We start from the raw sequence: 56,588 nt of genomic DNA on the forward strand, positions 1-56,588 counted from the left end.
ACCAGCCCGCTCGACAACGGCGGCAGCCCCGGCACGGGTGCGGTCTGCAGCAGGGCCAGGGTGTCGCGCACCGCCTGCAGCGGATCACCGCCGCTGGGTGCGTCCTGCGGCGTGCTGCCGAGCCAGGCCGCTTCACCGTCCCGCACGGTCAGCGCCGACGGAGCACCCGCGCCGATGAATGACCATCGCGACCAGGACCGCCCGTTCTCCGCAGATTCCAGCAGGAACGTGCCTGGACGGTTGGCGGCCAGCTTGCGGTAGGCCGACAACGGGGTCTCGCTGTCGGCGAGAACCTTGCGGGTCACCGGTACCACTCGGTGCTCGGCGGCCAGGGCCCGGAATTCCTCACGTGAGGTCGTCTTCACGCGGCAATCCTCCCAGAAGTAGCGTGGCACCTATGAAACGTGGTGACCGGGTTGCCGAGTTCAATCTCCCCGACCAGACCGGGACCGTCCGCAGCCTTTCCGAACTACTGGCCTCTGGGCCGATCGTGCTGTTCTTCTATCCGGCGGCGATGACGCCGGGCTGCACCATGGAGGCCTGCCACTTCCGCGACCTGGCCGCCGAGTTCGCGGCCGTCGGTGCGTCCCGGGTCGGGATCAGCATGGACGCGGTGGAAAAGCAGGACAAATTCGCCGAGAAGCACAGCTTCGACTACCCGCTGCTGTCGGACAGCGCCGGTGTGGTGGCCGAGGCATTCGGTGTGAAACGTGGTCTGCTCGGCAAGCTGATGCCGGTCAAGCGGACCACGTTCGTCATCGACACCGACCGCAGGGTGCTCGAGGTGATCGCGTCTGAGATCAGCATGGATTCCCATGCCGACAAGGCGCTCGAGGTGCTCAGGGCGCGTTAGCCGCCCGGATCACCGCCGCCAGTGACGCGGTGAGCACCGAATCGCTGCGGCCGCAGGCCCAGCCGCCGCGGTGTTCCAGGTAGGTGACCGCGGTGGCGCCGACCGACTGCTGGGTGAGGCTCAGAATCTCGACCGGCCGGTCCACGTCGGCCAGCGCCTGGGTCAGCGCTTCGACCGGCCCGACACCGCGATGCGTGCTGGTGTGCGCCGCCCCGTTCACGCTCAGCGTGATCTCGGTGGTCTCGTCGCTGCTCGTGTGCCAGTCCTTGAGTTCGACCGGACCGCCGGAACCCAGATAGGTGGACTCGAACAGGTCGTACAGCTCGGTCGCGGTCACCTCGACGCCACTGCCATCGGTGTGGGCCTGCACATGCCGGGCGAAGTCGATCTGCAGCCGTCGCGGCAGGTCCAGTCCGTATCCGGTGTGCAGCAGGTAGGCGATGCCGCCCTTGCCGGACTGTGAATTGACCCGGATGACGGCGTCGTAGCTGCGCCCGATGTCGGCCGGGTCGATGGGCAGATACGGCACCCGCCAATCGATTTCGCGCTCCTCACGGCTCTGGGCGGTGGCCCGGGCGCGATGTTCGGCCAGGCCCTTCTTGATCGCGTCCTGATGGGTACCCGAGAACGCCGTGTGCACCAGGTCGCCCACGTACGGATGCCGCTCGTGGATCGGCATCCGGGTGCAGTGCGACACGGTGCGAGCGATCGCGTCGATGTCAGAGAAGTCGATCATCGGGTCGACGCCCTGGGCATACAGATTCAGTGCCAGGGTGGCGATATCGACATTGCCGGTGCGCTCACCGTTGCCGAAGACGCAGCCTTCCACGCGCTGCGCGCCGGCCAGGACGGCCAATTCGGCACAGGCCACCCCGGTCCCCCGGTCGTTGTGGGGGTGCACAGACAGGATCACCGCGTCGCGGCGGGCCAGGTTCCGGTGCATGTACTCGATCTGATCGGCGTACACATTCGGCGTCGCCACCTCCACGGTGGCAGGCAGATTCAGGATCACCGGCCGCTCTACGGTGGCGTCCCACAGCTGTGTCACGGCGTCGCAGATTTCCAGCACATAGTCGGGTTCGGTGAGGTTGAACACCTCCGGGGAGAACTGGAATCGGATGTTCGGCAGATCGTCGGTCAACGTCAGCACGTCGAGTGCGCCGTGCAGGATCAGACTGCGCAACTCGTCACGGTCTTTGCCCAGCACGGTATTTCGCCATGCGGGCGCGGTCGCGGTGTACATGTGGATGACGACCTCGTTGCGCATACCCCGCACCGACTCGACGGTGCGCTCGATCAGGTCGCGGCGGGCCGGGGTGAACACCACGATGGTGACATCCGCCGGCGCGATATCGGTTTCGGCCAGCAGCCGGACGAAGTCGAAGTCGGTCTGTGAGGCAGACGGGTAGCCGACCTCGATCTCCTTGTAGCCGATGGCGACGAGCTGCTCGAAGAATTGGCGCTTGCGGTCCGGGTCCATCGGCTCGGCCAGGGCTTGGTTGCCGTCACGCAGGTCGACGGGCACCCAGAGCGGTGCGGTGGTGATGCGGTTGCTCGGCCAATCTCGTTGGGCGGCAGGAATGTCCACACGGTTGAAGACATCGGTGTAACGGTGCCACGGCATGCGTGACGGTTGTTGACGGTTCCAGGAAGTGCTCATCAGTGGTCTGCTTTCGGTCAAGTATCGAAGTGACCGGTCGCGACAGAGCCCCACGGCAGGGGACCGGTCGTGTCAGACCCCGCCGCGGCAGCCAAGCAGAAGCACGCGCGTCATGATGGCTAGACTATACACAACTCCTCAGACAAGTAGAGAGGTCGCATGGTCGCGCAAGTATCGCGTCAACCTCTGGCAGCACAAGCCGCACAGCTGCTACTGACGCGCATCAAAGATGGTGAATGGCCACTGGGACAACGCCTTCCGGGCGAGACGACGTTGGCCGCACAGCTCGGCGTGGGCCGCTCCACCCTGCGCGAAGCCATCCGGGAATTGGCCGGCAAAGGCGTCCTCGACAGCCGTCAGGGCGCCGGCGTCTTCGTCACCGCCCTCGACGTCACTGACGACTGGGACACCGTGCTGCGCAGCGCGAACGTCGCGTCGGTGATCGAAGCGCGCATCGCCATCGAGGCCGAGGGCGCGGCCCTGGCCGCGACTCGCCGGACCCCGGCTGACCTGCGCACCATCCGCCGCACCCTGGCAGCCCGCGGCGTCACCGGCCAGTCGGTGCCCGAACACGTGGACGCCGACATGGCATTTCACCGCGCCGTGATCACCGCGGCCCACAACGACGTACTGACCCAGCTGTTCGACGCGTTCCTCCCCCGGCTGCGGCTCGCCATGATCGACATGCTCAAGATCCGCCCGATCAAATCAGAGCCTTGCGACCACGCCCTGCATCAGCAGCTCGCCGACGCCATCGCCGCGCGCGATCCCGATGCCGCGGCCGCCGCCAGCCGCACCCACCTGAGCACCCTGAAGGAATCATTCTCATGACACCCGTGCTGGAACTCGACAACGTGACGTTCCGCCGTGAAGGCAAACAGATCATCGACGGCATCTCGCTGACGGTGCGGGAAGGCGAACACTGGGCGCTGCTCGGCCCCAACGGCGCCGGCAAGAGCACGCTGCTCGGCTTCTGCGGCGCGGTGACGTTCCCGACGTCGGGCACGGTGCGGGTGCTGGGCGCGCAGATGGGCCGCACCGACCTGGCACCGCTGCGGCGGTCCATCGGCCACGTCAATCCCCGACATCGGCTGCAGTACCCGCTGACGGTGAGAGAGGTGGTGCTGACCGGCGTCACCGGCACCATCGACATCGCGGCCCGCTGGACGCCGACTGCCGAAGACATCGCACGCGCCGACGAGTTGATCGGCACCGTGGGGCTGACCCACCGCGCCGACGCGGTGTGGCCGACCCTGTCGCAGGGCGAGCGAGGCAGAACGCTCATCGCCCGCGCACTGATCGCCGAGCCACGACTGCTGCTGCTCGACGAACCGACCACCGGCCTGGACGTGGCCGCGCGTGAACAACTGCTGGAAACCCTTGACACGCTGGAGCATTCACACCCGGAGATGGCCTCGATCCTGGTGACACATCACCTCGAGGAACTGCCGACGTCCACGTCCCACGCCCTGCTGATCTCCGGCGGCCGCACCGTCGCCGCGGGTCCGTCGGTCGCGACCGTGACGACCGATCATGTGACGGAGGCCTTTTCACATCCGGTCGAGGTCGGCTACGACCACGGCCGTTGGTCCGCCCGGGCAAAGGCCGGCCGGATCACCGCCTAACACAATAGCCGGACCCTGTCCGGTTATTAGCAGTATTACTGCCCAGTACCTCGCCTCCAGTCGTTAATTTACGTGCACGACAGAGTCTTTCGGTTCACTTGCGACAGTCGTTCGACTAGTGGTCTACTGCGAACTAGAACATGTTCTATTAGCTACCCACAACGACGTGGACGCGGGAACGTAGTCGGGGACATCTACGGACACGTGCGGGGTTGCCGCATGTCTTTCGCCGGCGCCGTCGCCGCATCAGCTGTTTCGGATTCGACTCCACCGCGCGGACAGCGAAAGGGCATCGATGACCTCAACGACGGAAGTGACCAGCCTCGGCCGGGCCGGCGACGCGTTCCCGCCGTACCCGTACAGCTGGTATGCAGTGGCGTTTGCCCACGAACTCAGGCCCGGAAAGGTACTCACGCGGCGCTTTCTCGACGGCGAGATCATCGTCTTCCAGACCGCGTCCGGCGAGTTATCCGCCGCAGAACCCTACTGCCCGCATCTGGGCGCACACATCGGAAAACGCGGCTGGGTCGACGGCGAGGCCGTGGTCTGCCCGTTCCACGAGTTCAGGTTCGCCCCGTCGGGCACGTGTATCTCGACGCCGACCGGGGAGCCGCCGCGTGGCGCGGTGCTCAAGACGCTGCCCGTCCGCAATCACCTGGGCATGATCATGGTCTACCACGGCCCACCGGGACAGCAGCCCGCATTCGAGCTCGACCTGCCCGCGGCCGATGCGGACTGGCACCCGATCGCGACCAAGAAGTTGCATTTCAAGACCCATCCGCAGGAAGTCAACGAAAATGGTTTGGACCACGCGCATTTCGCGACCATCCACAAGTTCCGCGACTTCGTCGTCCCCAAGCCGATGGAGATCGACGGCCCCCGGATCTACACCGAATACGGTGGCACCAAACCCATTCCGGTGATCGGTGGCATCAGCTTCCACTTCAAATCGGTTCTGGTCGGCCTCGGCTTCTCCCTGGTGGAGATCGCCATCCAGGGCGGGCTCACCGTCCGCCAGATGGTGCTGCCCACGCCGGTCGCCGAACGCAACGTCGACATCTACATCGGCATCGCCGCCAAAAGGCATGTGCGGAACCGGTTCTTGCGTGCCCTGCTGGCGCCGGTCGAACGCCTGGCGGGCTGGATCGTGCTGCAGGTCGTCGGGTACGAGGTACAGCGGGACCAGCTCATCTGGGACGACAAGGTGTATCTCGAGCATCCCAAGCTGACCCCGGGCGACGGGCCGATCGGCAAGTACCGCCACTGGGTTCGGCAGTTCTACACCCCGGCGGCATGAGCTCCGCGATGCCCCGCGCCGAGCGAGTCAGCGGAATGGACGCCTGGCAGCTCTACCAGGAGACCGGGCTGCAGGTCGGCAATGGCATGTCGCTCATCCTCGTCGACCGCAGTTCGGTGATCGGCAACCTCCGGGACTACGTGGTATCGGCCCTGCAGAATCGCATGCACCTGATGCCGGCCTACCGCAAGGTGCTCTACGACCCGTGGTTCAACCTGGACCGGCCCATGCTGGTGGCCCGGCCGCAGATCGACGTCTCGGCCCACGTCACAGCGCTGCCGATGCCCGAACCGGGTGGCGCGGTCGGGGCCGCCAAAGCACTGGCCGCAGTCCGTGCCAGGCATCTGGATCGCCGAGAACCCCTGTGGCACATGTACGTCCTGGAGGACGACGACACCGAGCACGCGTACCTGATCTCGGTGGTGCACCATCTGCTGGTCGATGGCGACTCGGCGATCGAGGTCACCGGCTGCCTGATGACCCCGGGGGATCTGAGCGGCCGGCCCGCCAAGGCCGTCCCCGAGTCGTCGACGTTTCCAGCACGGCCGACGACGATCGTGCGCGATGCCGTTGCGCGCAAAGCTGAACGCCTGCGCCGACTCCCCCGACTGGTGGCGACTTCGGCGCGGATCATGCGCGACAAGTGGGCCGCCCGCCACCTCGACGTGAAAGCGCCCAAGACAGCGCTGAATTGCTCGCTGTCGGGCACGTCGAGCGCCGCCGTGGCCGTCCTGCCGCTCGAGGACCTACAGACAGTGGCCCAGCGGTATTCGGTCACCATCAACCACATTCTGCTCAGCTGCGTCGGATCGGCCTTGGACAACGTGCTGCACTGGAAGGGGCAGCGCCCGCAACAGCCGTTGGTCGCGGCCGTGCCCTACGCGATGCGCACGGCCGACACCTCCGACTACGTCACCGATGGCGTCGGCACCACGACAGTGCTGCGGGTCAACCTGAACACGACGGTGACGGATCCGGTGCGGCGCCTACTCGCCGTCGCCGAACACGCCAGGGCGGTCAAGGCGGTCCAGGAACAGCGGGGCGTCAACCTGTTTCGGCAATGGAACGAATACGCGCCCGGCCGCGCCGTCAACCTGCTGTTCCGGACCATCGAGCGGTTCGGTCTGGCCGAACGGATTTCGTGGCCATGCAACGTCATCGTGTCCAACGCCAGCGGCATCGCGGTCGACGATCCGGTATTCCTCAACCTGCCGGCGCTGCGCTTCCATCCGGCGGGACCGCTGTACCACGGCATGGGGCCCAGCGTCATCGCCATGTCCTGGAACAACAATCTGTGTCTGTCGGTGACGGCAGACTCCCGGCACGTCGCCGACGCCGCCGCCATCACCGCCGGGATCGAGTCCGAGCTCGCGACCCTGTTGGCCTCGGCGAGTTAGGGTTCCGTGTTCACCCTGCGGTTCGACATGCGGGCCCCGGCCGGTGGCGCGCCGGCGTCGTCGCTGTATCCCGCCGCGCTCGACATGGCCGCGTGGGCCGAATCCCGCGGCCTGCTCCTGCTGGTCGTGTCCGAGCATCATGCCGCCGAAGACGGCTACCTGCCGAGCCCGTTGCCGATGGCCGCCGCGCTCGCCGCCCGCACCACCTCGGTACCCATCGCGGTGAGCGCCCTGATCCTGCCGCTGTACAACCCGGTGCGATTGGCCGAGGACATCGCCGTGCTGGACCACCTCAGCGGCGGACGGATTTCGTACACACTGGGAGTGGGCTACCGGCCCGAGGAGTTCGAATCGCTCGGAGTGGACTATCACCGCCGCGGAGAACTGGCCGAGCACCACCTGACCGTGTTACTGAAAGCCCTTGACGGAGAACGCTTCCTCGACAGCGAACGGGGTGTCCTGGTCCGTCCGGCACCCGAGCGCAAGGTGCGCCTGTCCTACGGCGGCGGCACCCCGCGGGCCGCGCGGCGCGCAGCCCGGTACGGGTTGGGTTTCAACGCCCAGAACAATCTGCCGGAGCTGGCGGAGGCGTACCACGACGAGTGCACCAGGCGGGGCCGCGTACCCGGCCGGATGCAGCAGCCGCGGCCCGGGTTCCCGACGACGGTCTTCGTGGCCGACGACGTGGACCGGGCCTGGGACGAGATCGGGCCGTACCTGCTCCACGACGCGATGACATACGCCGACGGCCATCACGATCCCCACATCGTCAGCCTGTCCACCGCGCAGACCATCGACGCACTGCGCGCCGAAAACGGCAGTCACCGAATCTATTCGGTGGAGCAGGCGATCGAGGCCATCGCCCGGGACGGCGTCCTGTCCCTGCACCCGCTCTGTGGTGGCCTACCGCCGGATCTCGCCTGGCCGTACCTGCACCGCGTCGTGGACGAGGTCATGCCCGCCGTGCCGCGCTAAAACCGCACGCCGGTCAGGGATTCCGCGGATTCCCACAGCCGGCCCGCAACGAGCGGGTCGCGCGCGACAGCAGCCAGGTCGACCTTGACCGGCGCGCCTGTAGTTTGCAGACGGCCACTGGGCCCGTAGCAGTCACCGGCAGCGGCGGCCGCGTCAGTTGCCGCCCGCAAAATCGGCAGTGCCCCGGCGTCGGCGTCCTGGACGAACCACGACGTCGAGAACCGCAGCCGCGGGTGATACGCCAGCTTCTGCCAGCCCTGGTCGCGCAGAATCCCGGTACGCGCACTGCCGGGGTGCGCCGCCAGACACATGGCCTGGTGTCGCCGGTTGAACTCGGACATGAACAGCAACTGTGCCAATTTCGAATTGGCGTAGGCCTTCGCGCTGCGGAACTTCCTGCGGCTCTGCAGATCATCGAAATTGATGACACCACGGCGGTGGGTCAGGCTGGTCACCATCACGATGCGGTCGGCTCGGTCGTGCAACAGTCCCGTCAGGGCGAAGTGACCGAGGAAGTTCACCCCGAAATCGCCCTCGAAACCGTCCTTGGTCTCGGTGCGCACGGGATGCATGACGCCGGCGTTGTTGATCAGCAGGTCGATTCGGCGGTGCCGCTGACGGAGGCTCTCGGCGCAGCGCCGCACCGACGCCAGGTCTGCCAGGTCCAGTGCGACGAATTCGGTTGTCGCGCCGGGCAGTGCGGCCTGTATCTCACGAGCCGCGTCAGCGTTGCGGCACGCCAGGACCACCGTCGCGCCGAGCCCTGCCAGGCCTTTGGCGATCTCCACGCCGATGCCGCTGTTCGCCCCGGTGACCACCGCGACGCGCCCGTCCTGACGGCTCGCGTCCGCCAGGGTCCAAGGTGCGCTCGTCATATTCGTTGCAGCGTAGCTGCCGCTACGTCACTGCGTCGCGAACTCCCGGGACTGCAGATAGGCCCGCCAGCCGCCGAACTCCGAGATGTCCGGCGCCGCGATGGCCCCCTCGTCTGCACACACGAACCCGGTCTCCCAGGACCCGTCGTCGAGCTCGATCGCCGCCAGTCCCATCGGTGTCGGCAGGGCGACCAGGAACTTCCCGAGCGCCGCGGGAGAGAGCGACCAGCGCTCCACCTCAAAGGCCCGCCCACCGCGGGACAGCCGCAGCAGAGCGGGCTTGCCCGACGGCAGCGCCGTCATCCGATAGCTTTCGGCAGTGCGCGCAGGCCCGTCCCACCGCGCCCCGAGATCGTGGAGCTGACCAGCCAGCGGCTGATCCCGCAGATGCGCGCCGGCCACGACCAGCGTCACCGCGCCGGCTCCCGCCCGCTCGGGCCAGGACGCCACTGCACCACGTTCGCCGCCGCTCAGCCGGGCCGCGATGTCGGCCACCACGGCGTCATCGAACGACCGGCCCAGCACCGTCACCCCGAATTGCGCTGTGGTGCCATCGGATTCGACGACCTCGCCGGCCGGGACCGCGACCCCGCACATGTCGAACAGATTGCAGAAATTCGTGTACGTGCCGATCCTCGCGTTGACCGCGACCGGGTCGGCCGCCACCTCGGCGAGCGTCGGCTGCAGCGGCGCGGTGGGCACCAGGAGCGCGTCACACTCCCCCAATACCCGGAATGCCCGGTCCCGCAGGCGATCCAACTCGCGACGGTCGCGCAGCAGCCCCGTCGCGGTGTGGACACTGCCCGCGCTGATGATCGCCGCGACCGTCGGATCCAGCCCGGCGTCGTCGCCGGCAGTGGCGATGAAGTCCCCCACCGCTTCGGTGCGTTCGGCGACCAGCGCGCCGTCGTACAGCAACCGGGCGGCGGCCAGGAAGTCCGTCAGATCGATGGGCACGATCCGCATGCCGGCGGCCCGCGCAGCATCGACCGCCCGCTGGAACGCGACATCCCAGCCGGGAGCCATCGCCGGTAGTTCGGCGGGCACCGCCAGCACCGGGTCCGCAGGGGCGGCGAAGCGGGTCGAGGTGGGCCATGGCCGCTGCGTGGTGGACGCCATCACCGCCATGGCGTCCTCCGCGGTCGCCAGGTCGCGCGCCAGGATCGTCACGCAGTCGTAGCTCGGGCAGGCCGGAACGACGCCGGCGGTCGACACCACACCAATCGTGCCCTTGATCCCGACGAGACCTTGATACCCCGCAGGCACCCGGCCGGATCCCGCAGTGTCCGTGCCGATTCCGAGGTCGGCGGCACCGATGGCCACCGCGACAGCCGAACCCGACGACGAGCCACCTGAAATCCTGTCTGGCCGCCGTGCGTCGCGCACCGCACCGTAGGGGCTTCGGGTGCCGACGAGCCCGGTGGCGAACTGGTCCAGGTTGGTCTTGCCGATCACTACCGCACCGGCTGCGCGCAGTGCCGCCACCACGGGCGCGTCGGTGTCCGGGGTGTACGCGTAGCCCGGGCACGCCGCGGTGGTCGGCAGGCCCGCGACGTCGACGTTGTCCTTGACCGCCAGCAACTGACCGGCCAGCGGGCCTCGCGCCTGCGAAACTTCTTGGCGCACAACGTCCTCGTCGCGCACGGTGACGAAGGCTTCCGGCCGCTGCTCGATGGCCGCGAATGCGGCGCTGATCCGATCCATCAGGCGACTTCCTGTCCTGTTGTGGCGCAAGGTTTCTTGCGTGCGCCGATTTCGCCGCTGGCCTCCCAGCGGGCCCGCTCCTCGTTGCGGGCCATGGTCATCCGCTGTCGCACAGCGGCGATGTCGTCGGCCTCCCGCGATAGGAAGGTCAGATAGTCGGCGATCCGGAACTCGCCGTCGGTGATGTCGACGGTGCCGCGGCCGGCGGCGACGTCGGCGCGCAGGTCGGTGAGTTCCTCGGAGGACACCGGGTACCACGACACCTGGTCGAAGAACCGCAGCAGCCACGGCTGTTCTGGTTCGAAACCCGGTGCCGACAGCGGGAATCGGTGGTTCCACACCTGCGTGGTGCGGCCCATCAGCTGGTAGCCGCCGGGGCCTTCCATGCCGTAGATGCACAGATAGGCACCGCCGATCCCGACCGCGTTCTCGGGGGTCCAGGTGCGGGCCGGGTTGTACTTGGTGGTGACCACCCGGTGCCGGGGATCGACCGGGGTGGCGACCGGGGCACCCAGGTAGACATCCCCCAGGCCGAGCACGAGATAGCTCGCCGCGTGGACGATGTCGAACACCTCCTGCTGGGATTCCAGGCCGTTCATCCGGCGGATGAACTCGATGTTGCTCGGGCACCACGGGGCGTCGTCGCGCACCCCGTTGCGGTACCGGTCGATGGCCAGCCGGACGGTGGGGTCGTCCCAGCTCAACGGCAGCCGTACCGATCGGCTCGGCAGCACCAACCGGTCGACGGGTCCGAGTGCGGACTCGATGTCGAGGACGAACGCCGTCATCGCCTGGTGATCGGTGAGCGCGGCATCGAATTTGACCTGCAGCGAACGGATTCCGGGTGTGAGGTCGGTGATCCCGCGGGGCCGGTGCGCCTCGATCGCGGTGTGCAGGGCGTGCACCCGCGCCCGCAGCACCAGATCCAGCGTCATCGTGCCGTATTCGACCAGGAGGTTGTCATCACCGCTGCGGCGCAACGTCATCGAGGTTGTGCCGTCGCCCGTGACGCCCCGGTGCAACACACCGTCATCGCCGTCACCGCGCGGGCTGCGCACCACCGGTGACGCCGCTCGCCGCGAGGTGCCCAGTGCTGCCAGGGGTGCGGCGGCACTGGCCCGCACGGGAACGAAGCGCACCCGGTCACCGGGGGTGAGCTGCCCGAGCTTCCACCGGTCCGCGGACGCCACCGTCACCGGGCAGACGAAACCGCCCAGGCTGGGTCCGTCCGGGCCGAGCAGGATCGGGGTATCGCCGGTGAAGTCCAGGGCGCCAACCGAATACGGGGTGTCGTGGATATTGGACGGGTGCAGCCCGGCCTCACCGCCGTCGGGCCGGGCCCACTGCGGCTTCGGCCCGACCAGGCGGACGCCCGTGCGGTCCAGGTTGTGGTCCACCAGATACGTGGCCTCGTAGAGGGTTTCGATGTCGGCGCGGGTGAAGAACTCGGGAGCACCATGCGGCCCCTCGGTGACCGCCAGGCGCCATTCGTGCCCGATCGACGGGATCTCCTCGTCGGTGAGTCGGCGCGGACGGCCCACCGCGGCGCCCAGATCGAGCCGGTCACCGGCTGCCAAGGCCCGGCCGCCTGCGCCGAATCGGCCGAGCGTGAACGTCGAGCGCGAACCGAGATATGCCTCGGCCTCGATGCCGCCTGCCACCGCGATGTAGATGCGCATCCCGACGCCCTGCACCGCGCCGATCTCGAGAACGCCGCCCTCTGGGACAGCGATGGGCGCCCACTGCCGCGCCGGCACCCCGTCGAGCGTGACCGATACCGGAGCACCGGTGACGCAGACGACGGTCGCCTCGTCGAATCCCAGTGTGGGACCGGCCATCGTCGCCTCCAGGCCGGGCGCGCCCTCGGCATTACCGACCGCGAGATTGGCCAGCCGCAGTGACAGGTCATCCATCGGCCCTGACGGCGGGACGCCCACCTGCCAGTAGCCGATGCGGCCCGGCCAGTCCTGGACGGTGGTGCTCGGCCCGGGCCGCAGCACGGTGAGCGTCGGGGTATTCGTCGGCAGCGCCATGCGCGTATTCCTTTACGTCCGAACGTCGATCAGAGCGGGCGGGTGACGATCATCCGCACCGGCGTGGGATCGAATCCGTTGCACGGGTTGTTGATCTGCGGGCAGTTGGACACCAGAACCAGGACGTCGGTGTCGGCACGCAGCGCCACCCGGAGCCCCGGTGCCGACAACCCGTCGACGATGCCGAGGGTGCCATCGGCCTCCACCGGCACGTTCATGAAGAAGTTGAGATTCGGTGCCAGATCACGCTTTCCGAGGCCGTACCGGGCGCCTTCGATGAGGAAGTTCTCGACGCAGGCGTGCTGATGCCGGGTGTGGTGGCCGTAGCGCAGCGTGTTGGATTCCTGCGAGCAGGCGCCGCCGACGGTGTCGTGATTGCCCACCTCGTCGGCCACGACCGTCATCAGTGCCGCACCATCGCTGTCCCGCAACACCGTTCCGGTGCTGACGAACAGCGACCGCTGCGCCGTGATGGTGGTCTGTGCGCTGTAGCGCCGGGACGTGTCATGGGCGCCGTAGATCAGCGTGTCGACGGCCTGATTGCCGTGCAGGTCGACGATGGTCAGCACGTCGCCTTCCGCGATGATCGCCGACCAGGGGCCGCGGGCCTCGACGATCTCGTCGAGGATGGTCGTGCCGGCCACCAGTGCGGGGACCGAGTCGATGACAGTGCTCATTAGCTGGCTCCTCCGGTGAGATGCAGTGCGGTCCAGACGTCTTCGGTGTTGCGGTGGGCGCGTTCGTATTCGGGCCCGATGGTGTCGGCGCGAGCGGCCAACGCGGCGAGGTCGTCGGGCGCCGACCAGGCCAGCACCTCCAGATCGGAGGTGCTGAAACTCGGCTCCGGGTCGAGCGGGTGCGCGGTGTTGGCGATCGCCACGATCACCGGCAGGTGCACGATCAGTTCGACTGCCGTGCCGGGACCGGCCGAGCCCGTCGACACCAGTTGGCCCGCATCGTCGGCACGGGCGCCGTGGAAGAACGACACCCCGGGGCCGACGTCACGCGGACCCAGGCCGTGCTTGAGCGCGGCGAGCACCAGCAGCTCCCGGCCGGCCGGGCTGTCCGAGTGCGCGGTGCCGGCCCCGTAGCGGGCTTCGTTCTGCGACCGGGTTGTGGTGCCGCACAGCGCATCGTGGTGACCGGAGGTGTCAGCGACGATGGTCGCCAATACCCGTCCCTGATCATCGAGCAGTGGATGTCCGGTGGCGAGGTACGCCTGCCACGGCACCTTGACGGTGTCGGCGGTGTTGAGCCGCTCCCAGGGGGCGTCGGCGCGCCAGAGCAGCAGGTGTGCACACGCACGGCCCTCGATATCGGTGAGCCGCAACCGGGTTCCGCGGTCCAGCACCTTGCTGGTGTAGCGGCCGCCGGGCACCGTCTCGGCCCAGGTCAGGCGGTCGGCTTCGACGCCGGCGGGCGGTGTCGGCCACAGCGATGCGGGTACGACAGGCATGGCCGCCGTGTGTGCACCGGCCTGCGCACGGGCGTGCGCGCGAGCGGCTGCGGTGGTGGATGTGGTGGTCGATGTGGTGGAAAGACTCACGAGAATCCTTTCGGCAGTGGCTGATTGGCGGACATCAGAGCGTTCCGACGGGGTTCGGATGGGTCCGGCGGTACGGGAAGCACAGGGCACCGAGCGCAACGATCGCGACGATGGTGAACGGCCCGGCCCAAACGAGCAGCGGCATCGTGCCCATCGGGTCGTAGATTTCCGGCCGTGGCCAGGCCAGGTTGATCACCATCGCCACGCCATAGGCGACCGCGAAGAGGTTGACCGGTAGACCCCAGCGTCCCATCGAGAACAGCGGCCGACCGCCGGCGTCGGTGGCCGATGCGTCCCAACGCATTCCCCGCAGCCGGTGGGCCAGCAGCGGTGCGGTCACCAGCAGGTAGGCGATGTAGATCGCGATGATGCAGACGCTGGCGAGCGTGGCGAAGATCGCGGAGTTGCCGACGTTCACCAGGAGCACACCGACACACGCGACACCGACCACGATCGCCGGCGGAATGGGTGTCCCGGTTGCCGGGTTGACGCGGGACAGGAGCGACGAGAACGGCAGCCGCTGATCGCGCGCCATCGAGAACATCAGGCGGGTGGCCGCGGTCTGAATTGCCAAGGTGCAGATGAAGATCGCGATGGCCACGTCGACGAGGAGCAGCGTCCCCCACGGCGACGACAGCACCGCGCCCAGCACGTAGGGCAGGCCCTCGGTCGCGAGGCGACCGTCGGTCAGGCTCGGCGCCGCCATCAGTGCGCCGATGATCATCAGGCCGCCGCCGAGCGCCGAAACCGTCAGTGTCGACCGGATGGTGCGCGGCGCCACACGGCGCGCATCCCGCGTCTCCTCCGCCAGCTCGCCGGCCGAACCGAAGCCGACCATCACGTAGGCGGCCATCAGCCCGGAGGCGATCCAGGCCCAGCCATAGCCCGGACCCGTTGCGCCGGTGTCGAACACGACCTGCGGACCGCGCTGGGCATGGGTGAAGAACACTCCGACGACCGCGATGACACCGACGATCTCGCAGCAGACCCCGATCGTCGCGACCCGCGACATCCAGCGCACCCCGATGCAGTTGATCGTGGTGGTGACCAGCAGCAGCGCCGTACCCAGCAGCACCGCATTGGCCGCGCCGTCCGGCGAGGTGAGGGCGGTGTCGGTGCCGATGATCTGGAATCCCGACCACACCGCCGGCAGCACCACCTGCAGCGCGATGGCCGCGGCGGATGCCGTGATGATCTGGGCCAGAATCATGAACCAGCCACCGAACCAACCGACGACTTCGCCGCCGAGGCGGCGGGCCCACTGATAGATGGCCCCCGAGATCGGGTAGCGGGCGGCCAGTTCGGCGAAGCACAGGGCCACGGCGAACTGCCCGATGAACACCGCCGGCCAGGTCCAGAAGAACGCCGGACCGCCGAAACTGAAGCCGAGACCGAATAATTGGAAGATCGTGGTCAGGATCGACACGAACGAGAAACCGGCCGCGAACGAGGCGAACTTGCCCAGCGAGCGATGCAGCTGTTGGTCGTAGCCGAACTCGGCGAGATCGTCATGATCTGCCGGCGACGTGTTGGTCAATGTCATCCGATCTCGATTCCACAGAGGTCAATACCTGTCAACTGACAGAATTAGGTGTGCCCATGACACGGATGGGTCACCGAAGTTTCCGATGTGGGTCGCGGTGTAACAGTTGGGTTTCACGGGAGCCGACGATGCGCGGGTGGCACAGTAGTGGCATGAGCCGCCCGGGCCGCCCCCGCCACCGCGACGCCTTACGCCCCGGCAGCACCGCCGTCGAGCAGATCCTCGATGCCGCCGGAGAACTGTTCGTGACCAAGGGCTTTACCGTGACCTCGACGCGTTCGATCGCCGAGGCCGTCGGCATCCGTCAGGCCTCGCTGTACCACCACTTCCCCAACAAGGAAGCAATTCTCGAGGCGCTGCTCGATGCGACGGTGGTGCCGTCGCTGGAGTTCGCACGGCGGGTGACCCGGTCCGTGGACGACCCGCGGGTCGCGCTGTGGGCGGTGACGGCCGGCGACGCGGCCAGCCTGTTGTCCGTGCCGTGGAACTTGGGCCGGCTCTATCTACTGCCGGAGGTCGACGGTATCGAGGGCTTCCATGACCGGCGCCGCGAGCTGCACGCCGTGTACCGCGAGCTGGCAGTCGACGTCGTCGGTGGCCGCGACGAGTTCCGCTGCGGCCTCCCGGTGCGCCTGACCGAGACGGTCATCGCGCAGCGCGTCGACGACCCGGGCATCGCCGGTGAGGAAGTGGCCGAGGCCATCGCCGATGCGGCGCTGCGGGTGCTCGGGGTCGATGTCGACGACGCGTTGCGGGCGGCGGGGCGGGCACTGGTCGAGCAGCACCTGCCCGTCCCTGGTTAGGACTCGGGGGCGAGCAGCTGGTCGGCGTCGAAGCAGCTGTGGTCGCCGGTGTGGCAGGCGCCGCCCACCTGGTCGACTTCCAGGAGCACGGCGTCGCCGTCGCAGTCCAGGCGTACCGAGTGCACGTACTGGGTGTGTCCCGACGTCAGGCCCTTGACCCACTGTTCGCCGCGTGAACGGGAAAAGTACGTCGCCTCACGGGTTTCCAAGGTGCGGGCCAGCGCGGCGTCGTCCATCCAGGCGACCATCAGGACGTCGCCGGTGCCGCGCTGCTGCACCACGGCGGTGAACAGACCGGCGTCGTTGCGCTTGATGCGTGCGGCGATTCCAGGATCGAGGCTCATCGCACCGTGATCCCCTCGGCCGCCATCGCCGCCTTCACCTGCCCGATGGTCAGCTCACGGAAGTGGAACACACTGGCCGCCAGCACCGCATCGGCGCCGGCCTGCACCGCAGGCGCGAAGTGGTCGACGGCGCCGGCTCCCCCACTGGCGATCACCGGCACAGTCACGGCGGCCCGCACTGCCCGCAGCATCGCCAGGTCGAACCCGGCCTTGGTGCCGTCGGCGTCCATCGAGTTCAGCAGAATCTCGCCGACCCCGAGTTCGGCTCCGCGCGTTGCCCATTCGACGGCGTCGATGCCGGTACCGCGACGACCGCCGTGGGTCGTCACCTCCCAGCCCGACGGTGTCGGGTCGGAGTCTGCCGGCACGGTCCGCGCGTCGACCGACAGCACGATGCATTGCGAGCCGAACTGCCGCGACAACTCCGACAGCAGTTCCGGCCGGGCGATGGCCGCGGTGTTGACCGAGACCTTGTCGGCGCCGGCCCGCAGCAGGGTATCGACATCCTCGACCGAGCGGACGCCCCCGCCGACAGTCAGCGGGATGAACACCTGCTCGGCGGTGCGGCGCACCACCTCGAGCATGGTCGAGCGGCCCGACGACGACGCGGTGACGTCCAGGAACGTCAGCTCGTCGGCGCCCTCTGCGTCGTACGCGGCGGCCAATTCGACGGGATCACCGGCGTCCCTGAGGTTCTCGAAGTTGACGCCCTTGACCACGCGGCCGCCGTCGACGTCCAGGCATGGGATGACACGGGTTGCGAGACTCACAGGTAATCCTCCGGCACACCAACGGATTTCACGATCTCCAGCATCCTCTCGTGCACGCCGGGAGCTGCGGCCAGTGCCGACTTCGACTCCACCGTCCAGGGCTCACCGGCGAGGTCGGTGACGATGCCACCCGCGGCCCGCACCAACGCCACGCCCGCGGCGTGGTCCCAGATGTGGTGACCGAAACTGATTGCGCCGCCGAGGATGCCGGCGCCGACGTAGGCCAGGTCAAGGCCGGTGGCGCCATGCATCCGCACCCGTGAGCATTCCCGCGTCAGGCTCGACAGGACCGCGTTGCGCCACCGCCCCGGGAACCGGCCCTTCGAATCGATGTTGAAGGTCTGGATACCGATGATCGAGTCGGCCAGCGTGCTCGGCGCCAACGGCGGCAACACCAACTCCCCGTCGCGGACCGGGCCATCGGCGGTCGCGACGTACCGCTGGCCCATGAAGGGCAGCCAGGTCAGGCCGGCGACGGGAGTGCCCCGCCACAGCAGGCCGAGCAGGATCGCCGCCATGGGCGAACCGGCCGCGTAGTTGAACGTGCCGTCGATCGGGTCGAGCACCCACACCAGTTCGGAATCGATGGGCTCGCCACCGAATTCCTCACCGTGCACACCGATCCCGGTCGCCGACGTCAGTGCCGCGACAACCTGGCGCTCGATGGCAAGGTCGATCTCGGTGGCGAAGTCGTTGCCCTTCTTGCGCACCGCCGCGTCCGCCTGATGGCCCGCGATGAACGCAGCGACAGCATCATCGAGCACGCCGGTCGCGGTCGCGACCAGCTCTGCCAACTTCGCCGGTTCGATCACTTCACCGCGGCCAGCGCCTCGGGCAGCGTGAACCGCTCGGCGTACAAGGCTTTTCCGACGATGGCACCCTCGACGCCCTGCCCGGTCAGCGTGGCGATGGCCCGCAGGTCGTCCAGGCTCGACACCCCGCCCGACGCGATGATCGGTGCCTCGGTGCGGCCGGCCACAGTGCTCAGCAGGTCCAGGTTCGGGCCGGTCAGCGTGCCGTCCTTGGTGACGTCGGTGACGACGTAGCGCGAACAGCCTTCGCTATCAAGGCGTTCCAGCACCTCCCACAGGTCGCCGCCGTCGGTCTCCCAGCCACGGCCGCGCAGGCGCCAGCTGCCGTTCTCGAACTGCACGTCCAGACCGACCGCCACGCGGTCGCCGTACTCGCCGATGGCGCGCTTGCACCACTCCGGGCTCTCCAGCGCGGCGGTGCCGATGTTCACGCGGGCGCAGCCGGTGTCCATGGCCGCCTTGAGCGAGGCATCGTCGCGGATGCCGCCGGAAAGCTCCACGGCCACATCGAGTTTGCCGACCACCTCAGCCAGCAGCTCCCGGTTGCTGCCCCGGCCGAACGCGGCATCCAGGTCCACCAGGTGCACCCACTCGGCGCCGTCGCGCTGCCAGGTCTGCGCCGCCTCGAGCGCCGAACCGTAGTCGGTCTCGCTGCCGGCCTTGCCCTGCACCAGCCGCACCGCCTTGCCGTCGACCACGTCAACGGCCGGCAACAAAATCAAACTCATAGCCCCTCAACCCAATTCGCCAACAGCGTCGCACCTGCGTCGCCGCTCTTCTCCGGATGAAACTGTGTCGCCGCCAACGCGCCGTCTTCGACGGCGGCGATGAACGGCACGTGATGCGTGGCCCAGGTGACCTTCGCGTCGGCGTGGCCGCCCCACTGCTGGGCGGCGTACGAATGCACGAAATAGAACCGGGTGTCGGCGTCGAGCCCCTTGAACAGGGTGCTGTCGGCGGCGGCGTCGACGGTGTTCCAGCCCATGTGCGGGATCACCGGCGCGTCGAGCCGGGTGACCTCGCCGGGCCACTGCCCGCAGCCCTCGGTCTGCACGCCGAACTCCACGCCCTTCGAGAACAGGATCTGCATGCCCACGCAGACGCCCAGCACGGGGTGCCCCGCGGCCAGACGGTCGGCGATGATCTGCTCCCCGCCGATCGACCGCAGGCCCGTCATGCAGGCCTCGTAGGCGCCGACCCCGGGCACCACCAGACCGTCCGCGGCGGCGGCAGCCGCAGCGTCAGCGGTCACCTCGACGTCAGCACCCACTCGCTCGAGCGCGCGCTGCGCGGACCGAAGATTGCCCGAACCGTAGTCCAGAACAACAAGTTTCTTTGTCACAGAGTGCCTTTGGTCGACGGCACGCCGGCCACCCGCGGATCGGGCTCGACGGCCTGGCGCAGCGCGCGGGCGACAGCCTTGTACTGCGCCTCGGTGATGTGGTGCGGGTCGCGGCCGTACAGCGTCCGCACGTGCAGCGCGATCTTCGCGTTGAAGGCCAGTGACTCGAAGACGTGCCGGTTGATGACGGTGTGGTACGGCACCGAGGAGCCGGCGATGGTGAAGGACACCATGGACTCCGGCTCACCGGTGTGCACGAAGTACGGACGGCCCGAAACATCGACGGCCGCATGGGCGAGGGTCTCGTCCATCGGGATGAAGGCGTCACCGAACCGGCGGATGCCCTTCTTGTCGCCCAGGGCCTGACCGAGCGCCTGCCCCAGGACGATCGCGGTGTCCTCGACGGTGTGGTGGCCCTCGATCTCGACGTCACCCTTGGCGTGCACGGTCAGATCGAAGCTGGCGTGCGTCCCCAAGGAGGTCAGCATGTGGTCGAAGAACGGCACTCCGGTGCTGATGTCGACCTGGCCGGTGCCGTCGAGGTCGACCTCGACGACGATGCTGGATTCCTTGGTGGTGCGTTCCACGCGGGCGCGGCGGGTCATGAAACTCCTTGTGGGGCTAGTTCCGATGCGGCGAGCTTGGCGCTGACTTCGAGCAGGGCGTCGTTCTCCGAGGCCAACCCGACGGTGGTGCGCAGGAAGCCGGGGATCCCGACGTCACGGATCAGCACGCCGGCGTCGAGGTAGCGCTGCCAGGTCGCCGCGGCGTCGGCGAATTCTCCGAACAGGATGAAGTTGGCGTCACTGGGGATGACCCGGAAACCCAAGTCGGACAACGCCGCAGCTACCCGGTCCCGCTCCGCCGCCAACGTGGCGACGCTGCTGAGGGTCTCATCGGCATGACGCAGCGCCGCGCGCGCGGCCGCCTGCGTCAGCACCGACAGGTGGTAGGGCAACCGCACCAGCAGCATCGCGTCGATCACGGCGGGATCGGCCACCAGGTAGCCCAACCGCCCGCCGGCGAACGCGAAGGCCTTGCTCATGGTGCGGCTGATGATCAGCTTGGCCGGGTACTCGGCCAGCAGCGCGACACCGCTGGGCTGCGACGAGAATTCGCCGTATGCCTCGTCCAGGATCAGCACGCCCGGTGTGACGTCGAGCAACCGCTGCAGATCGTCGAGCGGCACGCTCTGCCCGGTCGGGTTGTTGGGGCTGGTCACGAACACCACGTCCGGCCGCTGTGCGCTGATGGCGGCCACGGCGACGTCGACGTCGAGCCCGAAATCGGTGGCTCGCGTCGCCGACAGCCACTCGGTCTGGGTGCCGTCGGAGATGATCGGGTGCATCGAGTACGACGGCACGAAACCGATGGCGCTGCGGCCCGGCCCGCCGAACGCCTGCAGCAACTGCTGCAGGATTTCGTTGGAACCATTTGCCGCCCAAAGGTTTTCCGCCGTCAGTGCGACACCGGTCTGCGCCTGCATGTACGCGGCCAGATCGGTGCGCAGCGCCATGGCGTCGCGATCCGGGTACCGGTGCAACTCGGCCGCCGCCTCGGCGACCGATGCGGCGACGTCGTCGATCAGCGCCTGGGTGGGCGGGTGCGGGTTCTCATTGGTGTTGAGCCGCACGGGAACCACCAGCTGCGGCGCACCGTACGGCGACTTGCCGCGCAGGTTCTCCCGCAGAGGCAGATCGGACAGGGAAATCTTGCCCATCAGAGCCTTCTGTTCTTCGCGCAAGCGCTCGTCACCGCTCAAACCTCCGGCGTACGGCCTCACCGTGCGCCGGCAGGTTCTCGGCATTGGCCAACGTGATCACGTGCCCCGCAACGTCTTTCAGGGCCGCCTCGGTGTAGTCGACGACGTGGATGCCACGCAGGAACGTCTGTACCGACAGGCCGCTGGAGTGCCGCGCGCAGCCGGCGGTGGGCAGCACGTGGTTGGACCCGGCGCAGTAGTCACCGAGGCTCACCGGCGACCAGGCACCGACGAAAATGGCCCCCGCCGAACGGATTCGGCCGGCCACCTCCGCGGCGTCGACGGTCTGGATTTCCAGGTGCTCGGCGGCGTAGGCGTTCACCACGCGCACGCCGGTGTCGAGATCATCGACGAGCACGATGGCCGACTGCTTGCCATTCAGCGCGACCGTCACCCGCTCGCGGTGCAGCGTGCCGGCAACCTGCGCGGCCACCTCGACATCGGTGGCGTCGGCCAGCTTCTCGCTGGTGGTGACCAGCACGCTGGCCGCCATCTCATCGTGCTCGGCCTGGCTGATCAGGTCAGCGGCGATGTGCACGGCGTCGGCCGAGTGATCGGCCAGGATGGCGATCTCCGTCGGGCCGGCCTCGGCGTCGATGCCCACCTGGGAGCGGCAGATGCGCTTGGCTGCGGTGACGAAGATGTTGCCCGGCCCGGTGATCATGTCGACCGGCGCCAGCTCGTCACCCGTGGTGTCCACGCCGCCGTAGGCCAGCAGCGCGATGCCCTGGGCACCGCCGACGGCCCACACCTCGTCGACCCCCAGCAGGGCGGCGGCGGCCAGGATGGTCGGGTGCGGCAAGCCGCCGTGGTCCTTCTGCGGCGGGCTGGCAATGACCAGCGAGTCGACGCCCGCGGTCTGGGCCGGCACGACGTTCATCACGACGCTCGAGGGGTAGACGGCGTTGCCGCCCGGCACGTACAGCCCGACGCGCTCGACCGGGACCCACCGTTCGGTGACGGTCGCGCCCGGCGCGAGGGTCGTGGTGGTGTCGGTGCGCCGCTGGTCGGCGTGCACGGCGCGGGTCCGCTCGATCGCGACCTCCAGCGCCAACCGCACGTCTGCGGGCAACCGGGTCAGCGCGGCGTCCAGCTCCGCCTTGGGGACGCGCACCGCGGCCGGCCGTACCCCGTCGAAGGTCTCGCCGTATTCGAGGGCCGCCACCGCGCCGCGCTCGACCACGGCGTCGACGATCGGGCGTACCTTGGGCAGCACCGAATCCACGTCGACACCGCCTCGGGGCAGCACGGATCGCAACTCTGCGGCGGTCAGCACACGGTTACGCAGGTCGATACGGGACATCTGTAACTCGGCCATCGAGTCAATTGTCCCTGATCAGTCCAGTTCATAAAAATCCGCCATGACGTGGCGGCCTAGCCGACTGCAGAGTTCTCCAGCGCACTCTTGATGATCGGCGCCGCCTGCTCCATCGCGGCCCGCAGCGGACCCGCGGCTTCGTCGGGCAGGACATCGCGCGACCAGCGGAATCGGCAGCGTTGCGGACCGATGGCTACAACCTGCATCACCGCGTTGTCGTGCGCGGGGCGCGCGGTGTCGCCGATCAGCGAGTAGGCGATCCGGCAATCGGCTTCATGGCGGCTGACCAGGCGTTCTCGGGCGACGAAACCGTCGGCGAACGTCACGACCCGAACATCGCCCTCCGGTTCGGAGGACACCACGAAGCCGGGGGCCATGCGCACCGGGCCGGCCTCCCAGTCCCCGATCACCTGCCATACCTGAGCGCCGTCAGCTACAACATCGAACTCAACGTGAATGAATGCCATGGGATCAGTCTGGGCGGGCGTCCGAGTCGACGTCTTGAACATTCTTGCGGGCTGTCGGTGTTGACCGACGGTGTCGGCCCCTACCGATAACCTCCCTGGCATGTTGACCGCCCAGACACTGGTCGCGCGGCCCGAATTCAGCGTCACGACCTGGCGTTGCACCGGTGGGGATGAGGCGTGGTCCGAGCCCGAGTGCGCGGTCGACGGGCGCGTCGTGCTGGTGCGTTCGGGGAGCTTTCACCGCCGCGGCGCCGGCGGGCCCATCGAACACGATCCGACGCTCGGCTATCTCGGTCAGCCTGGGGAGCGCGAGCATTTCGCCCATCCGCACGGCGGCGACCAGTGCACGTCGGTCCAGCTCGGCAGCGAGAGCTGGTGGCAGCTGGCCGGCGAGCCGCAACGGACCGGGTCCGCGGCGGTCTATGTCGACGCCCGCCTGGAACTGGCACACCGGCGATTGCTGGGCAATGACCGAACCGACCCGGACTATCAGCTCGCCGAGCAACTAGTCCTGCTGGTGGGTGCGGCCCTGCGATCGGCGGCGACGCGGCCGATCCCCGCGTCCGATTCGCCGGCTCACACATCCGAGCGCCGATTGGTTGCGCGAGCCCGTGAAGCGATCCGGCACGGCGACGAGGCCGCCGCCGGACTGTTCCCCCTCGCGGCCGCCCTCGGGGTCTCTCCGTACCGGCTGAGCCGATCGTTCAGCAACGAACTCGGGGTATCGGTGACGCGGTATCGCAATCGGGTTCGGGTCGGACGGGCCCTCGACCACCTGTACCGCGATGACGCCACTCTCGCAGATGTCGCGGCCACTCTGGGATTTGCCGACCAGGCTCACTTCTGTCGCACGCTGCGTGAGCAGACGGGGCACACTCCGACAGCCGTCCGGCGCGAACTGCGCCGCGTTGCCGTGGGTTAGCTGTTCGGTGCGGCAGAACCGTCGCGCGTGCCCGCGCCGGACTATTGTCCGAGAGCAAGCCAAGTCGAATTCGGAGGCGTCAATGTCAAGCCGTCAGGAACACCCCAACAACGCCGCCGGCGTGCCGATGATCTTCCCGGTCTGGTTCGAAAACCTCCAGATCAAGTACATCAATCCGGCGCTGCGCCCGTTGTCCAAGAAGCTGCCGGGGTTCTCGGTCATCAAGCACCGCGGCCGCAAGTCGGGCAAGGAGTTCGAGACCATCGTCACCTCGTACCGCAAGGGCGATGTGCTGGCGATTGGGCTCGCCCACGGCAAGACGAACTGGGTCAAGAACGTGCTGGCCGCCGGCGAAGCCGACATCCACGTCTCGCGCAAGGATCTGCACCTGGTCAATCCGCGAATCCTGCCCGCAGGCACCGACGATCCGTCGCTGCCGCGCATCGCGCGGATCGTCGGGAAGCGCCAGGGCGTGTTCGTCGCCGACATCGCGCACTGACGAACGAGGGCCACGCTGAAATTCAGCGTGGCCCTCGTTGTCAGCCGCTATTTGCAGATGTCGTTGATCTGCTTGCTGTCGGCGCCCGCGTCGTCCAGGCGCACCTTCTGCTGCGGGTCGTCGGTCTGGGAGCCGGCCGTCGCCGCCGCGCCGATGTCCAGCAGCGTGTTCGCGTACTTGCGCGCCGCCGTCGCGAGGTCGGCCGGGGCGGCCGGATCGATCCGGTTCAACAGGTACTGGCCACCGGTGATCAGGGCCAGGCGAGCGTTGGCCGCGACGGCCAGCGCGCCCGTCGTGTCATCCGGCCCGCCGGGGACCGCCAGGTTGGTGTTGATCGCGATGCCCTTGCTGACGGTCTTCATGGCGTCGCAGAGCGCGATCTTGGCCGTGTCCTGCTCGGCCTCGGTGTACGTCTTGGCCTGATGCTTCACCGCGTACAGGGCGTAGCCGCCGATGGCACCGGCGATCAGGCCGATGACCACGGCCGCAATCGCGATGATCTGCGTGACGGACATGGAACCCGAATCCGACGTCGTGTCGGTGTCCTTGGCAGCTTTGCTCAGCGTGGTGGTCTTGTCTTCGGTCTTCTCGTCTTCCGCCATGACCGTGATAGTAACGGCCGAGCTAGGTATCGAGGCCGACGTCGAGCACCCGTACCGAATGTGTCAGGGCGCCGATGGCGAGGTAGTCAACGCCGGTCGAGGCGTAGGCCGCGGCCGAATCCAGGCTCAGCCCGCCCGACGACTCGAGCTTGGTGCCGGGCGCGCGGGCGTCGCGGCGCTGCACCGCGATCTGCGTCTGCCAGACCGGGAAGTTGTCCAGCAACACCAATTCGACGTTCTCGCCGAGGATTTCGTCGAGCTGCTCGAGCGAATCCACTTCGACCTCGCACGGCAGGTCCGGCGCCATGTTGCGCACCGCCTGTAGGGCTGCGAGCACCGATCCGGCGGCCGCGACGTGGTTGTCCTTGATCAGCGCGGCATCGCCGAGCCCCAGCCGGTGGTTGACGCCGCCGCCGACGCGCACCGCGTACTTCTGCAGTAACCGCAAACCGGGCAAGGTCTTTCGGGTGTCGCGGATGGCCGTGTCGGTGCCGGCGACCTCCTGGACCCAGCGGGCCGTCTCCGAGGCGATCCCCGACAGGTGGCAGACGATGTTGAGCATGGTGCGTTCGGCGGTCAGCAGAGCCCGCGTCGGTGCCTCGACAGTGAGCACCGCGTCGCCGGGTTTGACCTCGGCGCCGTCCTCTGCGCGGTCCCGGATCTGATAGGCACCCGCGCCGATCACCTTGTCCAGCACCAACACCGCGATGTCCAGGCCCGCGATGACGCCCGGCTGCCGCGACACCATCGATGCAATGGTGGTGGCGTCGGCAGGCACCGTCGCCGCCGACGTGACGTCGGGCCCGTAGCGCAGATCCTCATCGAGCGCGCGATCGATGATCGCGTGCGCGTCTGCCAGTTCCGCTGTAGTCAATGCCATCAGTTACACACTCCTATCGGCAGGGCGGCCAGCGCGCGCCCGGCGGCGTCCAGCCGCACATCGATCGACACCCCGAACGCCGGATCGCGGTCCGGCCGGTCGCTTCGGTGGTGGCAGCCACGGGATTCGGCGCGGGCCGCCGCTGCCGCGGCCACCGCCGACGCCGTCACGGTCAGGGCCGCATCCTCGACGGCCGTGCGATCCGACATGGCCGTGCCACGGGCGCCGGCGAGCAACTCGCCCAGCTGCCCCAGGCCGGCCGCATCGCGCACCACCGACGCGTACCGCGTCATGCCGCGTTGCAGCGCATCGCGATCCAACGCCGGCCGCTTGCCCAAATCAGGTTCAGGCACCCGGTTTCCGCCGGCACTGCGAGCCCGCTCCGCTGCCGCGCGACCGGCCCGGCCACCGACCACCAGCCCTTCGAGCAGGCTGTTGGAGGCCAGCCGGTTACCGCCGTGCATACCGGTGCGGCCCACCTCGCCGGCGGCGTACAAACCGGCCATCTCGGTGCGCCCGTACACGTCGGTGACCACGCCGCCGCAGCTGTAGTGCGCGCCCGGTACCACCGGAATCGGTTGGCGCGCAGGATCGATACCGGCAGCCAGACAGGCGGCGGTCACTGTCGGGAACCGGGCGGCGACATCGGAGACGCCGCGGGCATCGAGGTAGACGTAGTCGTCGCCGGTGGCGGCCAGGCGCGCATCGATGGCGGCGGCCACCACGTCGCGCGGCGCCAGATCACCCATCGGATGGACGCCGTCGGTCACCGAGTCGCCGCGGCGGTCACGCAGGATCGCGCCTTCGCCACGCAGCGCTTCGGTGATCAGCGGGCAACGACCGCCGGCCGCGCCGGTGTACAGCATCGTGGGGTGGAACTGGACGAATTCGATGTCACGGACCGGCAATCCGGCGCGCAGCGCCAGGGCGATACCGTCGCCGGTGGATCCGTCGGGGTTGGTCGTCGCGGTGTACAGCTGGCCCAGTCCGCCGGTCGCCAGAATGACCGATGGCGCCGTCAGCACACCGGGTCCTTCCGGGCTCAGGACCAGCAGCCCGCTGACCGCTCCGTCGTGGTGCAGTACCTGCAGCGCAACATGATTGGGCCGGATGTCCAGCGTCTGCGTCGCGGCGGCCAGCGCGCGCTGGACCTCAGCGCCGGTGGCGTCGCCGCCGGCGTGGATGATGCGGCGGCGGCTGTGCCCGCCCTCGCGGGTCAGCGCCCAGTCCCCCGGTCCGACCTCGTCGAAAGCCGCACCGGCGCCGACCAATTCGCGCACCGCGGCATAGCCGTCGGCGACGATCGAGGTGACCGCCTCGATGTCACACAGACCAGCACCGGCCGCGACGGTGTCGGCGACGTGCGCCTGCACCGAGTCATCGGTGTCAGGGATGACGACTGCGATGCCGCCCTGGGCGTACGCGGTGGCCGTCTCGCCGGACTTGCCGACGACCACGACCCGGCTACCGGCCAGCTGAGCGGCACGGGCGGCCGCCAGGCCGGCCACACCCGTGCCGACAACGACGACGTCGGCACGTTGGCGCCAGTAGCCCCGTCCGCCGCACGCGCCCAGCGGACGGGCCGCGTGGAGGCTCACCGCTACTCCCCGCCGCCGGGCTGCCCGATCCCGATCATGCGCTGCACACTCAACCGAGCTGCGGCTGCGACATCCTCGTCGACGTTGACTTCGTCGGCACCGTCCCGCAGGCAGCGCAGCAGCGCGGCCGGCGTGATCATCTTCATGTACGGGCAGGAGGCCCGATCGTTGACGGCGAGAAACTCGGTTTCCGGTGCGGCACGGCGCAACTGGTGCAGCATGCCGATCTCGGTGGCGACCAGGACCTGCTTGGCCGTGGTCGCCCGGGCGGCGTCGAGCATGCCGCCGGTCGACAGGATCTTTACCCGGTCGTCCGGCACGGCACCCTCGCCGGCCAGGTACAGAGCCGAGGTGGCGCAACCGCATTCGGGGTGCACGAACAGTTCGGCATCGGGGTGCGAGCGGGCCTGGTCGGCGAGTTCGTCACCGTTGATGCCGGCGTGCACGTGGCATTCCCCGGCCCAGATGTGCAGGTTGTCCCGTCCGGTCATCCGGCGGACGTGCGCGCCGAGGAACTGGTCGGGGCAGAACAGCACGGTCTTGTCCGCCGGGATCGAGGCGACCACCTCGACAGCGTTGGACGACGTGCAGCAGATGTCGGTGAGGGCTTTGACCGCCGCGGTGGTGTTCACGTAGGACACCACGACCGCGTCCGGGTAGTCGGCCTTCCAGGCCCGCAGGTCGTCCGCGGTGATCGAATCGGCCAGCGAGCAGCCTGCCCGCTGATCCGGAATCAGCACGGTCTTGGCCGGTGACAGGATCTTGGCGGTCTCGGCCATGAAGTGCACACCGCAGAACACGATGGTGCCCTCCGCGGCGTCCGCGGCGATGCGCGACAGCGCCAGCGAGTCGCCCACGTGGTCGGCGATGTCCTGAATCTCGGGCAGCTGGTAGTTGTGCGCGAGGATCGTGGCGTTGCGTTCTTTCGCCAGGCGGCGCACCTCGTCCGCCCACTGCGCGTCGGCGACCACGTCGCCGAAACCTTCGAACTCCGCCGGTCGGTCCAGAACCGTCATGGCCGTCTCCTTTGAACCTGGCCAGGTTTTCGACTTATGATCGAAAACATGCCACATACTAGCACTGCACACGAGAAGTTCACCTTGGTGTACCGCGCGCGACCCCAAAGGACCTGAAAGCCGTCCAGCGCGAACTGGCCGCGCCGCGAGCAGTCGATCTGGCGCACTTCGGGAAAACGGCTCAGCTACCTACGAGGCGTCAGGACGATTCTGGATAGTTCTGCCAGGTCTGTTGCGTCTGGACGGCGATGGCGTCGTTCGCAGTTCCACTGCCGTCCCAAAGGCCCCGGCCGGCAACCAGCACGATGGGCCAGAAGTGGGCGGCGACATCACGCACCTGGCGGATCGGGATTCCCCTGGATACGGCGGCGTAGTGCAGCCAGTAATCGTCAGCCCGCGGGCATACGTGGACGAACGCCTCGCCGCGATCCCGCAGCGCCCCAAGCAGTTCCGGAGGGTAGGCGACACCGGATACGCCTGTCGCGAATACCGTTTCGGATGCTTCGGTCGTGGTGCACATCGGCCAGGTGCCGTACGGGCCATCGCTCCTGATGCGCGCGCGAAAAGCGGTGACCTCGCCGGGCCGATGCGCCGCGAGCAGCTCCGCGAGCCAGGTGGGCGGGTAGTAGACGTCGTCGTCCGCTGTGACAAGAGTGCAGTCGGGTTCGTCCGGCAGTATCTCGTTGACGTACGGAAAGTACTTCTTGTGTGGTCCGTAGTCGCGGCAGTGACGAATTTCCAACCCGCGTGCCTGCAAGCGTTTCAAGGTTGCCGGCGGATCGAGATACGCGTCGCGGTCATCCAGCCAGAGGATCAGGCGGCGTGGCTTCACAGCACCGGCACCGATGGTCTCAATCGTTTGCCACACCGTCGAAATCCGCTTGCCGTAACTCGTCAACGACACGTTGGCGGCACCGGTGCCGACGACGAGTTCAAGGGACCTGTGGTTTCTCACGCTCAGTCGCGAACACAGTGTGCCGAACTCCGCAAAGGTCAACATCCACCCGAGCGGATCCGTCGGGTCAACACCACTATTGCGCATGGCCCCCGGCCCTCTCCCCACGTAACGACCATGAAGTTTGCTGGAATCGCGCCTGGTCAGTCTAACTACTGGGCGGCACCTGCGCCGGTTACAGCGAGGGCCACCCACCGCCCCGGCGGACGCTTTTGAACTCCGATGTTTTCGACTTAAAATCGAAAACGTGACGGATGTGGGTACTGCGCATGAAGTGCTCGCCGTCGTGTTTCAGGTACGCCTCCTCGACGGAAAGAAACCGCAGCTCAGTGTTCTGTTGTGGGAGCGCGCCATGGAGCCGCAGCGTGGCGCATGGTCCCTCCCCGGCGGCCAGCTGCGGCACGACGAAGACCTGATCAGTTCGGTCCGGCGCCAACTCGCCGAGAAGGTCGATCTGCGTCAGCTGACCCATCTCGAGCAGCTCGCGGTCTTCTCCGAGCCCAAACGCGTGCCCGGCCCACGCACCATCGCCTCGACCTTCCTGGGCCTGGTGCCCTCCCCCGCAACACCCGAACTCCCGAGCGACACGCGCTGGCACCCCGTGTCGGCACTGCCTCCCATGGCCTTCGACCACCGCCCGATGATCACGCACGCCCACACCCGGCTGGTGGCCAAAATGTCCTATACCAACATCGGATTCGCCTTGGCGCCAAAGGAATTCACCCTGACCACGCTGCGGGACATCTACGCCGCCACGCTGGGCCACCCGGTGGACCCGACCAATCTGCAGCGCGTGCTCGGCCGGCGCGGCGTCATCACCCCGACCGGCACCACGGCCCGCTCCGGACGCAGCGGCGGCCGCCCAGCCGCGCTGTACCGGTTCACCGACTCGACATATCGCGTTACGGACGAGTTCGCCGCCTTACGCCCACCTGGTTAACCTACGGGTCGTGACGTAGGTCACTTTCCGGCCACATTTCGCGAGCCAGAATTGGTTTTTAAGGGTTCCTTAAGACATGATCTCTCGATGACCATGGGCAATGCAGCCAGGGCGTTCGACGCCGAGTGGATCGGCCAGCCGTACCACGAGGAACTCCAGTCCGGCACCCGCCCACTGCGCCCCAGCGACGACGCGTTCTACGTCGCGCCCGTCGGCTTCGAGCACACCGCACCCGGCACCGTCCTGCGCTCGCGCGACGTCGAGCTCGGCTTCATGGGCGTGATCCCCCAGGGCGTCACCGCCACGCAGCTGCTGTACCGCAGCACCGACCTCAACGGCACCCCGCAGGCCGCGGTCACCACCGTCCTGCTGCCCGTCGGGCACAACCCGAACACCCGCCGCCCGATCGTCTCCTACCAGTGCGCCATCGACGCCGTCTCCGACGCCTGCTTCCCGTCGTACGCGCTGCGCCGCCGCACCCGGGCCCTCGGCTCCGTGGCACAGCTCGAATACGTGCTCGTGGCCGCGGTTCTCGCGCAGGGCTGGGCGGTGTCCGTGCCCGACCACGAAGGCACCGACGGCATCTGGGGCGCCCCGCACGAACCCGGCTACCACATCCTCGACGGCCTGCGCGCCGCCATCAACACCGAATCCCTCGGCTTGTACGCCGACGCGCCGATCGGCCTGTGGGGCTACTCCGGCGGCGGCCTCGCCAGCGCCTGGGCCGCAGAGGAATACGCCAACTACGCGCCCGAGCTCAACGTCGTCGGCGCGGCCCTCGGCTCGCCGGTTGCCAACCTGGGCAACGTCTTCCGCCAGCTGAACGGCACCTCCAAGGCCGGCCTGCCGGCCACCGTCATCGCGGCGCTCATGCACGTCTACCCGGGCCTGAACCGCGTCATCAACGAGCACGCCACCGAGGCCGGTAAGGCCATGCTGCGCAACATCGAGGACATGACCACCGCCGAGGCGGTCTTCCGGCATGCCGGCCTCGACATGGACAGCCTGCTGAAGTCGCCGCTGCAGGAAGTGCTCGACACGCCTGAGGTGCAGCACGTCTTCGAGGCCATCAAGCTCGGCAAGACCGCGCCGACGCCGCCGCTGCTGGTGATGCAGGCCGTGCACGACCAGATCATCAACGTCGGGAACATCGACGAGCTGACCGACACCTACGTCATGGGCGGCTCGCACGTCACCTACCACCGAGACATCCTCAGCGAGCACATCGTCCTGCACCCGCTGGCTGCGCCGATGACGCTGAGCTGGCTCGCCGACCGGTTCGACGGCAAACCGCTGGGCCCCACCGTGCGTACCTCGTGGCCGGCCCTGCTGAACCCGGCGACCTACCTCGGCCTGATCAAGCTGGGCGTCGTCAGCACGAAGGTTCTGCTGGGACTTCCGGTTGGGCGTCGGTAGCGGCGGGAGCCGCGGCAACCGGTAGCCGGACGGGCACCCACTCCACCGGCGGCCACGCGCCCAGATCGTCGCGCTTGGTCGCCAGCGTGCAGAACAGATAGACCAGCGCGGCGATGCCGGCCGGGAAGAACAGCGTCGCCGCGATCACCCACGGCGAGTGCCCGAAGAACACCGGCGGCGCCTCGACCAGGTAGCCCACCCGATGCTCGGGAGACAGCGGCGCACCCGCAATGTCGGGAGTCCCGTACCGCCAATGGGCAACGGCCGCACCGACACCCGCGAGCGCCCCTGCGGCAGCCACATTGCCGAGCGCCAGCGCACCGGCCAGGACCGGCCCACGATGCGCGCGCCACTGCCACACCAGCGTCGCCGCCACCACGGCGATCACCGTCAGCAGACCGACGGCCAGCGCACCACCCATGAACACCCGGTCCGACTCGTCGCCGAAGTACCCGTGGATGCGCTGACCCTTCTTGGTCAACGCGACGACGGCGTCCACCGGCGGCGCCAGAAACGCCCACAGCAGGCCGCCGAGCGCGCCGGCCAACGTCAGGCCGACGACGACCCGCAGCGCTGCCGCGCGATGCGAAAGCTTCGGCGGCTCAAGGGTTTCGGCGCTCTGCGCGAAATTCTGCTCGTCGCGCCGGCGCTCGTCGCCGCCGTCGGTCATCGCTGGGTCTCCAGGTCCTTCGAGTCCACCACCCCGTGCCGCGAGCACTTCGCCCACCAACCGTCGGGGCGCACCTGCACCACCATGCGGCGGCCGCATTCGGCACAGAACCGGGGCGCCTCCAGGCCGAGCTGGGCCGTGGTCGGCATGACGGCGCCGTCGACGGCATCCGCCGCGACACCGGTGTAGACGTTGAACTTGCCGGCACTGACCGGTGCGGGCAATTCGCGAGTCATCACAGTGTGGCGTTGAGGGCCTTGATCGGCATCTGCAGATCGTCCAGCAGTTCCAGATCGGACTCGGCCGGGCGACCCAGCGTGGTCAGGTAGTTGCCGACGATGACGGCGTTGATGCCGCCCAGGATGCCCTGCTTGGCGCCCAGATCACCGAGGGTGATCTCGCGACCACCGGCGAAGCGCAACATGGTGCGCGGCATGGCCAGACGGAACGCTGCGACGGCGCGCAGCGCGTCGGCGGCCGGCAGCACCTCAAGGTCACCGAACGGGGTACCCGGACGCGGGTTGAGGAAGTTCAGCGGCACCTCGTGCGGGTTCAGCTCGGCCAGGTTCGCGGCGAACTCGGCACGCTGCTCCAGGGTCTCGCCCATGCCGAGGATTCCGCCGCAGCAGACCTCCATGCCGGCCTCGCGAACCATCTCGAGGGTCTTCCAGCGCTCTTCCCAGGTGTGGGTGGTGACGACGTTCGGGAAGTACGACTTCGAGGTCTCCAGGTTGTGGTTGTAGCGGTGCACACCCATGGCCTTGAGCCGGTCGACCTGCTCCTGATCGAGCATGCCGAGCGAGCACGCGATCTGGATGTCGACCTCATTGCGGATGGCCTCGATGCCGGCGGCGACCTGCGCCAACAGGCGCTCGTCGGGCCCGCGCACCGCGGCGACGATGCAGAACTCGGTCGCACCGGTCTTGGCGGTCTGCTTCGCGGCCTCGACCAGGCTCGGGACGTCCAGCCAGGCGCTACGCACCGGCGAGGCGAACAGGCCCGACTGCGAACAGAAGTGGCAGTCCTCAGGGCAGCCGCCGGTCTTGAGGCTGATGATGCCCTCGACCTCGACCTCGGGACCGCACCACTTCATGCGCACGTCGTGCGCCAGGGCCAGCAGGTCCTCCAGCCGGTCGTCGGGCAGCTGCAGAACCTCGAGCACCTGCTCTTGGCTCAGGCCTTCGCCACGCTCGAGCACCTGCTCGCGGGCTACACCCAAAACATCGGTCGTGGCCTGAGTCATCGGCACTCCTTACTCCAGGCCGACTGCGGCCTACAACTTGAACGGTGTTTAGGATACAGACGTGCAACTGCACCGAAGCGACGTGGTGGCCAAGGCCGCCGAGATCCTGGACAACTACGGGATAGCCGACCTGACCATGCGCAGGCTGGCACGTGAACTGAGCGTCAGCCCAGGTGCTCTGTACTGGCATTTCGCCGACAAACAGGAGCTACTGGGCGCGGTCGCCGACCGCCTGCTGGCCACCGCGGCTCCCCGCTCGATCAGCGGACCGGCCGGCGGATTGTGGCCGGACCGCGTCGTGGCGTTGTGCTCGGCGCTGCGTGACGCGCTGCTGTCCGCCACCGACGGCGCCGAGCTGGTCTCGGCCAGTTTCTCGGCCGGGCGATCGGCCGAGCTCAGCCGCATCGTGGCGGCGTTGGCCGACGCGTGCCGCGAGTCGGGCCTCACCGCCGACGATGCCAACCTCGCGGCCCGCACCATCATCTACTACGTGCTGGGCTTCACCGCCGACGAGCAGTCCCGCCTCCAGTGGGACGCGGCCGGCGCGACCGTGGCCGACAGTGACTCGGTGTGGTCCGAAAACGCCGGTGGCCGTTTCACTTTCGGCCTGGACCTGCTGGTCGACGGGCTCGCGGCGCACGCCATCAGCCGTCGCAACTAGATGCCGCTGGAAAAGTACGTGAGTTCGATCAAGGGGCGATCCAGCGCAAGTTATTGAACTCAGGGACGGCTGACAGCCGGAAATGATCCCTGGCTTCAACCAGACTGGCTGCAAGTGCCTCGTGATTGAAGCCACGTACTTCTCATGACGTATGGCCGCCCGGGCGGCCGAAGCCGGCTGAGTTAGATCAGACGCTCGGTCCGGGCGTCGCCGTCCCAGTGCCGTAGCCCGACGAATGCACCGCTGATCTCGGCCGGATGGCCCGCGATGGATAACGCCGCGCCGAGCCGGTCAGCCGGAATCCGGCGGCCCAGCGTCACGTGCGGCGACCAGTCCCCCGGCTGGGTGTGCGGCATGGGCGCCGACGTCAGGTGGTCGGCCGCCAGCCGGCAGGCATCGGCATGAATCTCCAAAAGCCCGGCACTAGGCACGATCGAGCGCGCCAGCACCGCAGCAGACCGCCCGAACACGAGCGCCGAACCTACTCGGCACGGCAACGGAAATCGGGGCAACAATGTCGAAAGCGATTGGGCGACGGCATGATCCATGCCGTCCGCCACCACGAGCGTCACGTGGGGCCGGGCCGTCGGACGCTGAGCCGCGATCCCCGCGGCCCGCAGGTCGTCCCAGGCGCGCCGGATCACGGCCTCGGTGTCGAGGTCGAACAGCAGCTCGACCGAGTGCACCATGTCAGCCGACCAGGCTCGAAACCCATTGTGGATCAAAGGCTTCCGCGCTGACCGTGGCGAAGACCTCAGGCGACAACCGGCCCGCGCCGTCGGGCAGCACGGCGCGCACCGAGGCGATCTCGTCGAGCGCACCCCGGTTGGAGGCTTCCGCGAGCCCCGGTTCCTGAGGCCAGCTGCCGATCACCAATCCGGCGCACGCAATGCCGTGCGCGGCCAGCGACTCGACCGTCAGACCGGTGTGGTTGAGGGTGCCCAGGCCCGGCGCGACGACGACCAGGACCGCGGCCCCGAGTTCGACGGCCAGGTCGCGCAAGGTGGTGCCGTCGGCGCCGAGTTGGACGAGCAGTCCCCCGGCGCCTTCGACGAGGGTCAGCTGGCGGGGCCGGTCCACGTTCTTGATGAGAGCGATCAGCTCGTCGCGTGAGGGCAACGTCATGCCGGCCAGTTCGGCGGCGGCGACGGGTGCCAACGGTTCGGGATAGCGCCAGCCCGGCACCAGCGAGGTGACCCCGGCCAGGCGTCCCACTTCGGCCAGATCGTCGTCACCGTGACCGGCGGCCGGCGAGATTCCGGTCTGCACCGCCTTGCACACGGCGACGTCGAGACCGGCCTGTCGAGCGGCGCAGGCCAGCGCCGCGGTCGCGATGGTCTTTCCGACGCCGGTGTCGGTACCGGCGACGAGCAGCACGGTCACGACTGCACCAGGGCGAGCACCTCGCCGAGCACCCGGCCCGCCAAGTCCAGCTCGGCGTCGTCGAGTGACGCACGCGCGGTCAGCCGCAGCCGGGACGTGCCGACCGGCACGGTCGGGGGCCGGAAGCAGCCGACCCGGACACCACGGTCCAGGCAGGCCGACGCCGCGGCCAGAGCGACCTCGGGGTCGCCGAGGATCACCGAGACGACGGCGGAATCCGGGGTGCCGACCGCGCCGCCGAACCGGGCCAGCGTCGCGGCGTGGGTCAACACGGCCTGTGCCCGCCACGGCTCGGCGATCAGGACCTGAAGTGCCGCGCGGGCCGCACCGACGGCGGCCGGGGCCAGGCCGGTGTCGAAGATGAAGGTTCGTGCAGCGTCGATGAGATGGGCCCGCACCGCGGCGGGGCCGAGCACCGCCCCACCCTGGCTGCCGAGCGACTTGGACAGCGTCGTCGTCACCACGATGTCGGGCTCGCCGGCCAATCCGACCTCGTGCACCAGGCCGCGCCCGCCGGTGCCGCGCACGCCGAGGCCGTGGGCCTCGTCGATGATCAGCAACGCGCCGTGCCGGCGACAGACCTCGTGTAGGGCGCGCAGCGGGGCCAGGGCACCGTCGGTGGAGAACACCGAGTCCGTGATCACGACGGCCCGTTCCTCAGACCGGCTGACCAGCGCGGTCTCCACGGCGCCGACGTCGTTGTGCGGGGACACCACCACCCGCGCCCGGGACAGCCGACAGGCGTCCACCAGCGAGGCGTGGCTATAGGCGTCCGACACGACCAGGGAGCCCGGCCCGGACAGGGCTGCGACCGCACCGATGTTGGCGGTATAGCCGGAGGAGAACACCAGCGCCGACTCGGCGCCCATGAAGTCGGCCAGGTCGGCCTCGAAGTCCTCGTGCAGTTCGGTGTTGCCGGTCACCAGTCGCGATCCGCCGGAACCCGCGCCCCAGGTGTGCAGCGCCGTCACGCCGCCCTCGATGACGTCGGGATGCTGCGTCAGACCCAGATAGTCGTTGGATGCCAGGTCCAGTTCGGTGGCCACCGCGGGTCGGACCCGCAGCGACCGGCGCAGGCCCGCGGCCCGGCGCTGGCGTTCGACATCGGCCAGCCAGGCCAGCGGCGAGTGATCAGTCATCGGCGCGCTCCTGACTCCAGTGCCATTGAACGGTGTTCAGGTTAACGCACGGGCAACGGCGACCACAGCAGAGGTGACCTGGTCGATCTCGTCGGGAGTGCAGATGAAGGGCGGCATCACGTATAGCAGCTTGCCGAAGGGCCGCAGCCACACGCCGTGTTCGATTGCGGTGACCGTGGCCTTGGACATGCCAGCCATGTTCAAGGGCTCCTTCATCTCGACGACGCCGATGGCGCCCAGCACCCGCACGTCGGCGACCGAGGGCAGCTCCGCGGCCGGCGCCAGCCCGCGCCGCAGTCCCTCCGAGATCTCGGCGACCCGGGACCGCCAGTCCTGACCCAGCAGCAGCTCGACCGCCGCCACCGACACCGCGCACGCCAGCGCGTTCGCCATGAACGTCGGCCCGTGCATCAGGGCACCCGGCTCGCCGGAGCTGATCACGCGCGCGATCTCAGCGGTGCACAGCGTCGCCGCCAGCGTCACGTAACCACCGGTCAGCGCCTTGCCGACGCACATGATGTCGGGGCTGACGCCCGCGTGATCCGCGGCGAACAGCTCACCCGTCCGCCCGAAGCCGGTTGCGATCTCGTCGAAGATCAGCAGCACGTCGTGCCGGGTGCAGATGTCCCGCAGCGCCGTCAGGTAGCGCGGGTCGTGGAACCGCATGCCGCCCGCGCCCTGCACCACCGGCTCGACGATGACGGCCGCCAGCTCGTCGACGTGCGCGGCCAGCTGGGCCTCGAACGCAGCGACGTATTCGGGGTCGTAGTTCGACGGAACCCGCGGCGCGAAGATCTGGGGCATCAGGACATCGGTCCAGATCGAATGCATGCCGCCGTCGGGGTCGCAGACGCTCATCGGGGTGAAGGTGTCGCCGTGGTAGCCGCCGCGCCAGGTCATCAGCTTGTGCCGGCCGAGGCGGCCGCGGCTGCGCTGGTACTGCAGGGCCATCTTCGCGGCGACCTCGACGGAGACCGAACCCGAATCCGAGAAGAACACCGTGTCCAAACCGGTCGGGGTGATCTCCACGAGCAGCTGCGCCAGCCGCGCCGCGGGCTCGTGCGTCAGCCCGCCGAACATGACGTGGTTCATCGTGCTCAGCTGCCGGGTGATCGCGGCGTCGAGCACCGGGTGCCCGTGTCCGTGCACCGCCGTCCACCACGAGCTCATCGCGTCGATGACCTGGACCGGTTCGCCCTCGTGGATGAGGGTCAGCATGATGCCGTGCGCCTCGGTAGCAACCACCGCGGGCAACGCCTCGGCGCCGATGGTGCTGTACGGGTGCCAGATGTGGGCGGTGTCGATCGCCGAGATTTCGGCAGGGTTCAGCGCTGGCACGATGACCGAGCCTAATCGCCCGCCCAGCACGTCGGAACCGGCCTACTCAGCGAGCGGGCGACTCGCCGCTACATGAACGCGGCTTGGATCTTGGGTAGATTGACAGCCGACCATGACGACTCTTGCAGCACCGCGGCCGGCGTCGCAGCCCGGGTCGGGCAACGCCGTGCACGTCACCGACAGCGGTGCGGACTCCGCTGCGGGCAACGCGCCGAGCGGGTTCTACCGCCACGACCTGGACGGCCTGCGCGGCATCGCCATCGCCATGGTCGCGGCCTTTCACGTCTGGTTCGGCCGGGTTTCCGGCGGCGTCGACGTCTTCCTGGCCCTGTCGGGCTTCTTCTTCGGCGGCAAACTCCTGCGGATCGCGCTGACACCGCACGCGCCGCTGTCCCCCGGTCCGCAGCTGCGCCGGCTGGTCCGTCGCCTGCTGCCCGCCCTGATCGTCGTGCTGGCCGCGGGCGCCGTGCTGACCATCGCGATCCAGCCGGAAACCCGCTGGGAGACGTACGCCGACCAGAGCCTGGCCAGCCTCGGCTACTACCAGAACTGGGAGCTGGCCGAGACCGCGTCGAACTACCTGCGGGCCGGCGAGTCCGTCAGCCCACTGCAGCACCTCTGGTCGATGTCGGTGCAGGGCCAGTTCTACGTCGCGTTCCTGGCGCTGATCTTCGGCTTCGCGTATCTGTTCCGGCGCAGGCTCGGCGACCGACTCCGGCCCGCGTTCATCGCGCTACTCAGCGTGTTGACCGTCGCGTCGTTCGTCTACGCGATCGTCGCCCACCAGGCCGACCAGGTCAGCGCCTACTACGACAGCTTCGCCCGCGGCTGGGAATTGCTGCTGGGCGCCCTCGTGGGGGCGCTGGTGCCGTCCGTCCGATGGCCGATGTGGCTGCGCAATGTGGTCTCGGTGGTCGCGCTGGCCGCGATCTTGTCCTGTGGTGCCCTGATCGACGGCGTGCGGGAATTCCCCGGGCCGTGGGCGCTGGTGCCGGTCGGCGCAACCATGCTGTTCATCCTCAGCGCCGCGAACCGCACCGACCGGTTGCCCGCGCCGAACCGGCTCCTGGCCACCGCCCCGTTCGTGTCCCTGGGCGCCATGGCGTACTCGCTGTATCTGTGGCACTGGCCCCTGCTGATCTTCTGGCTGGCCTACAGCGGCCACAGCCGGGCACATCTCGTCGACGGCGCCGCCGTGCTGCTGGTCTCCGGGCTGCTGGCCTGGCTCACCACCCGCTATGTGGAGAACCCGCTGCGCCGGCCGGCACGTACGCCTGACGTCCCACTCGGAACCCGGTTGCGCCGCCCCACCGCGCTGTTGGGGACCGTCGTCGCCATGATGGGTGTGACGCTGACCGCCACGGCATTCACCTGGCGCGAGCACATGAACACCGAACGGGCCAACGGCAAGGAACTCGCCACGCTGTCCCCCGTCGACTACCCGGGTGCACGTTCCCTGCTGCACCACGCGAAGGTGCCGAAACTGCCGTTCCGCCCGACGGTCCTCGAAGCCAAGGACGACGTGCCGGCCACGACAGCCGACAGCTGTATCGCCGACTTCGACGACCTGTCGATCCGCAACTGCTCGTACGGCGACACCGCAGCCGCCCGCACCGTGGCGCTGGCCGGGGGCTCGCACGCCGAGCACTGGATCACCGCGCTGGACATCCTCGGCAAGCGCTACCACTTCAAGGTCGTCACCTATCTGAAGATGGGTTGCCCGCTGTCGACCGAGCCCAACCCGCTGGTGATGGGCGACAACCGGCCCTACCCGAAGTGCTACGAGTGGAACGAACTGGTCATGCCGAAGCTGGTGACCGACCGCCCGAGCTTCGTCTTCACGACCTCCACGCGCCCATGGAACATCAAGCCCGGCGACGTCATGCCCGGTACCTACATCGGCATCTGGCAGCGACTGTCCGATGCGAACATCCCGATCCTCGCCATGCGCGACACCCCCTGGCTGGTCAAGGACGGTAAGCCGTTCTTCCCGGCCGACTGCCTTGCCAGCGGCGGTAATTCAACGTCCTGCGGTATCGCTCGCTCCGAGGTACTGTCCGAGCACAACCCGACCCTCGATTTCGTCGCGCAGTTCCCATTGTTGAAGCCGCTCGACATGAGTGACGCGGTGTGCCGTTCTGACATCTGCCGCGCTGTGGAGGGAAATGTCTTGCTGTATCACGACTCTCATCATCTGTCCGCCACCTACATGCGGACCATGACCGCCGAACTCGGCCGCCAGGTCGGGGCCGCCACCGGCTGGTGGTGAGCTGCCTTCATGGTTGTCGGCGTATGGCCGGGTAGCGCCTATCCCCTCGGTGCCACGTACGACGGGTCCGGCACCAATTTCTCGCTGTTCTCCGAAGTCGCCGAGCGCGTCGAGCTCTGCCTGATCGCCAAGGACGGCAGCGAGGAACGCGTCAACCTCGACGAGGTCGACAGCTACGTGTGGCACTGCTATCTGCCTGCCGTCACGCCCGGGCAGCGGTACGGATTCCGCGTGTACGGACCGTGGGATCCGGCGGGCGGGCATCGCTGCGATCCCAGCAAGCTGCTGCTCGATCCGTACGGCAAGTCGTTCTACGGCGACTTCGACTTCACGCAGGCGCTGTACTCGTACGACATGTCGGCACCGTCGGCCACCGGCGAGCCGCCCGGCATTGATTCGTTGGGCCACACCATGACCAGCGTGGTCATCAACCCATTCTTCAACTGGGACAACGACCGCGTGCTGCGGACGCCCTACCACGAGACGGTGATCTACGAAGCCCACGTCAAGGGCATGACCCAGACCCACCCGGCGATCCCAGAGGAACTGCGCGGCACCTACGCCGGGCTCGCGCATCCCGCGATCATCGAGCATCTGCAGTCGCTCGGCGTCACCGCCATCGAGCTCATGCCGGTGCACCAGTTCCTGCACGACCACCGGCTACTGGACCTGGGCCTGCGAAACTACTGGGGCTACAACACGTTCGGCTTCTTCGCGCCGCACTACCAGTACTCGTGGAACCAGCACGCCGGCAGCGCGGTCGCCGAGTTCAAGACCATGGTGAAGTCGTTCCACGAAGCCGGTATCGAAGTCATCCTCGACGTGGTCTACAACCACACCGCCGAAGGCAATCACCTCGGCCCGACGCTGAACTTCCGCGGCATCGACAACGCCGCGTACTACCGGCTCGATGACGACGACCTGTCGCTCTACAAGGACTTCACCGGCACCGGCAACAGCCTCAATGCCCGCCATCCCCACACGTTGCAGCTGATCATGGATTCACTGCGGTACTGGGTACTCGAGATGCACGTCGACGGCTTCCGCTTCGACCTCGCCTCGACCCTGGCTCGCGAGTTCTATGACGTGGACCGGCTCTCGGCGTTTTTCGATCTGGTGCAACAGGATCCGGTGATCAGCCAGGTGAAGCTGATCGCCGAACCGTGGGACGTCGGCGAGGGTGGCTACCAGGTCGGCAACTTCCCCGGTTTGTGGACCGAGTGGAACGGGAAGTACCGCGACACGGTGCGCGACTACTGGCGCGGTGAGCCCGCAACCCTGGGCGAGTTCGCTTCTCGGCTGACGGGCTCGTCGGACCTGTACGAAGCGACGGGCCGGCGTCCGAGCGCGAGCATCAACTTCGTCACCTGCCACGACGGCTTCACGTTGACCGACCTGGTGTCCTACAACGAGAAGCACAACGACGCCAACGGCGAGGAGAACCGGGACGGCGAGAGCCACAACCGCTCCTGGAACTGCGGCGTCGAAGGCCCGACCGACGATCCCGAGATCGTCGCGCTGCGGGAACGGCAGCGCCGCAACATCTTCGCGACCCTGATGCTGTCGCAGGGCACCCCGATGATCAGCCATGGCGACGAGATCGGCCGCACCCAGCAGGGCAACAACAACGTCTACTGCCAGGACAACACCCTGTCGTGGATGGACTGGACCATGCGCGAAACCAATTCGGCGCTCCTGGAATTCACGCGCACCGTGGTGCGGCTGCGCCGCGAACACCCGGTGTTCCGGCGCCGCCGGTTCCTGGCCGGGCAACCGGTTCGGAGCAGCGGACAGGTCCGCGACATCGCCTGGCTGACGCCGGCCGGGGACGAGATGACCCTCGAGGACTGGGATTCCGGTTTCGGCAAGAGCATCTCGGTGTTCCTCAACGGCGACGCGATCCCCGAGCCCAACGCGCGCGGTGAACGGGTCGCCGACGACTCGTTCCTACTGTGTTTCAACGCCCATGACGAAGGTCTGGATTTCGTGATTCCCGACCAGGGCTACGGCGAGAAATGGGCGGCGGCCCTGGACACCGCGGACCCGCACGGGCGCACCGAACTGGTGGCCGGCGCAGGTGAGACGATCGCGCTGCAGGCCCGCTCGCTGCTGGTGTTGCGTAAGACGGCGTGACCGAGATGGCAGCAGCGCCGGTCTTGCCCGTTGTTTCTACGTACCGGCTGCAAATGCGCGGCGACGGAATGACCTTCGACGACGCGCTGGCACTGCTGCCCTATCTCGACGATCTCGGCGTCTCGCACCTCTACCTGTCGCCGGTGTTGACCGCTGTCACCGGCTCCACGCACGGCTACGACGTCACCGACCCGACGGCGGTCTCTGCGGAACTCGGTGGGCCCGAAGGTTTCTCCCGGCTGTCCGCCGCGGCGCGAGCGCGCGGCATGGGACTGATCGTGGATATCGTGCCGAACCACGTCGGCGTCGAACGGCCCGAGCAGAATCCGTGGTGGTGGGACGTCCTGACCCACGGCCGTGAGTCGCGCTTCGGCAGCTTCTTCGACATCGACTGGGACTTGGACCCCGACGGGCGAATCGTGTTGCCGGTACTGGGTTCTGACGCCGACGCCGACGCCCTGACCGTCGACGGTGAGGTGCTGCGCCTGGGTGACCGGGTCTGGCCGATCCGGCCCGGGACCGGTGCGGGCACCGCGGCCGAGGTCCACGCCCGGCAGGCATACCGATTGGCGGGGTGGCGTTCAGGGTCGTGCGGGTACCGGCGGTTCTTCTCCATCACCTCGCTGGCGGCGGTGCGTCAAGAGGACCCCGACGTGTTCGACGCCAGCCATGCCGAGATCGGGCGCTGGTTCCGCGCGGGTCTGGTGGACGGTTTGCGGGTCGATCACATCGACGGATTGACCGATCCCGCGGGCTATCTCGCCCGGCTGCGCGAGCTGACCGGACCCGACGCCTGGATCGTCGCCGAGAAGATCCTGGCCGCCGACGAGCCACTCGAACCCCGTCTGCCGATCGCGGGCACCACGGGCTACGACGTGCTGCGGGAAATCGGTGGGCTGTTCGTCGACCCGGACGGTGTCGAGCCGCTCACAGAACTGGCTCGCGAGACCCGGTGCGACACCCGGGAATTGAAGGCCGAGGCCGCCCGTGGGACCCTGTCCAGCGAGCTTGCCCGGCTGGGCCGCGCGATCGTACGCACCACCGGAACCGACGACCCCGCGCTGCCGGAGGCTATCGCCCAACTGCTCAGCCGTGTTGGCGGGTATCGCACCGACTACCGGGTGTTGGCCCCGGTGCTGCCCGAAGCCATCAGCGAAACCATCAGCGCGGCACCGGAACTGACATCCGCTGTGCAGCTGATCGCCACAGCACTCGACCAGCCCGAACCCGCTTCCCGCTTGCAACAGCTGTGCGGCGCGGTGACGGCCAAAGCAGTCGAAGACACGCTGTTCTACCGCGACGCTCGCCTGGTATCGCTGAATGAGGTCGGTGGCACCCCCGAGCGATTCGGCATGAGCACGGGCGAATTTCACCAGCGCGCCGTAGCGCGCGCACGGGACTGGCCCGCCACCATGGTGACCCTGTCCACACACGACACCAAGCGCAGCGAGGATGTCCGGTCCCGCATCACGGCGCTGTCCCAGTGCGCCGACCTATGGGCAGGGCGCGTGCGGCGCTGGAACACGGTGTGCGTACCGCCCGACGAGGGCACCGGATTGTTCCTGTGGCAGAACATCATCGGTGTGTGGCCGGTGTCCGGTGAGGTCGACGACGCTCTCCGCGAGCGGCTGCACGCCTACACCGAAAAGGCGGTCCGGGAAGCCGAGCTGCACACCGACTGGGAGCAGCCGGACCGCGAATTCGAAAGGGCCGTGCGTGACTGGATCGACGCCCTGCTCGACGGGCCGGTCGCCAATGAGGTGACCGCGTTGGTCGGGCAACTCGATGAGGCCGCGCGTTGCAATGCCGTAGCGCAGAAGCTGCTGGCCCTCACCGTGCCAGGTGTCCCCGACGTCTACCAGGGCACCGAGCTGTTCGACGACAGCTTGGTGGACCCCGACAATCGGCGTCCGGTGGATTTCGCGCTCCGCCAAACCGAGCTCGATACCTTGAGCCACCCCAAGATTCGGGTCGTCGCGGGAGCGTTGCGGTCGCGCCGGGAGCGGCCCGCCACGTACCTGTCGGGCGACTACACGCCCGTCGTCGCCGACGGACCCGCCGCCGACCACGTCATCGCGTTCCTGCGGGGTACCGAGGTGCTGGTGGTCGTACCCCGGTGGACGCTGAAGCTCGACGAATCCGCTTGCGCCGAAACCACTATCCCGCTGCCCGACGGCGACTGGTCCGACCGCCTGACCGGCCGGACCTGGTCCGGCACCGTGACCGCTGACGTGCTGTTCGCCGAACTGCCCGGCGCGCTCCTGGAGAAGGCCCGTGTCTGAGCACGAATTCTCGGTGTGGGCGCCAACACCGGAAACCGTCGTCCTCGAGGCCGATGGCAACAGATACCCGATGAGCCGCTCGGACGACGGCTGGTGGCGCGTCACCGTGGAGGTACCCGCCGACGCGCGGTACGGCTTCGTCCTGGATGACGCCCCACCACTACCCGACCCGCGTTCGCCGCGGCAACCCGATGGCGTGCACGAACTTTCCCAGCTGTGGCCAACCGAGTCCGCGGCGCCCTGGGCCGGCCGGGCTGTCGCGGGCGCAGTGATCTACGAGCTGCACGTCGGCACGTTCACCGGCGCCGGTACGTTCGACGCCGCCGTCGAGCGGCTGGACCACCTGGTGGCACTCGGCGTCGACTTCGTCGAATTGATGCCCGTCAATGCGTTCGGCGGCAATCACGGCTGGGGCTACGACGGCGTGCTGTGGTATGCGGTGCACGAACCTTACGGCGGCCCTTCGGGTCTGGTGCGTTTCGTCGACGCCTGCCACCGGCGGGGCCTGGGCGTGCTGCTCGACGCGGTGTTCAATCACCTTGGCCCGTCGGGGAATTACCTGCCAAAGTTCGGGCCGTACCTGACGGCGGGCCGGACCCCGTGGGGCGAGGCGATCAACATCGCCGGTGCCGACTCGGACCCGGTGCGCCGCTACATCATCGATTGCGCGTTGCGCTGGATGCGCCATTTCGGCATCGACGGGCTGCGATTGGACGCGGTGCACGCGCTGGTCGACACCACGGCGGTGCATCTACTGGAAGAGCTGGCCACCGAAACCGACGCACTGGCACAAGAATTGGGCCGACCACTGTCACTGATCGCCGAAAGCGACCTCAACGACCCGCGCCTGATCACTCCGCGAGACCGCGGCGGGTACGGCCTCGCCGCGCAGTGGGACGACGACATCCACCACGCCATCCACACCGCGGTCTCCGGGGAACGGCAGGGCTATTACGCCGATTTCGGGTCCATGCAGACGCTGGCCACCACCCTCACCCACGGCTTCTTCCACGCCGGCACCTACTCGTCGTTCCGGCGCCGCCGCCATGGCCGCCCGCTGGACATCGCACAGATTCCGGCCACCCGACTGCTGGCATACACGTGCACGCATGATCAGGTGGGCAACCGGGCGATCGGCGACCGTCCCTCGCAGAGTCTCGATTTCGGGCAACTCGCGGTCAAGGCCGCACTGGTACTCGGATCACCCTATACGGCAATGCTTTTCATGGGTGAAGAGTGGGGCGCATCGACGCCGTTCCAGTTCTTCAGTTCGCATCCCGAACCCGAACTGGCCCGCGCGACGGCCGAGGGACGCAAGGCCGAGTTCGCCGATCACGGCTGGGCCGCCGACGACATCCCCGATCCGCAGGACCCCGCGACGTTCCAGCGCTCCAAACTCGATTGGGACGAAGCCGGCACCGGCGAGCACGCCCGGCTACTGCAGCTGTACCGCGACCTGATCGCGTTGCGGCGCACCGAACCCGACTTCGCCAACCCGTGGCTCGACCAACTGCGCATCGAGTTCGACGAAACCGACCGCTGGATCGTCATGCACCGTGGGGCGTTCGCCGTGGCATGCAATCTCAGCGAGCACCCCGTCGCGGTACCCGTCACCGGCGAGCTGATGCTGTCGTCTGCCGAGCCGAAGGTCGGCGAATCGACTCTGCTGCAAGGACATTCCTTCGCAATCCTCCGCCGAGATGACGGTTAATGACGAAACATCGCCGAATCCCGTCATAAAGCGTCATCTCGGCGAGGAGGTGGCTAGGTCAGGTAGCGGTACGCCGGAGACCCCGGCTCCAACGGCTCGACGTGGATGCCCGAATCGTGCATCCGCTCCAGCAGCCCGTCGAAGTTGGCGGCCGAACCGAGTTCGATGCCGACCAGCGCCGCACCGGTCTCCCGATTGTTGCGCTTGACGTATTCGAACAGGGTGATGTCGTCGTTGGGTCCGAGCACCTCGTCTAGGAACCGCCGCAGGGCGCCGGGCTCCTGCGGGAAATCCACCAGGAAGTAGTGCTTCAGACCCAGGTGCACCAGCGAGCGCTCGAGCACCTCGCCGTAACGCGAAACGTCGTTGTTGCCACCGGAGATCAGGCACACGACCGTCGAACCGGGCTCCACGCCGTTCTCCATCAACGCCGCCACCGACAGCGCGCCCGCGGGCTCGGCGATGATGCCCTCGTTCTGGTACAGGTCGAGCATCGCGGTGCACACCGCGCCCTCGTCGACCGTCGTCACCGACACCATGTCCCCGGCGGCAGCCAGCGCCGCATAGGTCAACGCCCCGGCCTGCGCCACCGCGGCGCCGTCGACGAACTGGTCGACGTGCGCCAGCGTCACCGGCTCGCCCTTGGCCAGTGCCGCGATCATCGAGGCCGCTCCCGCAGGCTCGGCCCCGAGCACGGCGGTCGCTTTGGTGTGTGCGGTCAGGTACGTGGTGATGCCGCTGATGCAGCCGCCGCCGCCGACCGGCACGATCACCAGATCGGGCTCGGTGTCCAGTTGCTCGAGGATTTCGACCGCGATGGTGCCCTGGCCGGCCATGGTGCGCAGGTCGTCGTACGGCGGGACCAGGGTGGCCCCGGTACGTGCGACGTCCTCGAGCGCCGCCGCGGCGGCCAGGTCATAGGTGGCGCCACCGACGATGAGTTCGATGAAGTCCCCGCCGTGGTAGCGGATGCGGTCCCGCTTCTGCTTGGGTGTCTTGGCCGGGACGTACACCCGGCCGTGCACGCCCATCGAGCGGCAGGCCAGCGCGAAACCCTGGGCGTGGTTGCCCGCCGACGAACACACCACGCCGGCGGCCTTCTCCTCGTCGGAGAGCTGCATCAACAGGTTGTAGGCACCGCGCAGCTTGTAGGACCGCACCGCCTGCAGGTCCTCACGCTTGAGATAGACCTGGGCGCCGGTCAGCGCCGACAGCCGATCGCTGAACTGCAGCGGGGTCCGGGTGACCACCGAGGAAATTCGCCGGGCAGCCGCATCGATGTCAGCCGCGGTAAGCGGCGACGACCTGTGGGTTCCCTGGCTCAGCTCGGCAGACACCGTCTAATGGTGTCATCTCGGTGCGAAACTGAGCGCATGGCCCCCACTCCAGAACCGTTGCCGCCGGCGGTCAGGTCGTTCGTCGAGCGCACCCACCGTCTGACCAGCAACGCAGAGCACCACGTGCCGTCGTGGCTGCGACCGGGCGCGCCGGAAAACCGGCTGCCGGTGATCTTCGCGATCCTCGGCGCAGTGGTGCTGCAATGGGCGGTCCCCAAGCAGTACACGGTGGTGCCCCGATGGCCGCTGATCGCAATGGAGTTGCTGCTGGTGGTCGTGCTGATGATCATCAACCCGTTGCGGATGTCTCGGGAGACCACCGTCGGCAAGTGGGCGATGACCGCCCTGACCGCAGCCATCACCGCCGACAACACCACGTCGGCGGTCGTCCTCGACATCCATATCCTGTCCGGCCGGGTCTCCAACGATGCGGGGCTGTTGTTGGGCAGCGGCGCGGCGATCTTCATCACCAACATCATCGTGTTCGGCATCTGGTTCTGGGAGCTGGACCGCGGTGGACCGTTCGCCCGACTGGCGGGTGACAACCCATATCCCGACTTCCAGTTCCCGCAGATGAGCGATCCGCAGAACGCGGCACCCGGCTGGCGCCCAACATTCGTCGACTACCTGTACGTGAGCTACACCAACGTCGTGGCGTTCTCCCCCACTGACACCATGCCACTGTCGCGGTGGGCAAAGGGGATGATGACGTTGCAGTCGATGGTGTCGATCTCGACGACCGCACTCGTCATCGCCCGCGCCGTCAACGTGCTGAAGTAGGCCCCGCGCACGCGAGGAGCACGGAGGGTTCAGCTGCAGTCGCGGTGCGGTTCCAGCAGCTCGGCCTGCCCGACCTCGGGGCGAGTGGTCGGCAGCCAGCGCCGCGTGGACTGCAGTGATCGCTCGATGAGTTCCGCCGAGCGGGAGAAGTCGACCGGCGAGACCCGTACCGGGCACAGCGGCGGCACGACATGCAGCTCGACCGATCCTTCGAAACGTTCGACATCGGTGGCCAACCGCCGATTGATCGCCAGCGTGAAGGCGTGCATGGCCATGACCAAGGCGGCCCTCGGTGGTTGCGGCATGGCGCACGAGTAGCCCGTCGGCAGCACCCACACCTCGGTCGCGCCCAGTTCCACCGCATACGACAGCGGTGTGTTGTTCACCACGCCGCCGTCGACCAGGTCGCGTCCGCCGATCCGGACCGGGGGCAGGACGGCGGGGATGGCGGCGCTCGCCACGATCGCGTCGATGGCATCGCCCGACGACAGCAGGACGTCCTGCCCGGACAGGACATCGGTCGCCACCACGTGCAGCGGCGTCGGCGCGTCCTGCAGCCGCCGGAAGCGGAGGTGCTGCTGCAGCAGACTGCGGATCCCGCTGTCGGATACCAGGTGCGGCCGACGCCCCAGAAACCCGAGCAGCCCCATGCTCGGGCTGGTCGGGAACACTTTGCGGCGCGAGAGGGTCCGCCACAGATCGGCCAGCGCCAGGGCGCCGTCGTGGTCGGAACGCCCGGCGATCCACCCGCCGTTGAGGGCGCCGACCGAGGTGCCGACGATCAGATCCGGTGTGATGCCCGCCTCGGCCAGACCCAGCAGCATGCCCACCTGGATGGACCCCAGGCTGCCGCCGCCGGACAGCACGAACGCCGTCGTCATGCCGACACAGTACGCACATCGAGGCGGTTCACCGGGACGATTCCGGACACCTGAAATGAGCGCCCAACGCCATCAGGGAATTGCTCGCCGCACGCGATCATCCGCTAGAGTGAACAGCGCCAGGCCGCAGTAACCCCGGGCCCCAAATTTCGCCGCCACGAGCGGCCTACCGCCGAGAGGCGTTCTGCGGTCTGGCTTTAACTTCTCGGACGTAGTCCGCCGACATCGTCGGCCACCGCGTCAATCCAGCGAATTGCTGCGCCACAGCGCAGCTGCGGCATGCAGCTCGTTGGCGATGCGCGTGAACGTCACAGCGCGGTCGGTCAGCTCCGCGGCGCGCTCCGGCGCGGTCGTCGTCGCGTCCTCGGCCAGACTCGTGCAGCCGGCCGCACTCACCCGGCAGTACGCCGCCGCCCGTTCCAGCGCGACGGCGAAGTCGCCCTCGAACACGCCGCGCAGGATGCGATCGGCGAGCTCCCGGATCTCCGTGGGCCCCACGGGTGTCTCGGCACCGGCAACAACGGGGTCGATCGAGTGCAGCACCTCCGTGCCGCGGCCGAACATCAGGCTGGCCGAGTACGGGTCGTCGCGGATCGACAACCGCAGCAGATAGACCCGCCACAACGCGCCGGGCAGACTGCGCGCACCCGCACCCGCCCACAGCTCGGCGATGGTCTCGATGCCGTGTTCGTCGGTGTAGGCCACCAGCCGCGACACCACGTCGGGATCCGGGTAGCTGCGAACCCGTTCCAGCAGCGCAGCCGCCGTCTCGTGGGCGATGCGACTCTCCTGGACGGGGTCCTCGACGTCGTGGAACGCCTCGAAGCCGCGGCCCAGGAACTTGGTCGGCTTGTGGATCCGCCGACGGTCGTCAGTCATGCATCAATTCTTTCCCGTCGCTGCGCGCGCCGTCAGCGCCAACCGTCGGCGTCTTTCGCGGCCTGCAACAGCACCTCACACAGCTCTTTCAATTCGGTGGGTCCGGCGCCTTCGGCAACAGCCGTCGCGACGTCCTCGGCCGCACACCGTACCTGATAAACGCGGTCCGAGAGGGCCGCTGCTTCCTCGGCGCTGAGCACCACCGAGTCCTCGGCCAGCGAAGTTCCCTTGACCATGGCCCGCTGCTCATAGGCGCGCTGCCGGCACGACTGGCGGCAGTACTGGCGACGACGACCCATGCCCGCGTCGGCCACCTCCCGGCCACACCACCGGCACGGTTGGGCCTTCGAGCGCTTCATGTCCGCCTCACGATCGTGACTGTATCGGGAGACGGTCCGAACCCCGGTATCATGGACAATCGAGTCGGGAACTTCACGGCGCTGGCCTGCGTTGATTCCCTGTCGCTATACCAAGGGAGTGATTGACGATGGCTGATCGTGTCCTGAGAGGCAGTCGCCTCGGAGCCGTGAGCTACGAGACCGACCGTAACCATGACCTGGCGCCGCGGCAGGTGGCCCGTTACCGCACCGACAACGGCGAGGAATTCGAAGTTCCGTTCGCCGACGACGCGGAAATCCCCGGCACCTGGGCGTGCAAGAACGGCATGGAAGGCACCCTGCTCGAGGGTGACGTGCCCGAGCCCAAGAAGGTCAAGCCGCCGCGTACCCACTGGGACATGCTGCTCGAGCGTCGTTCCGTCGAGGAGCTCGAAGAGCTGCTCAAGGAGCGGCTGGAGCTCATCAAGACCCGCCGCCGCGGCTAACTGCGCAGACAAAAAAGCCCCGTGCATTGCACGGGGCTTTTTGTGTCTCGCGAACAGACGTAAAACTGTCGTTTTGGCCTGGAAAACGACAGTTTTGTGTCTGCTCGCGGAGTAACTGTCTAGCGGACGATGCCGCGGGCCCGGTCCAACCGGCCGCGGATGCCCCACTTGGCCACCTGCGACATGGCCTCGCGGATGTTCGAGCCGCTCATCTTCGACACACCCAGCTCGCGCTCGGTGAACGTGATGGGCACCTCGACGACGGTGAAGCCCGCGTTGATGGCACGCCAGGTCAGGTCGATCTGGAAGCAGTAGCCCTTCGAGTCGACGTCGTCGAGGCCGATCTTCTCCAGCACGTCGTGCCGGTAGGCGCGGTAGCCGGCGGTGATGTCGTGAATCTTGACGCCCAGCAGTACGCGGGCATAGGTGTTCGCCGTGCGCGACAGGACGAGCCGGCGACGGGGCCAGTTGCGGATGGCACCGCCGGGCACGTACCGCGAACCGATCGACAGGTCGGCACCGGCGTCGACAGCGTCCAGCAGCCGGTACAGCTCCTCGGGTGCATGGCTGCCGTCGGCGTCCATCTCGACCAGGACGCTGTAGCCGCGGCCCAGGCCCCAGGCGAACCCGGCGAGGTACGCGGCACCCAGACCGCCCTTGCCGGCCCGGTGCATGACGTGCAGGCGGTCCGGATCGGCCAGCGCCAGCTCATCGGCCAGCTGGCCGGTGCCGTCGGGGCTGTCGTCGTCGACGACCAGCACGTGGACGTCCGGACGGGCGGCGTGCACCCGGCCCACGATCAAGGGCAGATTCTCGCGCTCGTTGTAGGTCGGAATGATGACCAGCGTGCGCTGACTCGGACGATCTTCGCCCATGGTCAGTTCCCCTGTTCGTTGTCGGCGTCGGTGTCGGTATCAATCGCGGCGTCATTGCCGGCCTGATGTTCCGCCGCCGCCTGGCGGCGGCGGACGAGCTTCCTATTGTGCAGCATGGCCGCCAGAAGAGCCGCAACGCCGACCCCGATGAGCACACTGTTGATGACCAGTCCCCACCGCGTGGCGAAGGTCAGATCGGTCTTCAAGCGCACCTGCCGGTCCAGATAGGCGGGTTGGAAGAACTCCGTCCGCTGCAGGACTTGGCCGTTCGGCGCGACCACCGCGCTGATCCCCGTGGTGCCCGCGACGATCACGTACCGGTCGTGTTCGACGGCCCGCAGCCGGGCGAACGCCAGCTGCTGCACGCTCATCGGCTCGTCGAACGTCGCGTTGTTGGCGGGAACCGCGAGCAGCTGCGCACCGTTGAGCACCGACTGCCGCGCGGCGCGGTCGAAGATGACCTCCCAGCAGGTCGTCACCCCGATCGGCACCCCGGCGGCGGTGACGACGCCGCTGCCGTTGCCCGGCACGAAGTAGCCGGCCCGGTCGGCGTACGGCGACAGCAGCCGGAAGAAACTGCGCCACGGCAGGTATTCGCCGAACGGCTGCACGATGGCCTTGTCGTGGCGCTCCCCCGGCCCGTCGGTCCCGTTCCACACGATCACCGAGTTGGTGGTCACCGGGTGCTCCGGCGTGTATTCCGGCGCCGCCAGCACGGTGCCCACCAGGATCGGCGCGTGGATGGCGGACGACGCCGCCGAGATCAGCTCCGCGGCGTCGGCATTGACCAGCGGATCGATGTCCGACGAGTTCTCCGGCCAGATCACCACCGTCGGCTGCGGTGCGCGGCCGGCACGGACGTCCTCGGCCAGTTCTTTGGTCTCGTGCACGTGGTTGTCGAGCACCGCGCGGCGCTGGGCGTTGAAGTCCAGGCCGAGGCGCGGCACGTTGCCCTGAATGGCGGCGACGTTGATCGCGGGGTCGTCACCCGCACCAGCGCCGGCCTTGCGGACGTGCGGCCAGGCCAGCACGGTGAGCAGCAGGACGATGGCGATGCAGATGCCGGGGATGAACACCTCCGGCGGGCCCGCGGCACCCGTGCGGTGGTCATGCCGCCAGTGCCTGACCGCCTCGAGCACGATGGCTGTCGCGCTGAAACCGATCAGCGCCACCGCGAACGACACCAACGGCGCACCGCCGACCTGGGCGAGCGGCAACAGCGGGCTGTCGGTCTGGCTGAAGGCCACGACGCCCCACGGGAAACCCCCGAACGGCACGGTCGACTTGAGCCATTCCGCAGACACCCAGAGCGCGGCGAACCACAGGGGCCAGCCCGGCAGGCGCCGCACGAGGACCGCGGTCAGCCCGAACACACCGGTGAAGAACGCCTCCAGAGCGGCGAGCATCAGCCACGGGACCGGCCCGACGAAATTGCTGATCCACGGCAGCAACAACACGTAGAACACCAGGCCGGCGAGCATGCCGTAGCCGAAACCGCCTGCGGGCGTTGTGCGTTCGTCGACCAGCGCCCAGGCCAGCAGCGCCAGCGCAGGGAACGACAGGTACCAGAGATCGAAGGGCGGGAAGCTCGCACCCAAGAGCAGGCCGGCCACGACGGCCGCTGCCAACCGCATCAACCGGGGCTCGAAGAACCGGCGCACGCCGGCGACGATCCGCGCGGCCCGGCCGGGACCCTGCGGCTGTTCGGGCTCTTCCGGCGTGGGCGACTCCGCCTCGTCCTGGACGTTGTCGTCCAGGGTTTCCTCCACGCCGTCGCGGCCCTCAGCCATGGATCTGCTCGCCGCGGTGGACGGTCTGCAAGCAGGTCGGCAGCTCGTCGTCAGGGCCCAGCGGAGGTAGCGCGGGTACCCGCGACCGCGGATCGGTGGACCAGCGCTGCACGGCGTCGGCCGGCGCGGTGACGTCCAGGGCGTCGGCGCCGCCGGGCACCTGCCACACCGCGTACGACGCGACGGCCCCCGGCACCAGCGTCCCGGTCATGCCGTCGCGGACACCGCCGGCCCGCCAGGCGCCGCGGGTGGCGGCGAGGAACGCCGACCGCGCCGAGATGGCGCTACCGGACGTCCGGTGGCTGATGGCGGCGCGCACCGATTCCCACGGATTGATGCTGGTGACGGGACTGTCCGAACCGAAGGCGAGGGGCACGCCTTGCGATGCTAACAGCGCAAACGGGTTCAAACCCTGTGCTCGATCGACACCGAGACGTTGGGCGTACATCCCGTCGGCGCCGCCCCACAGCGCGTCGAAATTCGGCTGCATGCTGGCGACCACGCCCCACGATCCCAGCCTTCGCGCTTGTTCGGCGTCCACCATCTCGAGGTGCTCCAACCGGTGGCCGCAACGCGCCACCGCGGGTGCCCCGAAAGCCGCCACGGTCCGGTCCAGGGCTTCCACGACGGCAGCGACCGCGGCGTCGCCGATGACGTGGAAGCCGGCGGTGATACCGGCCTCGGTGCAGGCCAGCAGGTGTGCGGTGACGGCGTCGGTGTCCAGGTAGGTGTTGCCACAGCAGGCGGGCGCGTCGGCGTAGGGCTGCTGCAGCCAGGCGGTCCGCGAGCCGAGCGCGCCGTCGATGAAGAGGTCGCCGGCCAGGCCGTGGGCTCCGGTCCGGTTCATCAGGTCGCGGGCCGCTGCGGCGGTGTCGACCGCCTCGCCCCAGTAGCCGACGATGTCGACGCCGTGTTCGGTGGCGCGCAGATCGGCCCAGTCGTCGAGGCCGCCGATCTCAGGGCCCGCGCACTCATGCACCGCGACGATGCCGTTGCGCGCGGCCAGGTCGAGCGCGGCGCGTTGGGCGCCGCGGCGCTGCGTGGCGCTGAGCAGGTTGCGGGCCGCGGCCCGCACGCGGTGGTGCGCGTCCGCGGTCAGTGGGCCCTGCTCGGAGAAACCCGCGCTGTCGGCGAGCCCGGGCACCAGCTGCCGCAGGCCGGTCGTCGCGACCGCCGAGTGCACGTCGACCCGGGCCAGGTACGCGGGCCGCCCGCCGAGCACTCCGTCGAGGTCCGCGGTGGTCGGGATGACGCGTTCGGGCCAGCCCGATTCGTCCCAGCCGTGGCCCCAGATGACGCCGTCCGGCTGCTGCGCGGCGTGCTCGGCCAGCAGGGTTAGCAGATCCGGCAGCGACGTCGCGGTGCGCAGGTCCAGTCCGGCCACGGTGAGTCCGGTGGCGGTCAGGTGCACGTGGCTGTCGACGAACGCCGGGGCCACGAACCCACCTTCGAGGTCGACGACGGCGGCATCGGGATGCAGCGCCCGGCCGACGTCATCGGAACCGAGCCAGGCCACCACTCCGTCGCGGATTGCGATCGCGGTGGCGTCGGGCGCAGCCGGGCTATGAATACGACCGCCGAGCAGCAGCGTCGTCGCAAAGGTCGTCACGAAGGTGAGACGTTAGTCCGTTCAGCCGGCCTGCCGGTGCACAGCGACCGGTGAGCTGTCGATGACGTCGATCACTTCCCCGTCGATGTACTCGCCGCGACCGCGGTAGCGCTCGTCGTGATTGATGTAGATCACCTGCGTCGGGAAGTCCATCGGGGTCAACCGTCGGCCGAACAGAGCGTTAGCCGCCGGCCGTACCGCGCGCCGGGTGAACGGCACCAACATCAGCGCGCCGAGCACCGAGCTGGCCAGCCCGGGGACGACAACCAGCACCGTGCCGAGGGCCACCAAGACACTGTCCGTGGCCAGCGTCGGGTCGGTGGATCGAGCGCTCAGCGCCTCGGACAACCTGCTGAAATGCCGGGTGAGCTGGGTGCCTGCGATGGCCAGACCAGCGGCAAAGGTGACCAACAGCGCCAGTAGTGTCCAAGCCACACCGATGGTCGAGGCCAGGACTGCCAGCACCGCGACCTCGACGAGCGCGTAAACCAGAAATAGTCGCATCGCCATGCAGTGGACAACGCCGAAACGCCGGAATTGGTTCCTAGATGGCGGGAACTGGCTCCACCTCGATGGCCGCGTGCACCTTGTCGACACCGCCTCGGACGATGGCCTGCGGGACCCACCACCAGGCATGCCACCAGTAGCGCCTGGTCACCATGTCGAATACCCGCTTGGTCTCGGACTTCGGCAGATTGTGCGCGATGGCCTCGACCGGTTCGCCCTTGACCTTGCCCAGCGCGCCGCACTTCTGGATGGTGACCCGCGGGGTGTTCTTGATCCGTTTGGTCTTCCACGAGCCGTCGTCGGTGCTGATCAGCAGCTTGCCTT

56 protein-coding genes (2 of these 56 only partly in view) are annotated in these 56,588 nt (G+C 68.3%); 18 read left to right on the top strand and 38 right to left on the bottom strand.

All coding sequences use genetic code 11. The features are described from left to right. On the bottom strand, positions 1-365 hold the start of the coding sequence (locus TL10_RS13555; protein ID WP_043398572.1) for an anthranilate synthase component I. Its footprint begins 1,141 nt before the window's first position; 365 of the gene's 1,506 nt are visible here — the first part of the coding sequence; the start codon lies at positions 363-365; the stop codon falls past the left edge of the window. Between the two features lie 32 nt (positions 366-397). Between TL10_RS13555 and TL10_RS13560 the strand changes: the two genes are divergently transcribed. Then, on the top strand, positions 398-853 hold the full coding sequence (locus TL10_RS13560) for a peroxiredoxin (RefSeq protein ID WP_043398435.1): 456 nt from the start codon (positions 398-400) through the stop codon (positions 851-853). Here the strand turns inward: TL10_RS13560 and TL10_RS13565 are convergent. Continuing rightward, entirely contained in the window at positions 840-2,477 is a 1,638-nt protein-coding gene (locus TL10_RS13565) for a 2-isopropylmalate synthase (RefSeq protein ID WP_043398438.1), read from the bottom strand. The two genes, TL10_RS13560 and TL10_RS13565, sit on opposite strands and share 14 nt — an antisense overlap. 195 nt (positions 2,478-2,672) lie before the next feature. Between TL10_RS13565 and TL10_RS13570 the strand changes: the two genes are divergently transcribed. The 5 genes from TL10_RS13570 to TL10_RS13590 all read left to right on the top strand — a co-directional run bounded on the left by TL10_RS13570 (position 2,673) and on the right by TL10_RS13590 (position 7,807). Further along, positions 2,673-3,344, top strand: a complete 672-nt coding sequence (locus TL10_RS13570; protein ID WP_043398440.1) for a FadR/GntR family transcriptional regulator — start codon at positions 2,673-2,675, stop codon at positions 3,342-3,344. Beyond that, positions 3,341-4,138: an ABC transporter ATP-binding protein gene (locus tag TL10_RS13575; protein WP_043398442.1), complete on the top strand. Its 798-nt coding sequence runs from the start codon at positions 3,341-3,343 to the stop codon at positions 4,136-4,138. The genes TL10_RS13570 and TL10_RS13575 overlap by 4 nt, the downstream gene beginning before the upstream one ends. A gap of 295 nt (positions 4,139-4,433) precedes the next feature. Beyond that, on the top strand, positions 4,434-5,435 hold the full coding sequence (locus TL10_RS13580; protein WP_082067940.1) for a Rieske 2Fe-2S domain-containing protein: 1,002 nt from the start codon (positions 4,434-4,436) through the stop codon (positions 5,433-5,435). Next, the gene (locus tag TL10_RS13585; protein WP_043986027.1) at positions 5,432-6,832 is read left to right on the top strand and encodes a wax ester/triacylglycerol synthase domain-containing protein; all 1,401 of its coding nucleotides are present in this window, start codon (positions 5,432-5,434) and stop codon (positions 6,830-6,832) included. The genes TL10_RS13580 and TL10_RS13585 overlap by 4 nt, the downstream gene beginning before the upstream one ends. 6 nt (positions 6,833-6,838) lie before the next feature. Continuing rightward, a complete protein-coding gene (locus TL10_RS13590) occupies positions 6,839-7,807 on the top strand; it encodes an LLM class flavin-dependent oxidoreductase (RefSeq protein ID WP_043986028.1) in 969 nt (322 codons plus the stop codon). Here the strand turns inward: TL10_RS13590 and TL10_RS13595 are convergent. Genes TL10_RS13595 through TL10_RS13620 form a run of 6 tightly spaced genes read right to left on the bottom strand, consistent with a single transcriptional unit; the run spans position 7,804 to position 15,508 of the window. Continuing rightward, on the bottom strand, positions 7,804-8,682 hold the full coding sequence (locus tag TL10_RS13595) for an oxidoreductase (RefSeq protein WP_043986029.1): 879 nt from the start codon (positions 8,680-8,682) through the stop codon (positions 7,804-7,806). The two genes, TL10_RS13590 and TL10_RS13595, sit on opposite strands and share 4 nt — an antisense overlap. 27 nt (positions 8,683-8,709) lie before the next feature. Continuing rightward, positions 8,710-10,386, bottom strand: coding sequence for an allophanate hydrolase (atzF, locus tag TL10_RS13600; protein ID WP_043986031.1), 1,677 nt, complete (start codon positions 10,384-10,386; stop codon positions 8,710-8,712). Continuing rightward, the gene (locus tag TL10_RS13605) at positions 10,386-12,419 is read right to left on the bottom strand and encodes a 5-oxoprolinase/urea amidolyase family protein (protein ID WP_043986032.1); all 2,034 of its coding nucleotides are present in this window, start codon (positions 12,417-12,419) and stop codon (positions 10,386-10,388) included. Before TL10_RS13605 ends, atzF begins: the two co-directional genes overlap by 1 nt. A gap of 29 nt (positions 12,420-12,448) precedes the next feature. Next, positions 12,449-13,096, bottom strand: a complete 648-nt coding sequence (locus TL10_RS13610) for an urea amidolyase associated protein UAAP2 (RefSeq protein WP_043398463.1) — start codon at positions 13,094-13,096, stop codon at positions 12,449-12,451. Next, positions 13,096-13,965, bottom strand: a complete 870-nt coding sequence (locus tag TL10_RS13615) for an urea amidolyase associated protein UAAP1 (RefSeq protein ID WP_043986033.1) — start codon at positions 13,963-13,965, stop codon at positions 13,096-13,098. Before TL10_RS13615 ends, TL10_RS13610 begins: the two co-directional genes overlap by 1 nt. 34 nt (positions 13,966-13,999) lie before the next feature. Further along, a complete protein-coding gene (locus tag TL10_RS13620) occupies positions 14,000-15,508 on the bottom strand; it encodes an amino acid permease (RefSeq protein WP_043986034.1) in 1,509 nt (502 codons plus the stop codon). Between the two features lie 152 nt (positions 15,509-15,660). Between TL10_RS13620 and TL10_RS13625 the strand changes: the two genes are divergently transcribed. Then, positions 15,661-16,311, top strand: a complete 651-nt coding sequence (locus TL10_RS13625) for a TetR/AcrR family transcriptional regulator (RefSeq protein ID WP_043986035.1) — start codon at positions 15,661-15,663, stop codon at positions 16,309-16,311. Here the strand turns inward: TL10_RS13625 and hisI are convergent. From hisI to TL10_RS13670, 9 genes are read right to left on the bottom strand one after another with little or no spacing between them, the layout of a single operon-like run. After that, entirely contained in the window at positions 16,308-16,655 is a 348-nt protein-coding gene (hisI, locus tag TL10_RS13630) for a phosphoribosyl-AMP cyclohydrolase (protein ID WP_043398474.1), read from the bottom strand. The genes TL10_RS13625 and hisI overlap by 4 nt on opposite strands. Next, complete coding sequence (hisF, locus tag TL10_RS13635; RefSeq protein ID WP_043398484.1) at positions 16,652-17,425, bottom strand: imidazole glycerol phosphate synthase subunit HisF; 774 nt, start codon at positions 17,423-17,425, stop codon at positions 16,652-16,654. The genes hisI and hisF overlap by 4 nt, the downstream gene beginning before the upstream one ends. Continuing rightward, on the bottom strand, positions 17,422-18,237 hold the full coding sequence (locus TL10_RS13640; protein ID WP_234711445.1) for an inositol monophosphatase family protein: 816 nt from the start codon (positions 18,235-18,237) through the stop codon (positions 17,422-17,424). The genes hisF and TL10_RS13640 overlap by 4 nt, the downstream gene beginning before the upstream one ends. Further along, a complete protein-coding gene (gene priA / locus TL10_RS13645) occupies positions 18,234-18,965 on the bottom strand; it encodes a bifunctional 1-(5-phosphoribosyl)-5-((5-phosphoribosylamino)methylideneamino)imidazole-4-carboxamide isomerase/phosphoribosylanthranilate isomerase PriA (RefSeq protein ID WP_043398486.1) in 732 nt (243 codons plus the stop codon). The genes TL10_RS13640 and priA overlap by 4 nt, the downstream gene beginning before the upstream one ends. Beyond that, positions 18,962-19,579, bottom strand: coding sequence for an imidazole glycerol phosphate synthase subunit HisH (gene hisH, locus TL10_RS13650; protein ID WP_043986036.1), 618 nt, complete (start codon positions 19,577-19,579; stop codon positions 18,962-18,964). Before hisH ends, priA begins: the two co-directional genes overlap by 4 nt. Then, on the bottom strand, positions 19,576-20,184 hold the full coding sequence (gene hisB, locus TL10_RS13655) for an imidazoleglycerol-phosphate dehydratase HisB (RefSeq protein WP_043986037.1): 609 nt from the start codon (positions 20,182-20,184) through the stop codon (positions 19,576-19,578). The genes hisH and hisB overlap by 4 nt, the downstream gene beginning before the upstream one ends. Continuing rightward, on the bottom strand, positions 20,181-21,299 hold the full coding sequence (locus TL10_RS13660; RefSeq protein ID WP_110789073.1) for a histidinol-phosphate transaminase: 1,119 nt from the start codon (positions 21,297-21,299) through the stop codon (positions 20,181-20,183). The genes hisB and TL10_RS13660 overlap by 4 nt, the downstream gene beginning before the upstream one ends. 31 nt (positions 21,300-21,330) lie before the next feature. Then, a complete protein-coding gene (gene hisD, locus TL10_RS13665) occupies positions 21,331-22,659 on the bottom strand; it encodes a histidinol dehydrogenase (protein WP_043986038.1) in 1,329 nt (442 codons plus the stop codon). A 56-nt stretch (positions 22,660-22,715) separates the two neighbouring features. Then, a complete protein-coding gene (locus TL10_RS13670) occupies positions 22,716-23,126 on the bottom strand; it encodes an SRPBCC family protein (RefSeq protein ID WP_043398581.1) in 411 nt (136 codons plus the stop codon). A 100-nt stretch (positions 23,127-23,226) separates the two neighbouring features. Here TL10_RS13670 and TL10_RS13675 point away from each other — a divergent pair, with 100 nt between their 5' ends. Together TL10_RS13675 and TL10_RS13680 are read left to right on the top strand one after the other, a co-directional pair. Beyond that, the gene (locus TL10_RS13675; protein ID WP_110789069.1) at positions 23,227-24,048 is read left to right on the top strand and encodes a helix-turn-helix domain-containing protein; all 822 of its coding nucleotides are present in this window, start codon (positions 23,227-23,229) and stop codon (positions 24,046-24,048) included. Between the two features lie 82 nt (positions 24,049-24,130). After that, positions 24,131-24,547, top strand: a complete 417-nt coding sequence (locus TL10_RS13680; RefSeq protein ID WP_043398498.1) for a nitroreductase family deazaflavin-dependent oxidoreductase — start codon at positions 24,131-24,133, stop codon at positions 24,545-24,547. A gap of 47 nt (positions 24,548-24,594) precedes the next feature. Here TL10_RS13680 and TL10_RS13685 read toward each other — a convergent pair whose 3' ends face one another. The 5 genes from TL10_RS13685 to TL10_RS13705 all read right to left on the bottom strand — a co-directional run bounded on the left by TL10_RS13685 (position 24,595) and on the right by TL10_RS13705 (position 29,643). Further along, positions 24,595-25,149 (bottom strand): hypothetical protein, encoded by a 555-nt coding sequence (locus TL10_RS13685; RefSeq protein ID WP_051955002.1) that lies wholly within the window; start codon positions 25,147-25,149, stop codon positions 24,595-24,597. Between the two features lie 22 nt (positions 25,150-25,171). Continuing rightward, entirely contained in the window at positions 25,172-26,029 is an 858-nt protein-coding gene (gene nadC / locus TL10_RS13690; protein WP_043986040.1) for a carboxylating nicotinate-nucleotide diphosphorylase, read from the bottom strand. Next, complete coding sequence (locus tag TL10_RS13695) at positions 26,029-27,627, bottom strand: L-aspartate oxidase (RefSeq protein ID WP_043986041.1); 1,599 nt, start codon at positions 27,625-27,627, stop codon at positions 26,029-26,031. Before TL10_RS13695 ends, nadC begins: the two co-directional genes overlap by 1 nt. A 2-nt stretch (positions 27,628-27,629) precedes the next feature. Further along, positions 27,630-28,643 carry a quinolinate synthase NadA gene (gene nadA, locus TL10_RS13700; protein WP_043398507.1) on the bottom strand — a complete coding sequence of 338 codons (1,014 nt, stop codon included), beginning with the start codon at positions 28,641-28,643 and terminating at the stop codon, positions 27,630-27,632. Between the two features lie 199 nt (positions 28,644-28,842). Next, positions 28,843-29,643 carry a hypothetical protein gene (locus tag TL10_RS13705; RefSeq protein ID WP_043986042.1) on the bottom strand — a complete coding sequence of 267 codons (801 nt, stop codon included), beginning with the start codon at positions 29,641-29,643 and terminating at the stop codon, positions 28,843-28,845. Positions 29,644-29,845: 202 nt separating this feature from the next. On the opposite strand from TL10_RS13705, the gene TL10_RS13710 reads away from it, so the two are divergent. Continuing rightward, on the top strand, positions 29,846-30,538 hold the full coding sequence (locus TL10_RS13710) for an NUDIX hydrolase (RefSeq protein WP_043398512.1): 693 nt from the start codon (positions 29,846-29,848) through the stop codon (positions 30,536-30,538). 87 nt (positions 30,539-30,625) lie between these two features. Further along, the gene (locus TL10_RS13715; protein ID WP_043986043.1) at positions 30,626-31,954 is read left to right on the top strand and encodes a lipase family protein; all 1,329 of its coding nucleotides are present in this window, start codon (positions 30,626-30,628) and stop codon (positions 31,952-31,954) included. On the opposite strand, the gene TL10_RS13720 is transcribed toward TL10_RS13715, so the two are convergent. From TL10_RS13720 to bioB, 3 genes are read right to left on the bottom strand one after another with little or no spacing between them, the layout of a single operon-like run. Next, positions 31,911-32,624: a DUF2567 domain-containing protein gene (locus TL10_RS13720; protein ID WP_052506409.1), complete on the bottom strand. Its 714-nt coding sequence runs from the start codon at positions 32,622-32,624 to the stop codon at positions 31,911-31,913. The two genes, TL10_RS13715 and TL10_RS13720, sit on opposite strands and share 44 nt — an antisense overlap. Further along, entirely contained in the window at positions 32,621-32,860 is a 240-nt protein-coding gene (bsaP, locus tag TL10_RS13725; RefSeq protein ID WP_043398517.1) for a biotin synthase auxiliary protein BsaP, read from the bottom strand. The genes TL10_RS13720 and bsaP overlap by 4 nt, the downstream gene beginning before the upstream one ends. Continuing rightward, positions 32,860-33,867 (bottom strand): biotin synthase BioB, encoded by a 1,008-nt coding sequence (gene bioB, locus TL10_RS13730; RefSeq protein WP_043398520.1) that lies wholly within the window; start codon positions 33,865-33,867, stop codon positions 32,860-32,862. Before bioB ends, bsaP begins: the two co-directional genes overlap by 1 nt. A gap of 61 nt (positions 33,868-33,928) precedes the next feature. Here bioB and TL10_RS13735 point away from each other — a divergent pair, with 61 nt between their 5' ends. Further along, positions 33,929-34,528 carry a TetR family transcriptional regulator gene (locus tag TL10_RS13735; protein ID WP_043986044.1) on the top strand — a complete coding sequence of 200 codons (600 nt, stop codon included), beginning with the start codon at positions 33,929-33,931 and terminating at the stop codon, positions 34,526-34,528. Positions 34,529-34,710: 182 nt separating this feature from the next. Here TL10_RS13735 and TL10_RS13740 read toward each other — a convergent pair whose 3' ends face one another. Genes TL10_RS13740 through TL10_RS13755 form a run of 4 tightly spaced genes read right to left on the bottom strand, consistent with a single transcriptional unit; the run spans position 34,711 to position 38,388 of the window. Then, the gene (locus TL10_RS13740) at positions 34,711-35,217 is read right to left on the bottom strand and encodes a 2'-5' RNA ligase family protein (protein WP_043398525.1); all 507 of its coding nucleotides are present in this window, start codon (positions 35,215-35,217) and stop codon (positions 34,711-34,713) included. A 1-nt stretch (position 35,218) separates the two neighbouring features. After that, positions 35,219-35,911, bottom strand: a complete 693-nt coding sequence (gene bioD / locus TL10_RS13745) for a dethiobiotin synthase (protein ID WP_043986045.1) — start codon at positions 35,909-35,911, stop codon at positions 35,219-35,221. Next, complete coding sequence (locus tag TL10_RS13750; protein WP_043986046.1) at positions 35,908-37,050, bottom strand: 8-amino-7-oxononanoate synthase; 1,143 nt, start codon at positions 37,048-37,050, stop codon at positions 35,908-35,910. The genes bioD and TL10_RS13750 overlap by 4 nt, the downstream gene beginning before the upstream one ends. A 36-nt stretch (positions 37,051-37,086) precedes the next feature. Continuing rightward, entirely contained in the window at positions 37,087-38,388 is a 1,302-nt protein-coding gene (locus TL10_RS13755) for an adenosylmethionine--8-amino-7-oxononanoate transaminase (RefSeq protein WP_043986047.1), read from the bottom strand. Between the two features lie 112 nt (positions 38,389-38,500). Between TL10_RS13755 and TL10_RS13760 the strand changes: the two genes are divergently transcribed. From TL10_RS13760 to treZ, 4 genes are read left to right on the top strand one after another with little or no spacing between them, the layout of a single operon-like run. After that, entirely contained in the window at positions 38,501-40,657 is a 2,157-nt protein-coding gene (locus TL10_RS13760; protein WP_110789071.1) for an acetyltransferase SucT, read from the top strand. 9 nt (positions 40,658-40,666) lie between these two features. Continuing rightward, complete coding sequence (gene glgX, locus TL10_RS13765; protein ID WP_043986048.1) at positions 40,667-42,790, top strand: glycogen debranching protein GlgX; 2,124 nt, start codon at positions 40,667-40,669, stop codon at positions 42,788-42,790. Between the two features lie 5 nt (positions 42,791-42,795). Then, complete coding sequence (gene treY, locus TL10_RS13770; protein ID WP_043986071.1) at positions 42,796-45,072, top strand: malto-oligosyltrehalose synthase; 2,277 nt, start codon at positions 42,796-42,798, stop codon at positions 45,070-45,072. Continuing rightward, positions 45,065-46,783 (top strand): malto-oligosyltrehalose trehalohydrolase, encoded by a 1,719-nt coding sequence (treZ, locus tag TL10_RS13775; protein WP_043986049.1) that lies wholly within the window; start codon positions 45,065-45,067, stop codon positions 46,781-46,783. Before treY ends, treZ begins: the two co-directional genes overlap by 8 nt. Before the next feature lie 53 nt (positions 46,784-46,836). On the opposite strand, the gene ilvA is transcribed toward treZ, so the two are convergent. Further along, positions 46,837-48,120, bottom strand: a complete 1,284-nt coding sequence (ilvA, locus tag TL10_RS13780) for a threonine ammonia-lyase IlvA (RefSeq protein WP_043398536.1) — start codon at positions 48,118-48,120, stop codon at positions 46,837-46,839. 36 nt (positions 48,121-48,156) lie between these two features. Between ilvA and TL10_RS13785 the strand changes: the two genes are divergently transcribed. Further along, the gene (locus TL10_RS13785; protein ID WP_231575627.1) at positions 48,157-48,900 is read left to right on the top strand and encodes a hypothetical protein; all 744 of its coding nucleotides are present in this window, start codon (positions 48,157-48,159) and stop codon (positions 48,898-48,900) included. Between the two features lie 29 nt (positions 48,901-48,929). Here the strand turns inward: TL10_RS13785 and TL10_RS13790 are convergent, their stop codons facing one another. From TL10_RS13790 to TL10_RS13800, 3 genes are all read right to left on the bottom strand, one after another. Then, complete coding sequence (locus TL10_RS13790) at positions 48,930-49,781, bottom strand: patatin-like phospholipase family protein (RefSeq protein ID WP_043398539.1); 852 nt, start codon at positions 49,779-49,781, stop codon at positions 48,930-48,932. 240 nt (positions 49,782-50,021) lie between these two features. Continuing rightward, on the bottom strand, positions 50,022-50,660 hold the full coding sequence (locus tag TL10_RS13795) for a hypothetical protein (protein ID WP_043398542.1): 639 nt from the start codon (positions 50,658-50,660) through the stop codon (positions 50,022-50,024). Between the two features lie 32 nt (positions 50,661-50,692). Next, entirely contained in the window at positions 50,693-51,019 is a 327-nt protein-coding gene (locus TL10_RS13800) for a hypothetical protein (RefSeq protein WP_043986050.1), read from the bottom strand. A 128-nt stretch (positions 51,020-51,147) separates the two neighbouring features. Between TL10_RS13800 and TL10_RS13805 the strand changes: the two genes are divergently transcribed. Continuing rightward, the gene (locus tag TL10_RS13805; protein WP_043400890.1) at positions 51,148-51,483 is read left to right on the top strand and encodes an RNA polymerase-binding protein RbpA; all 336 of its coding nucleotides are present in this window, start codon (positions 51,148-51,150) and stop codon (positions 51,481-51,483) included. Positions 51,484-51,602: 119 nt separating this feature from the next. Here the strand turns inward: TL10_RS13805 and TL10_RS13810 are convergent, their stop codons facing one another. The 5 genes in view from TL10_RS13810 to TL10_RS13830 are tightly spaced (at most 34 nt apart) and all read right to left on the bottom strand, a layout consistent with a single transcriptional unit that may run on beyond the window. Continuing rightward, positions 51,603-52,358, bottom strand: coding sequence for a polyprenol monophosphomannose synthase (locus TL10_RS13810; RefSeq protein ID WP_043986051.1), 756 nt, complete (start codon positions 52,356-52,358; stop codon positions 51,603-51,605). 2 nt (positions 52,359-52,360) lie between these two features. After that, positions 52,361-54,148 carry an apolipoprotein N-acyltransferase gene (gene lnt, locus TL10_RS13815; RefSeq protein WP_052506410.1) on the bottom strand — a complete coding sequence of 596 codons (1,788 nt, stop codon included), beginning with the start codon at positions 54,146-54,148 and terminating at the stop codon, positions 52,361-52,363. Next, positions 54,141-55,757, bottom strand: coding sequence for an amidohydrolase (locus tag TL10_RS13820; RefSeq protein WP_043986052.1), 1,617 nt, complete (start codon positions 55,755-55,757; stop codon positions 54,141-54,143). The genes lnt and TL10_RS13820 overlap by 8 nt, the downstream gene beginning before the upstream one ends. Before the next feature lie 21 nt (positions 55,758-55,778). Beyond that, positions 55,779-56,267 carry an FxsA family protein gene (locus tag TL10_RS13825; protein ID WP_043986053.1) on the bottom strand — a complete coding sequence of 163 codons (489 nt, stop codon included), beginning with the start codon at positions 56,265-56,267 and terminating at the stop codon, positions 55,779-55,781. A 34-nt stretch (positions 56,268-56,301) separates the two neighbouring features. After that, a protein-coding gene (locus TL10_RS13830) for a PPOX class F420-dependent oxidoreductase (protein WP_043986054.1) crosses the window boundary here: on the bottom strand, positions 56,302-56,588 show its 3' portion. Its footprint extends 106 nt past the window's final position; 287 of the gene's 393 nt are visible here — the last part of the coding sequence; its start codon lies off the right edge, out of view; the stop codon is at positions 56,302-56,304.

Source organism: Mycolicibacterium llatzerense (genome assembly GCF_000878195.1).
GTDB lineage: Bacteria > Actinomycetota > Actinomycetes > Mycobacteriales > Mycobacteriaceae > Mycobacterium > Mycobacterium llatzerense.

Bases quoted from the DNA above. Each gene is read 5' to 3' on its own strand.
- TL10_RS13560 (WP_043398435.1), top strand. From the start codon at position 398: ATGAAACGTGGTGACCGGGTTGCCGAGTTCAATCTCCCCGACCAGACC.
- TL10_RS13565 (WP_043398438.1), bottom strand. From the start codon at position 2,477: ATGCCGTGGCACCGTTACACCGATGTCTTCAACCGTGTGGACATTCCT.
- TL10_RS13570 (WP_043398440.1), top strand. From the start codon at position 2,673: ATGGTCGCGCAAGTATCGCGTCAACCTCTGGCAGCACAAGCCGCACAG.
- TL10_RS13575 (WP_043398442.1), top strand. From the start codon at position 3,341: ATGACACCCGTGCTGGAACTCGACAACGTGACGTTCCGCCGTGAAGGC.
- TL10_RS13580 (WP_082067940.1), top strand. From the start codon at position 4,434: ATGACCTCAACGACGGAAGTGACCAGCCTCGGCCGGGCCGGCGACGCG.
- TL10_RS13585 (WP_043986027.1), top strand. From the start codon at position 5,432: ATGAGCTCCGCGATGCCCCGCGCCGAGCGAGTCAGCGGAATGGACGCC.
- TL10_RS13595 (WP_043986029.1), bottom strand. From the start codon at position 8,682: ATGACGAGCGCACCTTGGACCCTGGCGGACGCGAGCCGTCAGGACGGG.
- atzF (WP_043986031.1), bottom strand. From the start codon at position 10,386: ATGGATCGGATCAGCGCCGCATTCGCGGCCATCGAGCAGCGGCCGGAA.
- TL10_RS13605 (WP_043986032.1), bottom strand. From the start codon at position 12,419: ATGGCGCTGCCGACGAATACCCCGACGCTCACCGTGCTGCGGCCCGGG.
- TL10_RS13610 (WP_043398463.1), bottom strand. From the start codon at position 13,096: ATGAGCACTGTCATCGACTCGGTCCCCGCACTGGTGGCCGGCACGACC.
- TL10_RS13620 (WP_043986034.1), bottom strand. From the start codon at position 15,508: ATGACATTGACCAACACGTCGCCGGCAGATCATGACGATCTCGCCGAG.
- TL10_RS13625 (WP_043986035.1), top strand. From the start codon at position 15,661: ATGAGCCGCCCGGGCCGCCCCCGCCACCGCGACGCCTTACGCCCCGGC.
- hisI (WP_043398474.1), bottom strand. From the start codon at position 16,655: ATGAGCCTCGATCCTGGAATCGCCGCACGCATCAAGCGCAACGACGCC.
- priA (WP_043398486.1), bottom strand. From the start codon at position 18,965: ATGAGTTTGATTTTGTTGCCGGCCGTTGACGTGGTCGACGGCAAGGCG.
- hisB (WP_043986037.1), bottom strand. From the start codon at position 20,184: ATGACCCGCCGCGCCCGCGTGGAACGCACCACCAAGGAATCCAGCATC.
- TL10_RS13660 (WP_110789073.1), bottom strand. From the start codon at position 21,299: ATGGGCAAGATTTCCCTGTCCGATCTGCCTCTGCGGGAGAACCTGCGC.
- hisD (WP_043986038.1), bottom strand. From the start codon at position 22,659: ATGGCCGAGTTACAGATGTCCCGTATCGACCTGCGTAACCGTGTGCTG.
- TL10_RS13670 (WP_043398581.1), bottom strand. From the start codon at position 23,126: ATGGCATTCATTCACGTTGAGTTCGATGTTGTAGCTGACGGCGCTCAG.
- TL10_RS13675 (WP_110789069.1), top strand. From the start codon at position 23,227: ATGTTGACCGCCCAGACACTGGTCGCGCGGCCCGAATTCAGCGTCACG.
- TL10_RS13680 (WP_043398498.1), top strand. From the start codon at position 24,131: ATGTCAAGCCGTCAGGAACACCCCAACAACGCCGCCGGCGTGCCGATG.
- TL10_RS13685 (WP_051955002.1), bottom strand. From the start codon at position 25,149: ATGGCGGAAGACGAGAAGACCGAAGACAAGACCACCACGCTGAGCAAA.
- nadC (WP_043986040.1), bottom strand. From the start codon at position 26,029: ATGGCATTGACTACAGCGGAACTGGCAGACGCGCACGCGATCATCGAT.
- nadA (WP_043398507.1), bottom strand. From the start codon at position 28,643: ATGACGGTTCTGGACCGACCGGCGGAGTTCGAAGGTTTCGGCGACGTG.
- TL10_RS13705 (WP_043986042.1), bottom strand. From the start codon at position 29,643: ATGTTGACCTTTGCGGAGTTCGGCACACTGTGTTCGCGACTGAGCGTG.
- TL10_RS13715 (WP_043986043.1), top strand. From the start codon at position 30,626: ATGACCATGGGCAATGCAGCCAGGGCGTTCGACGCCGAGTGGATCGGC.
- TL10_RS13720 (WP_052506409.1), bottom strand. From the start codon at position 32,624: ATGACCGACGGCGGCGACGAGCGCCGGCGCGACGAGCAGAATTTCGCG.
- bsaP (WP_043398517.1), bottom strand. From the start codon at position 32,860: ATGACTCGCGAATTGCCCGCACCGGTCAGTGCCGGCAAGTTCAACGTC.
- bioB (WP_043398520.1), bottom strand. From the start codon at position 33,867: ATGACTCAGGCCACGACCGATGTTTTGGGTGTAGCCCGCGAGCAGGTG.
- TL10_RS13740 (WP_043398525.1), bottom strand. From the start codon at position 35,217: ATGGTGCACTCGGTCGAGCTGCTGTTCGACCTCGACACCGAGGCCGTG.
- TL10_RS13750 (WP_043986046.1), bottom strand. From the start codon at position 37,050: ATGACTGATCACTCGCCGCTGGCCTGGCTGGCCGATGTCGAACGCCAG.
- TL10_RS13760 (WP_110789071.1), top strand. From the start codon at position 38,501: ATGACGACTCTTGCAGCACCGCGGCCGGCGTCGCAGCCCGGGTCGGGC.
- glgX (WP_043986048.1), top strand. From the start codon at position 40,667: ATGGTTGTCGGCGTATGGCCGGGTAGCGCCTATCCCCTCGGTGCCACG.
- treY (WP_043986071.1), top strand. From the start codon at position 42,796: ATGGCAGCAGCGCCGGTCTTGCCCGTTGTTTCTACGTACCGGCTGCAA.
- TL10_RS13785 (WP_231575627.1), top strand. From the start codon at position 48,157: ATGGCCCCCACTCCAGAACCGTTGCCGCCGGCGGTCAGGTCGTTCGTC.
- TL10_RS13790 (WP_043398539.1), bottom strand. From the start codon at position 49,781: ATGACGACGGCGTTCGTGCTGTCCGGCGGCGGCAGCCTGGGGTCCATC.
- TL10_RS13795 (WP_043398542.1), bottom strand. From the start codon at position 50,660: ATGACTGACGACCGTCGGCGGATCCACAAGCCGACCAAGTTCCTGGGC.
- TL10_RS13800 (WP_043986050.1), bottom strand. From the start codon at position 51,019: ATGAAGCGCTCGAAGGCCCAACCGTGCCGGTGGTGTGGCCGGGAGGTG.
- TL10_RS13805 (WP_043400890.1), top strand. From the start codon at position 51,148: ATGGCTGATCGTGTCCTGAGAGGCAGTCGCCTCGGAGCCGTGAGCTAC.
- TL10_RS13810 (WP_043986051.1), bottom strand. From the start codon at position 52,358: ATGGGCGAAGATCGTCCGAGTCAGCGCACGCTGGTCATCATTCCGACC.
- lnt (WP_052506410.1), bottom strand. From the start codon at position 54,148: ATGGCTGAGGGCCGCGACGGCGTGGAGGAAACCCTGGACGACAACGTC.
- TL10_RS13825 (WP_043986053.1), bottom strand. From the start codon at position 56,267: ATGGCGATGCGACTATTTCTGGTTTACGCGCTCGTCGAGGTCGCGGTG.